Source organism: Brevundimonas sp. Leaf280 (assembly GCF_001422455.1).
In the GTDB taxonomy this organism is placed as follows: Bacteria; Pseudomonadota; Alphaproteobacteria; order Caulobacterales; family Caulobacteraceae; genus Brevundimonas.
Window position 1 is genome coordinate 223600 of sequence record NZ_LMNC01000005.1, and the last position, 45067, is coordinate 268666.

Genomic DNA, 45067 nt, shown 5'->3' on the forward strand with positions numbered 1-45067 from the left:
GTCTATGGCCATCAGGTCCAGATCACCCCGCCCACAGCGCTGATCCTGTCCAAGGTCTTCATTCAGGACCGCTACCGCTATGACGGGGCCGATGTGAACCACGTCATCCTGAAACAGTCCGACGCCATCGACTGGAAGAGCCTGCTGGACCAGATGGACCTCTATTGGGAAGTGCTGGCCGCCCATCTGCTGAACTTCCGCTTCGCCTATCCGACCGAGCGCGACCGGATTCCGCGCTGGCTGATGGAAGAGCTGGTCCAGCGATTGACGGCCCAGATCGATCTGCCGGCGCCGCGTGTGAAGGTTTGTCGCGGCCGGCTGTTCAGCCCGCGCGACTATGTCGCCGACGTCGCCGAATGGGGCTTTGGCGACGTGGTGGGCAAGGGGTTGGAGGAACGCCACGACCCCGTCAACCTAGGCCACTGAAAGGTAAGCCGCCATGACCGACGCCGTCCCCGATCCCCAGACGACCCCACCCGGCCTGGAGCCCGGCCCCGCCAAGACGCTGCGCGTCGCCGCCGTCGGCGACCTTCATGTCGGCGAGACCACCGAGCATCGCTATCGCGACCTGTTCGAGCGGGTGTCGGACGACGCCGATGTCCTGTGCCTGTGCGGCGACCTGACCAACTACGGCAAGACGCCCGAGGTCGAGCGGCTGCTTGAGGATCTCAAGCTCTGCAAGATTCCGATGGTCGGCGTGCTGGGCAATCATGAGCACGAGTGCGGCCAGCCCGAGGTCGTCACCAAGATGCTGAACGACGCCGGGGTCAAGATGCTGACCGGCGAGGCCTATGAGATCGACGGCGTCGGCTTTGCGGGCGGCAAGGGGTTCGTGGGCGGCTTCGGCCGCTACATGCTCTCCTCGTTCGGGGAGGCCTCGATCAAGCGTTTCGTGCAGGAGGCGGTCGAGGACGCCAATCTGATCGAGAACTCGATCCGCATGCTGCGCACCGAACGCTCGGTCGTGCTGCTGCACTATGCGCCCGTGGTCGAGACGGTGATGGGTGAGCCGCCCGAAATCCACGCCTTCCTGGGTTCGTCGCGCCTGGCCGAGACCATCGACCGCTACGACAATGTCCGTCTGGTCGTTCACGGTCACGCCCATCGCGGCGGACCGGAGGGACGCACCACCAAGGGCACGCCCGTCTATAATGTCGCCCTGCCGGTGCTGAAGACTCTGGGCGACAAGCCTTATCGGGTCTTTGAAATCTAATCGGACTGTAGGAGGGTGCGGCCGGGGCTGGGATGCAGCCTCGTTCGGGGCCGCAAGCCGGCCCATCGTGGAGCTTCCGATGCGCCTTCTGTCTTCCGCCGCGGCCGTCGCCGTCCTGGCCCTGACCACCCCCGCCTTCGCCGCCGGCCAAGCCGCCGCCCCCGCCCCTGCGCCGCAGGCCGCTCCGGCGCCTGAACCGGCCGAAGAGGCGGACAGCCCCGAGGAAGCCGCCTTCGAAGCCAAGGCGGAAGCCTTCGGTCAGGTCATGGAGACGATGGCCAGCGAGATGCAGGCCGCCGCAGCCCAGGCCGACAAGACCAAGGCCAAGGCCGACCTGGACGCCATCCAAGCCAAATATCAGCCCCAGGTCGACGCCTTCGCCGAAGATGTCCAGACGTTCGCCGTCAGCAGCGGCCAGGCGACGCCCGAGCAGCTCGCGCCGGCGATTCAGCAGATTAAGGGCATCCCTGCTGATGTCCGAGGCAAGATCGACGCCGCCGCTGCGGCGGCCGCCGCAGCCCCGGCCCAACCGCAGTAAGCCGAGCCTTACCGCGATTTCACTTGAGACGGGGCGGCTGAGGGCGGAGTTTGCGCGGGTCATTCAACGGGAGCCGTCCCATGATCCGCCTGCTCAGCCTGACCGCCGCCCTGGCGCTCGCGCCCCTCTCCTCGGCCTTGGCGCAGACTCCCGCGTCTGCGCCTTCGCCCGTGCCGGCTTCCGCCGAAGCCGCTGAGGCCCGCATGGAAGCCGCCGTCGAGGCTTTCGAAGCGCGCATGGAGACCTTTGGCGAACGCGCCGAGGCGATTTCCGAAGACGAAAGCCTGAGCGAGGCCGAACGCGGCCGTCGCATCGCCGCCCTGTGGTCGGACTATGCGCCCGACGTCGCCGCCTTCACCGCCGAGACGACGAAACACGCCACCGAAATGGCCGCCCAGGCCCTGAAGGACATCGACGTCGACGCCATTGTCGCTGAGGCGCTGAATGACCCCGAGGTCAAACAGGCGATGGAAGAGGGGATGCAGAAGGGCGTCGTCACCGCAGAAGGCATCGCCCGCAACAGCGCCTGGACCAATCCGACGCCCGAGCAGATGGAGACCTACAGCCTGCTCGCCCAATACGCCCTGGACCAGGCCGCCGACGCCGTCGTCGAGGAGGGCGTCGAAGCGCCCGAGGCCCCGGAAGCGCCCGAACCGCCGGCGCCGCCGGCCCGTCCGGCCGCCTAACGTCTTTATCTCCTCCCCATGCAATGGGGAGGGGGACCGCGCAGCGGTGGAGGGGCTCTTGTAATCGCCCGGATGCGTACTGGCGGTGAAGAACCCCTCCGTCACGGCGCGAAGATGCGCCGCGCCACCTCCCCGCGACGCGGGGAGGAGACAGAGCGCCTTGACCGCGACAGACTAAGCAGCGACATCGCGCCGCATGCCCGCCTTGCCCGTCGATCCGCACCTCTATTCGACCTTCCTCGGCGTCATGGCGGTGATGGCGATCACGCCCGGCCCGGCCAATCTGTTCGCCGTCGCGACCGGCGTTGAAAAGGGCCGCGCCTCGGCCCTGATCGGCGTGCTGGGCATGAACGCCGCGACGCTGGTGTGGTTCGGCGCGGCGGCCCTCGGTCTCGGCGCCTTGGTCAAGGCCTTCCCCGCCGCCTTCAAGGTCATCGCCGTGCTGGGCGCGCTCTATGTCGCCTGGCTGGGGATCAAGGCGCTGCGCGGCGCCTTCGCCACCGCCGCCGATCCCGACGAGGTCGTCGTCAAGAAAGGCCGCAGCGCCCTGATCGACGGGTTCGCCGTCCAGATCGCCAATCCCAAGGCCATCCTGTTTTTCACAGCCGTCCTGCCGCCCTTCATCGACGTGAACCGCCCGGTCGCGCCGCAGATGGCGATGTTCGCCATGGCGGCCATCGGCATGGATATGGTGTCGATGAGCACCTACGCCCTGTCCGGCGCCGCCTTGTCGCGCCGCATGCAGCAACCGCGCTTTCGAAATGGCTTCGGCGTCTTCGTCGGCCTGCTGCTGATGGTCGCCGCCGTGCTGATCGTTCTTCGGCTCTAGACGCCGCGACGCTTCGTCATACAGTGGTCGGGAACGCCTTCGTTCATGCTCCGTTCAGCCGTCAGAGCGCCCGAATGGGCGATCAAGGAGTTTGATGTCATGAAAACCCTCCCCCTGAAGACCCTGGCGGTGACCGTCGCCGCCGGTCTGGCCCTGGCGGCCTGCGCCACCGCCACTCCGTATCAACCCGCAGGCTTCAACGGCCAGCGTGGCGGCTATGCCGAGCAGCGCCTGGAGAACAATCGTTTCCGGGTCAGCTTCTCGGGCAACTCGCTGACCTCGCGCGAGCAGGTCGAACAGTCGCTGCTGCTGCGTTCGGCCGAACTGACGGTCGAGAGCGGCTATGACTGGTTCTCCACCGTCAACCGCGCCACCGACCGCGACACCCGCTTCGTCGGCACGCCCGATCCGTTCTATTCGGGCTATAACCGCTTCTACAGCCCCTACTGGGGTCCGTCGTGGCGCTACTACCGCAGCGGCTTCTGGAGCCCGTGGGACCGTTACGGCCCGTGGGGCGTCAATGACTTCGACGTCCGCCAGGTCGACCGCTTCGAGGCCAACGCCGAAATCGTCCTGGGTCGCGGCCCCAAACCCGCCAACGACCCCAACGCCTTCGACGCCCGCGAGGTGATCCAGAACCTGGGCCCGCAGGTCACCCGCCCGGCGGCCTGATGATAAAAGCCCCTCTCCACGGCGTGGAGAGGGGCTTTTTCCTTTCATCCCACCCGCGGCGACTTCAGCCGGCGCTTGTTGGAATGGGTCGCGGGCGCCGTGCCCAGATCTTCCGGCACCTCGCCCTTGAAATAGTAGCGCTGCCAGGCCTCCTTGGCCGCATCCGGATCGCCTCCGGCCAGACGCTGGTTGAAGTCGGTGCGGGCGCGGTTCCAGGCCTCGAACTGACCCTTCATCACCGGGTTGGATTCCAGCGTGCGGATGATCGGCTGGAACTGCTCGACCTTCTTGTGCTCGATCAGATTGATGAAGCAGAAGGGCTCGCCCTTCTCGAAGGTGATCCGCCCCGGTCGGGTGAAGATCCAGTTCATCGTGAAGGGGAAGGGCAGCCAGTCCGTCTCGATCAGGCCGACCAGCGGCTGGATGCCGTCCTTCACATGGTTGGGCGACCCCGAGCACATCATCCCCCAGCCAGGCGGCGTGCGGAACAGATATTGCGGATGCATGGTCAGCACCCCGCGCGAGAAGTGCGAGGTGACGAAATGGGCCAGATCGTGCTGGGGCCGATCCGGCGTGATGACGATGTCCTCCTGGCGCGGACCGCCGTTCCACTCGGCCGAGAAGCCGAACGGGCATAGGATTTCCCACCCCGTCGTGTTGGCCATGTTCAGCGGCAGACAGCGATAGGGGTGGCGGCTGATGAAGGCGTCCATCCAGTTGCGCGACTGGCGGCCGGGCACCAGGTCCGGCGGCCGGGCCGTCATCGGATAGCATTCCAGTTCCAGCGGGCGCGTGTTGACGGTATCGACCATGACCATTTCCTAACGCCCGAAACCCGACGGCTCAACCATGACTGACGCACCCGCTTTCGACCGCGAGACCCTGACCGTCTGGCTGAAGGCGAACGGCGTCGATCACCTCACCCACGACCACCCGGCCGTCTTTCGGGTCGAGGAAGGGCTGGACTTCAAGGCCGACCTGCCCGGCGCCCACACCAAGAACCTGTTCCTCAAGGATCACAAAGGCCGGCTGTGGCTGATCTCGGCGCGTCAGGACACGGTGATCGACCTGAAACGCGCCGCCGCCGTCATGGGGTCGGGCCGCCTGTCGTTCGGCAACGAGACGCTGATGTGGGAAACGCTGGGCGTCCGCCCCGGCTCGGTCACGGCGCTGGGCCTGATCAACGACATCGACCGCCGCGTCACCTTCGTGCTGGACCGCCGCCTGTGGGACGCCGACATCGTCAACTTCCACCCCCTTACCAATACGGCGACCACCGCCCTGGATCAGTCGGCCTTCCGGCGGGTGCTGGCGCTGCTGGGGCGGGAGCCGATCGTGGTGGATTTCGGGGCTTTGGACTGATCGAGAACGCCATTGGCGTCACCGCAACCCCACTTTCGATAAACGCCGCCGCTCGCTAATGTAATCCATATGTTCGGTCTGATCTTATCTCGTTCTTGCGTAGTGGCGATGGCTCTCATGTTCGCAGGAGCAGCTGTTGGGCAAGACATCGAGGACTCGACGGTAACCGCTTCCAACGGCGTTTTGGTCAGCGTCAAAACCATAGCACGTGCCGAACGCCGGGAAATCTACTCTCCAGTGGTGGAGGGTGACAGCACCGATATCTACGCAGGGCGTATCGACATTAGCGGGGCTTCAGGTGCTCTGTTTATCCAAGGCTCCGCCTATTATCGGGGACGAGCTCACCTGTACGACAGAGCCGCGTTTTTGAACGGGGAGTTGGCGGCGTTTAAGCGGGGACCAGTCATGGTTCGGGAATGCACTTCCAGGCCCGACGCCCCCCAATCCGAGTGTTTATGGAGCGAGGATTTCACGGTGACTGTTACATTAGATGAGGTCGTTGATCATTCAAATGGCGGAATGCTCGAGGTCGAACTCTCGGGTGGCCCCACTCTGGAAAAAACCAAGCTCTCGATACCGGTGGATCATATTTACGCAGTCGCTGAAGTCGCTGACGCGCACTGATCGCCAAGTCAGCTTCTCATCCTCAGCACCAGCGCTTCGCGTCGTCTTGACGATCCACGTCGTCGCCCCATCTTGCCAATCCTGAAGTGAACGTTGGTACGACGGCGAGGAAATTCAGAGCAATTAGACGAATTAGACGGTGTTTTTCACGACTGCCTTCTGAAATCCCGGCGTGACCTTTTCCCGGCTTGATGCCGACGCATCTCGACGCCATCTGAACCGTTGAACCTGACTGATCTTTCTGCGCGGACTTCGCCCATGACCCTGCTCGACCCGACCCTGACCCCCGACGCCGCCGGCGACCTGATCAATGAAGGCACCGACGCCTCCTTCATGACCGACGTCATCGAGGCGTCAAAACATCAGCCGGTCATCGTCGACTTCTGGGCCACCTGGTGCGGGCCGTGCCGGACCTTGGGCCCGGCGCTGGAGAAGGCCGTGCGCGCCGCCAAGGGAGCGGTGAAGATGGTCAAGATCGATGTGGACGCCAATCCGGCCTATGCGGGCCAGCTGCGGGTGCAGTCGATCCCCACCGTTTATGCTTTCGTGGACGGCCAGCCGGTCGACGGCTTCCAGGGCGCGATCCCCGACAGCCAGATCAAGGCCTTCATCGACAAGCTGACCGGCGGTCAGGGCGGCTCGACCGAGACGGCGCAGCTGCTGGAGCTGGGCGAGGAATCGCTGGGCCTGAACGACTTCGGCGGCGCGGCCCAGGCCTTCGCCCACGTTCTGTCGATCGAGCCTGAGAACGAGAAGGCCATCGCCGGCATGGCGCGGGTTTATCTGGCGGGCGGCGACCCCGAACAGGCGGCACAGACCATCGCCATGGCGCCGCAGGATTCCAAGGAGCCGACGGTCCAGAGCGTGCGCGCCCAGCTGGCCCTGGCGTCCAAGGCGCCCACCGGCGATTTGGCCGGCGCCTCGGCCGAACTTGAGGCCAAGGTCGCCGCCGATCCGAACGATCATCAGGCGCGCTTTGATTTGGCCGAGGCCCAGAGCGCGGCCGGCGACTTCAAGGGCGCGGTCGACAATCTGCTGGCCATCATCCAGGCCGACCGCGAGTGGAACGATCAGGCGGCCCGCAAACAGTTGTTGGTCATCTTCGAGGCGGCGGGCCTGACCTCGGACGTGTCCAAGGATGGCCGTCGCCGCCTGTCGTCCATTCTGTTTTCGTAAGCGCGAAACCACCGGCCTCAAGTAGCCCGAAGGGCGATAGGCCAAGGAGAAAAGATGCCCCAGGGTTACGTTCGCGCCCTCGACCTGCCCCAGGTGATCCCGGTGTTCCCGCTGGGCGGGACCATCCTGCTGCCGCGCGGACAGCTGCCGCTGAACATCTTCGAGCCGCGCTATCTGAACATGGTGGACGACGCCATGGCCGGCGACCGGATCATCGGTCTGGTCCAGCCCAAGGGCGGCACGCCGGCCCTGCCCGGCCTGTCGCCCGTCGGCTGCGCGGGTCGGATCACCAGTTTCGCCGAGACCTCCGACGGGCGCTATCTGATCACCCTGACCGGCGTGTCGCGTTTCCGCATCGCCGCCGAGATGCCGTCCAAGACTCCCTACCGCCAGGTTCGCGCGGCGTTCGAGGCCTATGAGGACGATCTCGTCTCCCCGCCCGAGGAGCCGGACTTCGACAGGGACGCCTTCCTCGACGCCCTGCGCGCCTATATGGCCCACCGGCTCCTGGACATCGATTGGGAGACGGCCGAGACCGCGCCGATGGAGGCCCTGGTCAACAGCCTGTCGATGGCCCTGCCGTTCGAACCCGCCGAGAAGCAGGCTCTGCTAGAGGCCATAGGCCTGATGCCCCGCGCCGAGGCCCTGACCGCCCTGATGCGCATCGACGCCGCCGACGGCGGTGACGACGCCGCGCCGTCCATGCAATAAGCGGCCACGCTTTCAGGAATCCGCCATGAGTGACGCCTTCAACACCCCTGTTTCCGTCGATCCCCGCCTGCTCGAAGTGCTGGTCTGTCCGGTCACGCGGGGCAAACTGACCTACGACCGCGACGCCAACGAGTTGATCTCGGCGGGCGCCAAACTGGCCTATCCGATCCGCGAGGGCGTGCCGATCATGCTGGCCGAAGAAGCGCGTCAGCTCGACTGAGCGCCGCACCGACACCGAACATCCACTGGCCCGGAGCGCGGCGCGCTCAACGGGCCTCAAGTAGCGCGACGCGCGATAGGCCCAAGAACAATGACCCTCAGAGTCGCCATCCAGATGGACCCGATCGAGGCCGTCGACATCGCCGGGGACACCACCTTCCTGATGGCCGAGACGGCTCAGGCGCGCGGTCACAAACAGTGGGTCTATGACTTCCGCACCCTGGCGCTGGAAGAGGGCCGGCTCTACTGCCGCGCCCGCTCGATCACCGTGCGGCGCGAGGTCGGCAACCACGTCGACTTCGGCTACTGGGAAAAGCTGGATTTGGCCGAGGACGTGGACGTGATCCTGATGCGCCAGGACCCGCCGTTCGACATGGCCTATGTGACCGCCACCTATCTGCTGGAGACGGTCCATCCCCGGACCCTGGTGGTCAACGACCCGGCCCAGGTGCGGTCGGCCCCCGAAAAGCTGATGGTCACCGCCTTCCCCGGCCTGCAACCGCCGACCCTGATCTCGGCCGACCCCGTCGCCCTGGACGCCTTCCATAAGAAGCACGGCGAGGTGGTTCTGAAGCCTCTGCACGGCAACGGCGGCTCGGGCGTCATCAAGCTGCGCGCCGACGACCCCAACCTGGACGCCCTGATCGAGATCCATGCCGCCGGCAGCCGCGATCCGCTGGTGATCCAGAAGTTCATTCCCGCCGTGTCCAAGGGCGACAAGCGCATCCTTCTGATCGATGGAGAGCCCGTCGGCGCCATCAACCGCGTGCCGGCGGCGGGCGCGGTGCGGTCGAACCTGCACGTCGGCGGCACAGCCATGCCGGTCGAGCTGACGCCGCGCGACCTGGAAATCTGCGCCGCCATCGGCCCGACGCTGAGGGAACGCGGCCTGATCTTCGTCGGCATCGACGTGATCGGCGACTATCTGACCGAGATCAACGTCACCTCCCCCACCGGCGCCCAGCAGTTGAAGGCCTTCACCGGCATCGACGCCACGGCCCTGATGTGGGACGCCATCGAAGCCAAACGCGCCGCACAGGTTGCGTGATCGCCACTTGAATTAGATTTCGGTTCATGGTTCGTTCTCTTGCTCAGGTGGGAGAACGGCATGGTCGCGCGGGTTGTCACGGTCGCCTTTGACGGGGTTGAGGCCCGACGCGTGGACGTCGAGGTCCAGTTGATCGGCGCCGACGGGCCGACGATCTTCAACATCGTGGGCCTGCCGGACAAGGCGGTGGCCGAAAGCAAGGAGCGGGTGCGCGGGGCCTTCGCCGGCATCGGTCTGGCCCTGCCCGCCAAGCGGATCATCGCCAACCTGGCGCCGGCCGACCTGCCCAAGGAGGGCAGCCACTTCGACCTGCCCATCGCCCTGGCTTTGATGGCGGCCATGGGGGTGATCGCGCCCGATGCGCTCGACGGCTGGGCCGCCATCGGCGAGCTGGGGCTGGACGGCCAGATCGCGCGGGTCGGGGGCGCCCTGCCCGCCGCCGTCGCCGCCGACGCGATGGGCCTGGGCCTGATCTGCCCCGAAGCGACGGGACCGGAGGCGGCCTGGGCCGGCGGTGCCCGCATCCTCGCGCCGCGCTCTCTGATCAGCCTGGTCAACCATTTCAAGGGAACCCAGGTTCTGCGCGCGCCCGAGCCCGGACCGCTGGCGGACGGCAAGGCTGTGCCCGACCTGCGCGAGGTCAAGGGTCAGGAAAGCGCCAAGCGCGCGCTGGAGATCGCGGCGGCCGGCGGCCACAACCTGCTCTTCATCGGCCCGCCGGGGTCGGGAAAGTCGATGATGGCGCAGCGCCTGCCCGGCCTCTTGCCGCCCCTGACCCCGCAGGAGTTGCTGGAGACCTCGATGGTCTGGTCGGTCGCCGGCCTGATCGAACGCGGCGCCCTGACCCGCGATCGCCCGTTCCGCAGCCCGCACCATTCCGCCTCGATGGCGGCTCTGACCGGCGGCGGTCTGCGCGCCAAGCCCGGCGAGGCCTCGCTGGCGCACAATGGCGTGCTGTTCCTGGACGAGCTGCCGGAATACTCGGCCCAAGCCCTGGACTCGCTGCGGGCGCCGCTGGAGACGGGCGAAATCGTCGTCGCCCGCGCTAACGCCCACATACGCTATCCCGCGCGGTTCCAGCTCGTTGCGGCGATGAACCCCTGCCGCTGCGGCATGGGCGGGGCCGGACGCGGGGCGTGCGGCAAGGCTCCGCGTTGCCAGCGCGACTATCAGAACCGCGTCTCCGGCCCGATGTTCGACCGCATCGACCTGACGGTGGAGACCCCGCCGGTCACCGCCGCCGACATGGCCTTGCCCCCGCCCGCCGAGGGCACGGCCGAGGCCCGGGCGCGCGTCGCGACCGCCCGCGCCATGCAGGAGGACCGGGTGCGCGAGGCCGGGCTGGACGCCGCCCAAGGCCTGAACGCCCGCGCCTCCGGCGGCACTCTGGATCGGTTCGCCACGCCGGACGAGGCGGGCCGGATGCTGCTGATGCGGGCGGGCGAGGCCGGCGGCCTGACCGCGCGCGGCTGGACCCGCACCCTGCGCCTGGCCCGCACCATCGCCGACCTGGACGGCTGCACCGGCGTTCTGCGCCGCCACATCGCCGAGGCCCTGATCTACCGCCGCACCACCATCGGCGCCGAGGCGGACTTCGACCGCCGCGTGGCGCAGCGCCATGAAGGCTTCGGCCTGCGCGAGGGCGACGACGAGCAGACGCCCTTCCTGCACGCGTGAGGCGCCCGCGTCATGGTGGAGACATCCTTAACCGTCGACCTTTAGGCTCCGTCTCGTTGGGGAGACGGCCATGACGCGACGGACGGCGACGAAGCGGATCGAGGAGCGGACGAGCGCGCCTGTCGACCCCGCCCAGCAGTTCCTGCGGCTGATGAGCCATGAGATGCGCACGCCGCTGAACGGCGTCATCGGCATGATCAACCTGTTGCAGCGGACCCGGCTGGACGGCGCCCAGCGCGCCTATGCCGAGAACGCGCGTCAGTCGGCCGAACATCTGCTGGGTCTGGTCAATGATCTGCTGGACTATGCGCGGCTGGAGGCCGGGGCGCTGGAGTTCGACCTGGCGCCGGTCGATCTGGAAGGGCTGGTGCGCGGCGTCGCCGAACTTCTCAGCCCGCGCGCCCACGACAAGGGCCTGGAGATCGTCTGGTCGGTGGCCGCCGACGCGCCCGATGTCCTGGCCGACGAGGGCCGGCTGCGTCAGGTTTTGTTCAACCTCGCCGGCAACGCCGTGAAGTTCACCGAGACCGGCGGCGTGCGGATCACAGTCGAACGCGCCGGCGGCAGCGCGGCCCGCCCGCGCCTGGCCTTCCTGGTCGACGACACCGGGCCGGGCGTCGCGCCCGAGGCCCGCGCGCGCATTTTCGAGGAGTTCGGCCATGCCGATTCCTCCGACGCCGTGCGGCATGACGGCGCCGGCCTGGGGCTGGCGGTCGTGCGCAAACTGGCCGCCGCCATGGAGGGCTCGGTGCGGGTCGAGGACCGGCCCGACGGCGCCACATCCGGCAGGGGCGCCCGCTTCCGCTTCGAGGCTGCCTTCGCCGCCGTCGCCGTGGCGCGGGACAAGCCGCTGCGAAATCATAAGGTCTCGGTGCGCTCGCCCGACCCCTTCGTCCAGTCCGCCGCCAGCGCCCAGATCGAGGCCTCTGGCGGCACGATCGCCGACCAGGCGCCGGTGACCCTGATCGATCACGCCGGCGCCTCGACGGGAAGCCTGGCCGCCCTGCCCGCCACCGGCCGTGGAATCGTCCTTCTGAAACCGTCGGAGCGCGATCTGATCGCGCGGTATCGGTCCGCCGGCTTCCACGGCTATCTGATCAAGCCCCTGCGTCGCGCCTCCCTGGCCGAACGGGTCCTGGCGGCCATCGGCGCCGAGACGGGCGACAGAAGCGCCGCTCCCGTCGCGGCCCATGTCGAGGACGACCGCGTCGCACCCGTGCAGTTCGCCGGCATTCGCGTGCTGTTGGCCGAAGACAATCCGGTCGGCGCGCTTCTGGCCCGCACCCTGCTGCGTCGCGAAGGCTGCACCGTCGAGACCGCCGCCACCGGCGACGAGGCCGTCGCGGCCCTCAAGCGCGCACGCTACGATGTTGTCTTCATGGACATGCGGATGCCCGGCATGGACGGTCCCGCCGCCGCCCGCGCCATCCGCGCGGCGGGCGACACGACGCCGATCCTGGCCCTGACCGCCAACGCCTTCGCCGAGGACCGACGCGCCTGCCTGGAAGCCGGCATGGACGACCATATCGTCAAGCCGCTGGACGCCGAGGCCCTGCGCGCCGCGCTCGCCCGCTGGACGAAGCGCGACATCCGCGCCAAGGTCGGCTGAGTTACAGGCGCCCGCGTTTCCGGCCGCCGCGCCGGAGCCGTGCATGACCGACCAAGCCACCCCCGCCGCCACCGGCAAACCCGCCGGACGTTTCGGCGGCCTCGCTGTCTATGGCGAGCGGCGCGTGTTCATCATGCTGCTGCTGGGGTTTTCGGCGGGCCTGCCGAACCTGCTGATCTTCGACACCCTGTCGGCCTGGCTGCGCGAGAGCGGCCAGACGCTGGAAGTCATCGGCTTCTTCGCCCTGGCCACCCTTTCCTATTCGCTGAAGTTCGTCTGGGCGCCGCTGATCGACCGGACGTCCGTGCCCGGACTGACGCGACTGTTGGGTCATCGCCGCGCCTGGATGCTGGTGACGCAGGCCGTGATCGTGTTCGGCCTGTGGTCGATCTCGACCCTGAACCCCGCCAACGCCCTGATCGCAGTGGCTGGATTCGCCGCACTGGTCGGCTTCTTCGGCGCGACGCAGGACATCGTCATCGACGCCTGGAGGATCGAGGCCGCCGACGACGGCCGGCATGGCGCCATGGCCGCCGCTTATCAGATGGGCTACCGGGTCGCCATGATCGTCGCGGGCGCCGTGCCGCTGGTCCTGGCTGATCTTTATAACTGGAACCTGTCCTACGCCGTGATGGCCGCTCTGATGGGCTTCGGCATCGCCGGCGTTCTGTTCGCCCCGCGTGAAAAGGCCCATTCCATCCGCGCCATCCCGGTCGGTGACGTGCCGTCTCGCCCTGGCTTCGAGGTGATCGAATGGATCGTGCGCCTGGCCGTCATCGGTGTGGCGGCGATGGTGCTGGGGTCAGGCCTGACCGGCCAGTCGGGCCCGCTGAATGCGATGTTTGGACTGTTCGGCCTGGGCGCGGAAGGCAAGGCGGCGGTGGCGTCGGCCCTCTCGGCCAAGCCCGAGGGCGTCTATCTGCAGGTTGGCCTGGTCTTCCTTGGCCTAGCGGTGATGGTGCTGGCGTGTTGGCCCGTGCCTGGCGTGAAGACCCGACCTGGCGCCTATCTGGCAGGGTCGTTCGGCGAACCCGTGGTGGACTTTTACAAGCGGTTCGCGGGGGTCGCCACGCTGATCCTGGCGCTGATCTGCGTCTATCGCCTGGCGGATTTCGTGCTGAACATCATGAACCCCTTCTATCTGGATCTCGGGTTCTCCAAGACGGAACTGGCCGAGGTGCGAAAGGTGTTTGGCGTGGTCATGACCACCCTGGGCGTCTTCGTCGGCGGCTGGTCGGTAGCCAAGCTGGGCCTGATCCGCACCATGGTGATCGGCGCCTTCATGAGCCCGGTGTCGAACCTGGTCTTCGCCTGGCTGGCGACCCAAGGCCCCAGCATCCCGGCCCTGACCGTCGCCATCGGGGTGGACAATGTCGCCACGGGATACGCAGGGACCGCCCTGATCGCCTATATGTCCAGCCTGACGTCGATTGGCTTCACCGCGACGCAATACGCCCTGTTCAGTTCGCTCTATGCGCTCCCGGGCAAGCTTATCGCATCGCAGTCTGGCCGGATCGTCGAGGCGTCGGCGCGGGCTGCGGAGGGGACAGGACCGTTCGCCGGTTTGCGGCCACTGTTCGCGCGATTGCCCGAAGGGTCGTTGGCGGCGGGAGCGGCGACCAGCGGCGTGACGCCGGCGGCGCTCGGCGCGGGCTACGTCGTCTTCTTCCTCTATTCGACGATCATCGGCGTGTTCGCCATCGTTCTGGCGTTCGTGGTGGCCAGCAAGCAAACCGCCTTGCAGGCGCGCCAGAAGGCCGCGTTGGAAGAGGAGGCTGCGATCGCGGCGACCGAGGGCCAGCCGTCCTGAGGCTTCAGCGCTTCAGGAAGCCGCCGATCATGGCGCCCAGGCCGCCCGGCAGCTTGCCCAGCAGGTCGTCGGCGCCGTCGATCTGACCGCCGGGGGTCAGGCGGTCGATGGCTTCGGGCAGAAGACCGGCCAGGGTCTCGCCGGCCTGTTCGGGGGTCACGCCCATCTTGGCGGCGATGTCGGCGATGGGACCGTGGCCCAGGACGGCCGTGATCTGCTCAGGCGAGATATTGGCGTTCGGACCCGTGCCGACCCAAGAGCCGATGACATCGCCCAGGCCCGCCTGACCGAACTTTTCGGCCAGTCCGCCGACGCCGCCCTGACCCTTGAGCAGGTCGCTCAGTCCGCCTGCGGCGTCGTCGCCCAGGCCTTTCACCACATTGTCGAGAAAGCCCATTGTCCATCTCCTGTCTGACGTCGCACCGTAACACCGTCGTGCGACGGATACGAGAAAGGCCCGCCGGTGATCCGACGGGCCTTTGCAGCCTCAGCTTTCGCCGAAACTTAGTTCTTGGCGTCGTTCGCGCCGGTGGTGACGGCCGAACCGGCGGCCGAGACATCACGGCCGGCGCCGGCGATGGTGTTGCAGGCCGACACGGCCAGGGCGGCGGCGACGATGGTCAGAGTGATGATCTTGCGCATGGTGTGAACCCCTTGTTGGTATGGTCAAGCTCCGTCCAAACGCCGACCCTGGGCTTGGGTTGCATCAAGCGACGCCGTATCGAGATTTTGCTTTCGACGTGTCGGATCGCCGCAACGGCGGCGGCATTGATCGCTTGCGCCTAGCGAATGCGACCCCGAAGGTGCGCCCCTGCTTCACGAGGGGTTGTTCATGCGTCGTCTTCTGATCTCTTCCGCCGCCATGATGGCGGTGCTGTCCGCCGCGCCCGCCATGGCCCAAACGCCAGCAGCGCCGCCGGCGGCTGAGATCCAGAGCGAGGATGCGCGGCTGAACGCCTTCTTTGAGCAGGCCTTCCAGGCGCGGATCGCGCTGAGCCCGCAGCAGATGACGTCGCTGGGCATCAAGACCGACTACGACAAGCTGGACGATGTGTCGGACGCCGCCGCCGACCGCGCCCTGGCGCTTCAGGAAGCGCAGCTGGCGCAGATGAAGGCCCAGTTCGATCCGCAGAAGCTGGGGCCGCAGGCGGCGCTGTCGTGGCGGATGTTCGAATATGGCGTCCAGCAGGCGCGACTGTCGAACCAGTGGCGCGACTGGGGCTTTCAGTTCGCCGCCAACGGCAATCCGACCACCAGCCTGCCGGTCTTTCTGATCAACAACCACCGGGTCTCCAGCGTGGCCGACGCCGAGGCCTATGTCGCGCGGATCAAGGCCGCCGAGACGCAGATGGATCAGGTGGCCGACGAACTGCGTCAGCGCGCGGCGGCGGGCGTCGTCTCGCCGCGCTTCGTCTTCGCCCCGTCCATCGCCAACACCCGCAACGTCATCACTGGCGCGCCGTTCGACGATGGCGCGGACAATCCGGTCTGGGCCGACTTCACCAAGAAGGTCGAGGCGCTGGAGACGGATCAGGCGACGAAGGACCGGCTGCTGTCGGAAGCCCGCGCGGCGCTGACCGGACCCTACAAGGCCGGGTTCGAGACCGTGCTGACGGCGCTGGACGAGGTGCAGCCCAAGGCTGACAGCGATGCGGGCGCGTGGCGCCTGCCGCAGGGCGAGGCCTATTACAACGCCCGGCTCCAGCTCTCGACGACCACCGACCTGACCGCCGACCAGATCCATCAGATCGGTCTGGCCGAGGTCGCCCGCATCCAGGCCGAGATGGAGACCATCAAGACCCAGGTCGGCTTCACCGGCTCGCTGCAGGCGTTCTTCACCTTCCTGAAGACGGATCCACGGTTCCAGTATCCGAACACGCCCGAGGGCAAGGAGCAGTATCTGACGGACGCGCGCGGCTTCATCGCCCAGGTGATGGCTGCGGCGCCGCAGTGGTTCTCGACCCTGCCCAAGGCGGCGTTGGAGGTGCGGGCGGTGGAGCCGTTCCGCGAGGCGACGGCCTCGATCGCCTTCTACAACTCGCCCGCGCCGGACGGATCGCGGCCGGGCATCTACTACGTCAATCTGTCGGACATGACCCAGGTGCTGAAGCCCCAGATCGAGGGCATCAGCTATCACGAGGGCGCGCCGGGCCACCATTTCCAGATCGCCTATGCGCAGGAGATCGAGGGCCTGCCGCGCTTCCGCCGGTTCGGCGGCTACGGCGCCTATGCGGAAGGGTGGGGGCTGTACGCCGAACAGTTGGGCAAGGAGATGGGCTTCTATCAGGACCCCTATTCCGACTTCGGCCGGCTCTCGACCGAGCTGTGGCGCGCGGTGCGTCTGGTCACCGACACCGGCCTGCACGCCAAGCGCTGGAGCCGCGAACAGGCGATGGACTATTTCCGCCAGAACTCCCTGCTGTCCGAGCGCGACATAGAAAAGGAGGTCGAGCGCTACATCACCAACCCCGGCCAGGCGACCAGCTACAAGATCGGCGAGCTGAAGATCGAGGAGCTGCGCGACCGGGCCAGGACGGCCTTGGGCGACAAGTTCGACATCAAGGACTTCCACGCGGTCGTATTGGGCTCTGGCTCGGTGCCGCTGGACGTGCTGGAGGATCAGGTGGACAGCTGGATCGCGGCAGGCGGCGGGGCGCCGACGATCTGACTCGGCTCGCCTTTCCGGTCACGGAGCGGTAAAGGGCGCGCGCCATGCCCTTTACCGCAACCGTCCTGACCATGTTTCCCGAGGCCTTTCCGGGCCCGCTCGGCGTGTCGCTGATTGGCACGGCCTGGCGCGAGAAGGGCTTGTGGAGCCTGGAAACGGTTGACATTCGCGCCTTTTCCACAGATACGCGCGGCTTCCTGGACGACACCCCTGCGGGTGGCGGCCCGGGAGCTGTTCTGAAGGCGGACGTGGTGGCTCGGGCGGTCGATAGCCTGCCGGGACCGAAACGGCCGCTTTTGTACATGAGCGCCAGGGGTCGACCCCTGACCCAGGCGCGCGTCAAGGAATGGGCGAAAGCCGACGGGATCGTCGTGCTGTGCGGCCGTTTCGAGGGGGTGGATCAGCGGGTGCTGGACGCACGCGGGTTCGAGGAGGTCTCGGTCGGAGACGCGGTTCTCGCCGGCGGCGAGGCGGCGGCGATGGTCGCGATCGAGGCGTGCGTAAGACTGATCCCCGGCGTGCTCGGCTCAGGCGACAGCCTGTCGTCCGAAAGCTTCGAGGATGGGCTCTTGGAACACCCGCAGTACACGCGACCGCGGACGTTCGAGGGGCTTGAGATACCCGAGGTGCTGCTGTCGGGCGATCACAAGAAGATCGCGGGATGGCGTGGGGCGCAGCGGGAGACGACTACGCGGGAGCGGCGGCCGGACCTCTGGCAGGCGCATCTCGCCAACTCACAGCTAAAGGGCGCAAAGCCCGAGGAGAAATGACATGAACATCGTTCAACAGCTGGACGCCGAAGAAAAAGCCCGCGTCCTGGGCGAACGCAAGATCCCGGAATTCCAGCCCGGCGACACCCTGCGCGTCAACGTGAAGATCAAGGAAGGCGAGCGCGAGCGCGTTCAGGCCTTCGAAGGCGTCTGCATCGCCCGCGACGGCGGCGGCATCAGCGAAACCTTCACGGTCCGCAAGATCTCGTTCGGTGAAGGCGTCGAGCGCCGCTTCCCCATCCTGTCGCCGAACATCGAGTCGATCGAAGTGAAGCGCCGCGGCGTCGTGCGTCGCGCCAAGCTCTATTATCTGCGCGATCGTCGCGGCAAGTCGGCCCGTATCGCCGAGCGCCAGACTGTCCGTCCCGCCAAGGGCGTCGTCGTTCCGGAAACCGGTTCGGCCGCCAAGACCGAAGAAGCCTAGTTTCAGGTTAGATGATCAAATGACGAAGGCCCCGGCGGTGACGCCGGGGCCTTTTTCTATTCCGTCAGTCCGGAATTACTGCGGGAACAGCGGATTGGCCGCGTCGCGCTGGCCTTCCAGGCTGTGTTTCAGGGCTTCCATCTGCTCATGCTCGGTCTTCACCGCCGCATAGGCGCGCCGGATCGTCTCGCGCGTCGTGGCGGAAATGCCGGTGTCTTCCAACGCCTTTTCATATTTGTTGGCGATGAACCCCTCGCCTGAGTTGATCGAGCCGACGACGGAATCGTCGTTGCGCAGCAGGGCGTGTTTCACATCCAGAAATGCGCGGTGGGCCTTGGCCAGGATCGATCCATCGGATTCCGGATCGCCGCCCAGACCGCGCACGGCGGCCGACAGATCGTCGACGACCTGCTGGCGTTCGCTGCTGCGGCGCTCGAACAGGGTGCGGTAGTGCGGGTCTTGCGTCTGTTCGGCTGCTTCGCGATAGCCGTCCGCGCTGTCCAGCGTCGTTTCGATCAGGCCGTTCAGAACCTTGATGTCGTGGGCGTTGGGGTTGCTCATCTCGTCCATTCCTTCCGCTGTTGCGGTCAAACGGCGAAATGGCCCGGCGCGGCGAAGGTTGCCGCCTGCGACATCAAAGTTTGGTGCGAAGCGACCACAGTTCGGGGAAGCAGCGCTTGCTCAGGGTCGAGGCCAGATAGGCGGCGCCTTCCGTTCCGCCCGTGCCGCGACGCCGACCGATGATGCGTTCGACCGTAACGACATGCTTGTGCCGCCAGGTCAGCAGGGCGTCGTCCAGATCAACCAGCTTCTCGGCCAGCTGATACAGGACCCACCACCGTTCCGTGTCGCGATAGACCTCCAGCCAGGCCGCCTCGACGGCTTCGGACGGCTCATAGGGCTTGGTCACGTCGCGGTTCAGCACCTCGGCGGGCACCGGCAGACCGGCCTTTGCCAGTTGGGCCAGGGCGTCATCGTAAAGGCTAGGCGCCGCAATGGCGGCCTGAAGCGCGGCCAAGGCCTCAGGGCGGTCTTCGTGGAACTTCAGGAAGCTGGCGTCCTTCAGGCCCAGCATGACCTCGAAACGTCGGAACTGGTCGCTCTGGAAGCCGGACGATGACCCCAACGACCCTCGGAACCGCAGATAGTCCGACGGCGTCATCGTCGACAGAATGTCCCAACTGTGGGTCATCACCGCCTGGATGCGGGAGACACGCGCCAGGCTCTTGTAGGCCGGGACCAGGTCGCCGGCGCGCACCATCGACTGGGCCAGGGCCGTCTCATGCAGGATTTGCTTGAGCCACAGTTCCTTGGTCTGATGGATGACGACGAACAGCATCTCGTCGTGCTGGTCCGACAGCGGGTGCTGGGTCGAAAGCAGGTCGTCCAACGCCAGATAGCCGGCGTAGGTGATGTCGCTGGATTGGGTCATGCCCGCCTATCGCCCGCGATGGCGGGCGGTGCAAGCTTAGTGCTGGCCCTTAATGCTGGCCTTGGGCCGAGACGTTGGCGGCGATCTGACGGCCGGCGTCGAAGGCATCGCGGGCGCCTTTGTAGATGAAGCCGTAGGTCGGATAGACCGTCGTGCCTAGGTCGTTGATCGGATTGTACCAGACCTTGACCTGCGACCAGTCGTTGGAGGGCGAGACGTCGACGACGGTGACGTTTTCTTCAACCTTGCCGCGGCTGCCGCCCCAGTTGGCGTGGGTCACGCGCACGACGCGGTCGGTCAGGATGTCGGAGACGACGGCGACGTGGCCACGGCTCATGCGGCCCTCGGGGCGGAAGACCAGAACCGAGCCGGTTTCCGGGGCCTTGCCGGTGCGGAAGTTGGCGGCGGCTTGGCGCCACCAGGTCCAGGCGTCGCCGAAGATGTTGATGCCAGAGAACATGCGCGCGAAGGTCACGCACTGCCAGTAGGGCTCATCAGCCTTTGCGGTGGAGGGGACGGCGCCCAGCGCAAAAAAACCGAGTGTCGCCGCAACCGCGGCGGCTTTGAGCCGTTTCGTCATGCTGGGGTATCCCGACCCGCCTTTGGAAGCGCCCTTTAGGCCACGGGATCACGCCCTGTCGCAAGTTGTTTCGGCATATCGCCGTGCTTCATATTTCCTTCTGAAACCTTGTTGTGACGCTTGGCGCGCTTGTCGGCGATGTCTCTCAGAGCCTTACGCGCCGGGCGTTCGACGAGATGATAGGAGACGGCCGCGACAACCGGCAGAAGGGCCAGGATCGCCAACCACACGAAAATTTGAAGCTGCTTGTCGGGCGCGTCGAACAGTTTGGCGGCCAGACCGACCGCCAGAAGCTTCCACGGCACACAGACCATATAGACCGAATAGCTGATCTCGCCGAGGTAGACCGCAGGCTTTGACGCCAGCCATCCGGCGCGCGCGTTGGGCAGCGAGGCCAGCGACAGGATCAGGGCGCCGGCCAGCAGAACCGTGACGCCGTCCCATAGTCCGAGCGCGGCGCTGAGCACCATCAGGCCGAACGAGACGGCGGCGCACATCCACGGCGCCTTCAACGGCGCGCGGCGATAAACGAGATAGAGAGCGCAGCCCAAGGCGAAGCACGGCACGATCCTCAGCGCGCCCCAGCGGATCGTCGCCTCGGTCAAGGCGAACCCGGCCAGTTGCTCGAACGCGAAATAGAGGATGACGAGGAAGGCTGCGGCCCCGACCACCGCCGCGATCGGCCGATGACGCAGGCGCCAGAAGACGAAGGCGAACAGCGGGAAGCAGAGGTAGGCGAACCACTCCGCAGAGATGGACCAGGACGGATGGTTCCAGCCCGCGACCGGCGCCAGCCCCCAGGCGTGGACCATGAAGAGGTTGGCGGGCAGCGACGCCCAGCTCAGCACATTGGCGTCCACGCTCATGCCGGCGAAAAGGGCGGCCGCCGCCAGCAGCCCCACGCCGATCAGCGTGGCGATATGCAGCGGATAGACACGCGCGATCCGCGCCCACAGGAAGCCGCGATACGAGAACCGCTTTTCGCCCGCCGCCGCCAGATAGACGTGGCTGAGGATGAAGCCGGACAGGACGAAGAACAGCTCGACCCCCAAGTAGCCCTTGGAGACCAAGCCCGACTGGCCGGCGCCCGCCAGGTTTTCCCAGAAGCTGTAGACGGCGACCCACATGGCGGCGCCGAAGCGCAGGGCGGTGATGGGGCGAAGATCGGCGGGCGTCTGGACGGGGGTCATGGTCTCACCTTGGCACGTCAGCCTTTTCGAACCGTGAAGGCCCGCAAAGGTTGTGCCCACCCTAACTATCCGGCCCAGACGCCATGGAAGCCGGCCGGCAGGGCCACGTCCGCCTGCCAGGTCGCGACCGGGCCGTCCTCGATCCGCGCCACGTCGAAGACGTGCAGTTCCGTCCGCCCATCCTTCAGATTGACCGACGGTCCGACCAGCCAGGCGTCCCGTTCCGCCGTCGCGCCGGGCTTGGGCACGAAGACCGCCTCCTCGACCACCTGATGCACGCCGAATTCGAAGGCGTGCGAGCGACCGCTGTCCCAGTCGTGGACCGCCAGTCCCGTCGGCAGGGGCCGGCCGCGAGTCTCGCCGGAGGTATGGGCGGTCAGGCTGCGCTTCAGTCCTGCACGACGCGGGTCCGCTTTCGGGAATTCGCCGACGACATCGCTGTAGGTCATGTCGGCGCGTCCATCCGGCCGCAGGGTGATCAGCGCCAGTTTCGCCGGATCGCCCGGAACGACCCCATGCCCGTCCACCAGAACCCGCGCGCCATCGACCGCGAAGCGCGGATCGCCGCTGGCCGCGACATCGAAGCGGATCGTGCCGTCGCGCTCGGCCCAGGCGTCGCCCAGGTGGAAGTGGAAGAAGCCCGGCAACTCATAAAGGCGGCGCTTCGACAGGTCGTCCTTGTCCAGCACAAGGACCTGCGTCCCCATCTCGGGTCGCCAGGTCAGGCCTGCGGTCACCGGCATGGCGTGGGTCGCGAACACCCAGGGCTGGAGCACCAGGATCACGTGCCGGGCGGTGGCGGTGAAGTCGTGCATATAGCTGGCGCGCGGCAGGGGCACGACCTGCGCGTCGCTCAGGCTACGGTCAGCGCGCAGATGCCAGATGACGGCCTGATCGCCCGCCGAACCCACGTTCCAGATCGAGCCGTCGGGGGCGTAGCGCGGGTGGGCTTGGAACGGCATGCCTTTCAGGTCATCGCGCAGGGTGACGAAGTTGCGGGTCGACAGGTCCGACGCCGACAGGGCCAGCGGCGATCCCGCCTCCCACAGCGCCCAGACCTGATCGCCGGCGACCATGACGGCGGTGTTGGCCGCGTTGGCGTCGTCGTTCGAGCCAATGCGGGCGCGGTCGTCGCCCTTGGTGCCGAAGCCCGGCGTGACCACGGCGCCCAATTCCGTTTCGGTGCGGCGCTTGGGCGTGTCGGCGAACCGCGCCTCCAGCGTCGCCTGGCCGTCCTGGATGCGGAAGGCGCGCATCATGCCGTCGCCGTCAAACCAGTGAGTCGCCGACCCGCCTGGCCGCCGGAACTTGGCCGGTCCGTTGCGATACAACGCGCCCTGCAACCCCGCCGGCGCCCGGCCGTGGACCAGGCGCATCGTTTGGCGCGCGATGTCGCCTTCGACGTCCTGGGTCGCCAGCGCCCAGTCGGCCTTCGTCGCGGCGACGGCGTCTAGGGCCGCGGCGGCGCGCACCATCTCGGGCGTAGCGACCGCGGCCGAGAGGGCGGCGGCGCCCATCAGGAAAGAACGGCGTGAGGGGGTCATGATCGAGCTCCGGCTTTCGTCGCTTACTTCAGGTCGATCGACTGGGTCGTCGCGCCGGCGGCGGTGAACTTGGCGCGTTCCCATGAAGCCGGTCCCATATTGCCGACGGCGTTGTTGGAGAAGGCGAAGGGCTCGACCGGCATGCCGAAGGGATTGGTGTTCATCTTCCCGTCGCCGTTCAGGTCATGGAAGGCGCGCACCGCATAGTCGCCGTCGGGCAGGCCGTCGAAGGTGACGCTGGTCTGGCCGGCGGCTGCATCCAGCATGGCGACCTGGGCCGGCTGGCCCACGCCGCCGTAGTTGGCCTCGCTATTGAAGACAGCGACCATGATCTGGCCTTGGGGCGCCGCGCTCGGGAAGGCGACGGTCAGGTCGGCGGCGAAGGCGGGCGCGGCCGGCGCCGCAACGGTAAGGGCGGCGGCGAGAGCGAGGACGGGAGCGATGGCGGCGACAGTCTTCATGACGGCGTATCCTGTGTCGGTGAGAGGACCGACGACCGGCCCTCAATGACCGGACCGTGCCGTCGTCCCCCGCCCTTCACCACCGCGCTTGCGGCGATGAACGGCCGCCGTTCGCCAACGACCACCCTCGTTCATTCGCGAAGCGCGAACGAACGCCTTACTTCATTGCCGCCAGCGCGTGGTCCGCGATCAGGGTGTCGGCGATGCCGTGCGGATTGCGGACGTTGTAGTTCTCGGTCGTCACCACCACGACCACGTCCAGATCCGGAACGATCACTACCTTATTGCCGCCGGTCCCAGCCATGCTCCAGGCGGGGTGGGCCACGCCATTGACCTGATAGGTCGGCAGCCAGACCAGATAGCCATAGTCACCTCGGTCGGGATCGACCTTGGAATGTGGGGCGGTCATGGCCTTCGCAAAGGCTTCTGGCAGGACTTCGCGCCCGTCCCAGCGGCCCTGGTTCAGCAACAGTTGGCCCAATGTGAGCAGGTCACGGCTGCGCAGGCCCAGGCCGCCGCCGCCCTGAGCGAGGCCCGTTGGCGAGGTCTGCCACTGCTCGCCCTCGATCCCCAGCGGGTCGAAAAGGGCGTCGCGCGCAAAGGCCTGAAGCGGTTCGCCCGTCGCCGACTGGACCACGGCGCCCAGGGTGGTCACGCCGGCGGTGCAATAGCTGAACGCCCGGCCATAGGGCTGGTCCGCCGGTTTCGGAATCCAGGCCGGAAAGCCCCGGATCGGCAGGTCCATGGCGAACTTGACCCAGTCCTCGATCAAATACATCCGCTCCTCGTTGCCACGCGAGAAGGAATTGTCGTCGTCGCATTCCAGCAGCGAGCTCATGGTCAGCAGGTCCTCGACCGTGATCGCCGCCTTGCGCGGATCGGGATTGTCGAATGGGCCGTGGTCCGAAACGAAGGGCAGGACCGGGGCGTCGACGCTGGCGATGTCGCCGCGCGCGATCGCGGCGCCGACCAGCATGGCGGTGACGGTTTTAGTCACGGAGCGGGTGTTGCGTCGGGCCTCGCGGCCCGCTTCATCGAAATAGACTTCATGCACAAGTCGGCCGTGGCGGGCGATGAGGACGCTGGTGATCTTCTGGAAGGTCCCGGCGCGGACGGCGGCGTCCATGGCCGTCAGGCGCTCGGCCGAAACCTGCTGGGTTTCGGGTGTGGAGACCAGCCAGTTCGGCTCGGCCATCACGGGTGCGGGGACAAGCGCGAGCCCGAAGGTCGCAAGAAGCAGATGACGCATGACGGTCCTTGGAGGGGAGAAGACGACCTTGTCCCACGTCGGTTAAGGGGCGTCTTGAACAGGTGAAACCGTAGACTTCAGGCGAACAGGGCGCGATAGCGTGCGGGCGTCAGGCCGTAGAGGACGCCGAACTCGCGCGTCATATGGCTCTGGTCGGCATAGCCCGCGCCTAGGGCCAGTTCGGCCAGATCGCGCCCTCGCACCATCAGGGCCGCCGCCCGATCCGCCCGCGCCCGGCGAATGGCGACGGCGGGCGAACAGCCGAAATGCCGGCGATAGCGGCGGGCCAGAGAGACGGGATGCACTCCGACCATTCGGGCGACCGTCGCCACCTCCAACCCTGGCCGGTCGGTGAGGTCGTGCAATACCTCATGGGCGCGGAGCAGCCACTCCGGCGCCGGATCCTCGTCCAGTTCGCCCGGCGACAGGACCGCGGCCACCAGGTCCAGGGTCAGCCCCTCCATCACGACCGCGTCTCCAGCCGCAAACCGCCCTGCCACCCCGACCAGCCTTCGCGCTGCACCCTCGGCTCGCAGTCCGCGCAGACGCAGGGGATCGCCGCGCCCGGCCCCCTTGGGCGGATCGAAGCTGATCGACAGAAAACGACCACCCGCCACGTCGAAACAGTCGCGGTGTTCGACGCCCGGCGGGTTCCACACCAGGGCGCCGGGGCCGAAGGCGCCGCCCTGAGGCGTCAGGGCATCATGGGCTAGGCTGCGGTATCCGCCGTCCAGGGCCAGAACGAAATGGGCGTCGTCATGAGCGTGTAACTCCACGCCCTCGGGCGGGCGGCTGGCGACCCACAGGCCGACGCGAAAGCCCCCGGCCTCCACCGTCCGCGAAGCCGCGCCGAAGAAGTCACCGGAGGATAGATGTGGTCTAGCCATGAAGCGATCCCCCGCGCGGCGTTTGCGGCCACGCTTGGCATCATGCGCAGGAACCGCGCAAAGAAAAAGGCCCGGAACCTGAGTTCCGGGCCTTGGTTTCTTCGTGCTCGCGACGAGGAGCTAGTCCAGCGTGCGCTTGATCTCTTCGACCGTGAAGCACTCGATGTAGTCGCCTTCCTTGATGTCCTGGAAGCCCTGGAACTGCATGCCGCATTCCTGGCCGGCCGTGACCTCGTTGACCTCGTCCTTGAAGCGCTTGAGCGTGTTGAGCGTGCCCAGCTCCAGCACCACGACGTCGTCGCGGATGATGCGGACGCGCGCGCCCTTGCGGACCACGCCTTCTGACACCCGGCAACCGGCGATCTTGCCGATCTTGGAGATGTCGAACACCTGAAGGACAGCAGCGTTGCCCAAGAAGGTTTCGCGTTGCAGCGGCGCCAGCATGCCGGACAGCACGCCTTTGATGTCGTCCAGCAGGTCGTAGATGATCGAATAGTAGCGGATCTCGACGCCCTCGCGGTCGGCCAGATCGCGCGCCTGTTTCGAGGCGCGGACGTTGAAGCCGAGGATCGGGGCGCCGGCCGACTTGGCCAGGTTGACGTCGCTCTCGGTGATGCCGCCGGCGCCGGAATAGACCGTGCGGGCGCGCACCTCGTCGGTGCTCATCTTGTCCAGCGAACCCATGATGGCTTCGGCCGAACCCTGCACGTCCGCCTTGATGACGACCGGCAGTTCCGAGGCCTTCTTGGAGCCCAGCTTGGCCATCATGTCGACCAGCGAGACTGAGCCGCCCGAAACCTGGGCCTTCTCGCGCTTCACCCGCTGACGGTATTCGGTCAGCTCGCGGGCGCGGGCTTCGGATTCCACCACGGCGAAGACGTCGCCCGGCGAGGGCGCCTCGTCCAGGCCGAGGATTTCGACCGGGACCGACGGACCGGCTTCGGTCAGCTGCTCGTTGCGCTCGTTCAGCAGGGCGCGAACCTTGCCCCACGACCCGCCGGCGACGACGATGTCGCCGCGCTTCAGCGTGCCGCGCTTGACCAGGACGGTGCCGACCGGACCGCGACCCTTGTCCAGCTTGGCCTCGATGACCACGCCCTCGGCCGAGCGATCGGCGTTGGCGCGCAGGTCCATGACCTCGGCCTGGATCAGGATGGCTTCCAGCAGGCCGTCGAGGTTCATCCGCTCCTTGGCCGAGACCTCGATGATCTGGGTCTCGCCGCCCAGGCTTTCGGCGATGACTTCGTATTGCAGCAGCTCGTTGACGACCTTCTGCGACGTCGCGCCGGGCTTATCCATCTTGTTGACCGCCACGATCAGGGGCGCGTTGGCCGCCTTGGCGTGTTGGATGGCTTCGATGGTCTGCGGCATGACGCCGTCGTCGGCGGCCACGACCAGCACCACGATGTCGGTCACATTGGCGCCGCGCGCCCGCATGGCCGAGAAGGCGGCGTGGCCCGGGGTGTCCAGGAAGGTGACCTTCTGGTCGTCCGGCAGGCGAACCTGATAGGCGCCGATGTGCTGGGTGATGCCGCCGGCTTCGCCGCCTGCGACGTCGGTCGTGCGCAGGGCGTCAAGCAGCGAGGTCTTGCCGTGGTCGACGTGGCCCATGATGGCCACGACCGGCGCGCGGGTGTCGGAGGCGTCGGCGTCGTCGGCCTCGCCCAGGAAGCCGGTTTCGATGTCGGATTCCGAGACGCGCTTGACGGCCATGCCGAACTCTTCGGCCACCAGTTCGGCGGTGTCGGAATCGATCACGTCGTTGATCTTCATCATCAGGCCCTGCTTCATCAGGAACTTGATGATGTCGACGCCGCGCACGGCCATCCGGTTGGACAGCTCCTGCACGGTGATGACGTCGGGAATGACGACTTCACGCGGACGGTTGGGCGCATCGGTCGAGCCGCCCTTGCGCTTTTCCTTCTCGCGTTCACGAGCACGACGGACCGAGGCCAGTGAGCGCATCCGCTCGGCGGCGTCGCCGTCGCCGACCACGGACTGGATGGTCATGCGGCCTTCGCGGCGCTTGGGCTCGCCACGCGTACGGCTGACGGCCTTGCCGGCGTCGGAGAAGCGCTTCTCGCGATCGTCGTCACGGCCGGCCGGACGACCGAAGCCGGCGCCGGGCGCTCGGGCGGGACGCAGAACATTGGCCTCGGCCGGCGGGGCGTTCGGAGTCGGACGACCGCCAGGGCCGGTACGCGCGCCGCCGGGACGGGCGGCACCCGGCGCCGGACGCGGATTCAGGGCCGAATAGCGGACGGGCTCGGCCGGCTTGGCGCCTTGCGGGCGTTGACCGCCAGGGCCCGAACGGGCGCCCTGCGGACGGTCGCCTTGGGGGCGATCGCTCTGCGGGCGGTCCGAATAGGCGCGATCACCGCCGCCCATCGCCTGCTCGCGGGCCGAACGGCCGCCGAAGGCCGGACGCTCGGGCGCGGCGCGTTGAGGATTGCCGGGCTTGGGCACGCGCTGGCCGAAGTTGACCACCGGGCGGGCCGGAGCGGCCGGACGGGCGGGCGCAGCCGGGGCCGAAGTCGCAGGCGCCGGGGTCGGCGCGACAGGCGCAGGCGCGGCGGCGACGGGCGCGGCCGGCTTGGGTGCGGGCTTGGCCGGGGCGACAGGCGCAGCCGCTGTCAGCTTGGCGGCTTCGGCGCGTGCGGCTTCTGCGGCGGCCTTGGCGGCGGCGGCCTCGTCGCGAGCGGCCTGGGCGGCGCGTTCGGTGGCGGCGGCCTGTTCGCGGGCTGCGGCGTCTGCGGCGGCCTTGGCGGCGGCGGCGGCGTCAGCCTTGGCGGCGTTCGCTTGTGTGGCCAGGGCGATGGCGCGACGGCGGGCTTCCTGCTCCTCGGCCGAGAGGGCGCCGCCCGCGGGTTGCGACGGACGCGGACCTTGCGGACGCGGCGCCTGGGCGGCCTGTTGAGGACGCGCGACGTCGAAGCCCTGCGGACGTTGCGGTCCGCCGGCGCCGGCGCGGCGCTTGGTCTCGACCACCACCGTCTTGGATCGGCCATGGCTGAAGCTCTGCTTCACGGTGCCGGTCGGCACCGATCCCACAACGCGCGGCTTCAGGCTCAGCGGAGCGCGCGGCCCCGTCTGGGACGGCGTGCCGCCCGTGTTGCCCTGGCCTTGGTTGGTCTTGTCGTTTTCGTCGCTCATCCGGTCGCTTTACTCGGGGCGGAAAGGCCCGCCGTCCTCATCTAATACCCATGAACGACCGTGAGCCCGTCTCCGCCCTTGGAGACAGGCCCTCGGCCGCTAAAATCCTCAGCTCGCCCCTGTAGGGGGTGCTCCCGCCGATCCGTCCTCGACCCTGGAAACGTCCCAGTGAAGGGGGCGAAGCGGCCGAAATCCAGCCAGTCGTTCGACCTCGATGGTCCACCGATCGGCGCGTCCGCCCGCAAGCAGGACGGCGTGTATCGCATTTTCCAGCCCAAGGGCCAAACTCAAATCGTCCGCCGTGAACGCGCCGCAGATCTTGGCGGTCTGATGACGGGCCAGGGCGAGGATCTTTCCGCGCCCGTCGGCCGAGCCATCGGCGGCTTCCAGCACCCAGGCGGCCTTGCCCGCACGCAGGCTCGCCGCGGTTTTCTCGAAGCCGGATATAAGAACGCCTTCGCGCCGGGCAAGACCCAGCTGGTCGAGACAGCGCCTTGCCAGCAGCCGTTCGACGACATCGGCCAGGTCGGCCGGGGCGGTCAATTTGGTCTTGGCCGCGCGGGTGAAGCCGTTCTTCTTGACCGCCGCCTCGACCGAGGCGCGGCTGGCTTCGACCCACAGGCCGCGTCCGGGCAGTTTCCTGCCCAGGTCGGGGACCACCTGGCTATCGGGCCCGGCGACGAAACGGATCAGGCGAGATTCGTCCATGACCTCGTGAGAGACGAGGTCCCGGCGTTCTCTATCGATCGTTGCGTCGCGCAAGCTCATATGTGGCCAGGTCTCCCATCACGCGTTCGACGGTTCGGCGTCGGACTCTTTGCCCTCGGCCGCGTCGTCTTCGGCAGGCGCGTCGCCGAACACCTGGTCCGGATCGTATTCGCCCTCGGCGTAGTCGCCCTCTTCTTCGTACTCTTCCGGCTCGGGCTGCGGCAGTTCCGAAGCGTCGATCCAGCCGGCGGCCACGCGCGCCTGCAGGATCAGCAGCTCGGCGTCTTCTTGCGCCAGGTTGAAGCTTTCCAGCACGCCGGGGACCTTCACCCGCTCGCCGTTCTTGACCTCATAGCCGCCGCGGATTTCGTCGGTGGCCAGGTCGGCCAGATCCTCGACCGTCTTCACGCCGCCTTCGCCCAGGGCGACGGCGATGGGCAGGGTGACGCCCGGCACCTGAAGCACGCCGTCCTCGACGCCCAGTTCGACGCGCTTGGCGTCCAGCTCGGCGGCTTTCTTGTCCAGATATTCGCGGGCGCGGGCCTGAAGCTCTTCAGCGGTCTCTTCGTCGAAGCCTTCGATCTCGGAGACTTCGTACGGATCGACGTAGGCCAGGTCTTCGACCGTGGCGAAGCCTTCGGTGACCAGCAGCTGGGCGATGACTTCGTCGACGTCCAGGGCTTCCTGGAACAGGCCGGTGCGCTCGGCGAACTCGCGCTGACGACGCTCGGAGTCCTGAGCCTCGGTGATGATGTCGATCTGCCAGCCGGTCAGTTGCGAGGCCAGGCGGACGTTCTGGCCGCGACGGCCGATGGCCAGCGACAGCTGCTCGTCCGGCACGACCACTTCGACGCGGCCGGCTTCTTCGTCCAGCACGACCTTGGAGACTTCGGCCGGGGCCAGGGCGTTGACGATGAAGGTCGGCTCATCCGGATTCCACTGGATGATGTCGATCTTCTCGCCCTGCAGCTCGGCGACCACCGCCTGCACGCGCGAGCCGCGCATGCCAACGCAGGCGCCGACGGGGTCGATGGAGCTGTCGTTCGACAGGACGGCCATCTTGGCGCGCGAACCGCTGTCGCGGGCGGCGGCGCGGATCTCGATCACGCCGTCATAAACTTCCGGCACTTCCTGGGCGAACAGCTTGGCCATGAAGCCAGGGTGGGCGCGCGACAGCATGACCTGCGGGCCCTTGGCCTCGGGCCGGACGTCGTAGATGTAGGTGCGGATCCGGTCGCCGATGTTGAACACTTCGCGCGGGATGGACTGGTCGCGGCGCATGACGCCTTCGCCCCGGCCGAGGTCGACGATGGTGTTGCCGTATTCGACGCGCTTGACCGTGCCGTTGACGATCTCGCCGACGCGATCCTTGAACTCTTCGTACTGGTTGGCGCGCTCGGCCTCGCGGACCTTTCCGGTCACGACCTGGCGGGCCATCTGGGTCTGAACGCGACCGAACTCGAACGGCGGCAGGTTCTCGACGTATTCCTTGCCGACCACCGCCTCCGGATCGCGCTTGGAGGCGTCCTTCAGGCGCACCATGGCGCTGTCGTTGAATTCTTCCAGCTCGTCTTCCGGCATCCATTCGTCCTCGACGATGGTGACGTGACGGGTCAGCGACAGCTCGCCGGTCTTGTGGTCGATCTTGGCGCGGATGTCGTGGTGCGCGCCGTAGCGCGACTTTGCGCCCTTCTGGATCGCTTCTTCGATCGCCTCGATGACGATCTCGCGCTCGATGTTCTTCTCGCGGGCCACGGCCTCGGCGATCTGCAGCAGTTCGAGGCGGTTGGCGGAAATACCGGTGACGGCCATCAGGCGTTGTCCTCAGAAGGGGTCGTGGTGTCGGTTGTCAGGTCGGAGGCTTCCCCTTCGGGAAGGCCGTCGTCTTCGGGTTCGCCGCGTGCGGCGCGAATGGCGGCGCCCCGTTTCATCAGGGCGTCGGTCAGGACCAGCTTCGCGTCGCTTAGCCAGTCGAAGGGGATCAGGGCGGTGTCGTCCTCGCCGTCCAGGTCGATCAAAACGTTGCCGTGCTCATAGCCGGCCAGCACGCCCTTGAACCGCTTGCGGCCCTCGATCATCCGGTCCGTTTCCAGACGCGCCTCCTCGCCCTCGAACAGGTCGAAGTCGATGGGACGGGTCAAGGGCCGGTCGATGCCGGGCGACGACACCTCCAGCATATATTCGCCGGGGATGGGGTCGGCGGCGTCGAACACTTCCGACACCGCGCGGCTCAGCTTGGCGCATTGTTCGACCGAGATGTCGTGGTCGGACGGCCGCTCGGCCATGATCTGGAGGCGCTGACGTTTGGAGCCGGTCATCAGGCGCACGCGCACGACGTCCAGGCCCAACGACTCCGCGATGGGGTCGATTAGGTCCAGCAGTTGGCGATCCTGGGCGGTTCTTGCGCGCAAGCGACGACTATCCAAAACAAAAGCGGCGGTCCGTCCGGGCCGCCGCTTGGAACGACGCCGTTGGACGCCGGTCTAACGATGTGAGCGCCATATAGGCCAACCGAAAGGGGTTGTCAGCCCCCCGCGATCAAACGCGCCGTCAGCGGGGCCCCAGATAGTCGCGCTTGCCGATCTCGACGCCCGCCGCGCGCAACAGGGCGTAGGTCATGGTGACGTGGAAAAAGAAGTTCGGCAGCGCAAACCCGGTCAGATAATCGACGCCGTTGAACTCGTGCTGCCCGCCGGGGAATTTCAGCACCACTTCGCGCGTCTCGGCGCCCTCGAATGCATCGCGGGGCACGCTTTCGATATAGGCGATCGACAGAGCGATGGTGGCCTTCAGCTCGGCGAACGACGCTTCGGTATCGTCCGTCTTGGGCCACTCCTGTCCGACCAACCGGGCGACGCAGGCCCGCGCCGAAAACGCCGCCGTGCGCACCTGGGCTGGGAACGGATTCATGTCCGGGGCGAGACGCGCCTCCATCAGGGCGGCCTCATCGAACCCCTGAGCAAGCGCCTTGTCGAGCAAGGCCGACAGATTGTTCAGCGTACGCACAAAGACGGGCGCCGAGGCGTCGTAGATCGAAAAGGCCATGGAGGTCAGGTCCGGTTGGAACGACCCCTTAGCTGCTAATCGACGCGCCGATATTCAAGGAAGACCGGGGTCGTGTCGCCAAGCTTCTTTTCTTCGTAGCGCGTCACGACGTGATCGGCAGGCGGGACGAACCAGTCCTGGCCGGCCGCGCCGATCCGCTCCAGTCCCGGCGTGCGGTTCAGCCGTTCCAAAGCCCATTCGGCGTAGTCCAGCCAATCGGTGACGAAGCGCAAGGTCCCGCCAGGCTTCAGGATGCGTGCGAAGGCCTGGGCCGTCTCGTTCTGCAGCAGGCGGCGCTTGTTGTGGCGCGCCTTGTGCCAGGGGTCGGGGAACAGGATCAGAACCCGGTCGATCGAAGCGTCCGGCAGGGCGTCGACCAGGTCGCGGGCGTCGTCAGCGTGGATCCGTACGTTCTTCAGCCCGCCCTCTTCGACATGGCGCAGGGCCGAGGCCACGCCGTTCAGGAAGGGTTCGCAGCCGATCACCAAGGCGTCGGGCCGCGTCGCCGCCTGGGCGGCCATATGTTCGCCGCCGCCGAAGCCGATCTCCAGCCAGACCTTGGTCGCCTCGGGCATCATCGTCTTGGGATCCAGCGGCCCGGCCTTGGGATCGGGCACGGCGATCTCGGGCAGCAGGGTCTCCATCAATGCCGCCTGGCGGGGCTTGATGGGGCGGGCCTTGATGCGGCCGAACGATCGCAGCGGGCGGTCGAGATGCGGGTTTTCGTCCTCGGGACGGTCATCGGCGTTCATGCGCCTGCCGTTAGCCGTCGCGGCTGCGGGCGTCCAGAAGACGAACGCCGAAACCTTTTGACGGTCGCGGCCGAACGCCCTTCTATGCCGGTCACAAGCGGCGTCGGGGCTGACGCATCGCGGGAGAGGGATTTCGATGATCGGACATCATCTGCGGGGCGTCAGCCTCGCGGCCATTATATGCGCCGTGCTGGGTCTGTCGGCCTGCGCCACCACCGGCCAGACCCCTGATGATACGGCCGCGAAACCGTCGAAGGACCGGACCCTGGCCGCCGGTCTCGATCCCGCGACGACGCTGGATCCCTATCCCTCCACCTATCAGCCATTGCCGCGCGAGAACTTCGCCGTGGTCGGCGCCACCGTCCTGACCGGCACGGATCGCAAAATCGAGAACGGCGTGGTCGTGGTCACGGACGGCCGGATCGCCGCCGTCGGCGACGCCTCGACCCCCGTCCCTTCCGGCTATCGCGTCGTCGAAGCGCGCGGCCGTTATGTCACCCCCGGCGTCATCGACGTGCACAGCCACCTGGGCGTCTATCCGTCGCCCGGCGTCAGCGGCATGAGCGACGGCAACGAGGCGACCAGCCCGAACACCGCCCAGGTCTGGGCCGAACATTCGCTGTGGCCCCAGGATCCGGGCTTCAACACCGCCCGCGCCGGCGGCGTCACCACGCTTCACATCCTGCCCGGCTCAGCCAATCTGTTCGGCGGACGCGGCGTCACGATCCGCAACGTGCCCTCGATCACCATGCAGGGGCTGAAGTTCCCGGCCGCGCCCTATACGGTCAAGATGGCCTGCGGCGAGAACCCGTCGCGCGTCTATGGCGGCCGCAACCAAAGCCCGGCGACGGGCATGGGCAATATGGCCGGCTATCGCGCCGCCTTCATCGCCGCACGCGACTACAAGGCCAAATGGGACAAGTGGCGCGAGGACGGCGAAGGCGCCGCCCCGACCCGCAACCTGCAGAACGAGACCCTGATGGGGGTTCTGGACGGGTCGATCCTGATCCAGAACCACTGCTACCGCGCCGACGAGATGGCGCTGATGATGGATATGGCCAAGGAGTTCGGCTACCGCATCACGACCTTCCACCACGCGACCGAGGCCTACAAGCTGGCGCCGCAACTGGCCGCCAACGGCATCTGCGCGGCCATGTGGACCGGCTGGTGGGGCTTCAAGATGGAGGCCCTTGACGCCATCGAAGAGAACGCCGCCCTGGTGGACGCCCAGCAGGGATCGTGCGCCGTCATCCACTCCGACGACGCCGAACTGACCCAGCGATTGAACCAGGAAGCCGCCGCCGCCCTGTCGGCCGGTCGCCGCGCCGGGCTGAACATTTCCGAAGAACACGCCATCGGCTGGATCACCTCCAACGCCGCCAAGGCCATCGGCATCGCCGACCAGACCGGGTCGCTGGAGCCCGGCAAGCGCGCGGACGTAGTGATCTGGAGCGCCGATCCCTTCTCGATCTACGCCCGCGCCGATCAGGTCTTCATCGACGGCGCCCTGACCTTTGATCGCAGCAACCCCGCCTATCAGCCGACCAGCGACTTCGAACTGGGTCAGCCGGGCTATGGCCTGACCGCCGCCAACGTCACGGAAGGAGCCCGCTGATGCGCCTGTCTCACATCCTCGCGGGCGCCGTCGCGGCCCTGTCCCTCGCCGCCCCAGCTCTTGCGCAGGAAACCGTCGCCATCGTCGGCGGGCGCATCCTGACCGGCAACGCCGTCATCGAGAACGGCACGGTCGTGATCCGCGACGGCAAGATCGTCTCGGTGGGCTCAGGCGGCGCGCCGTCCGGCGCCCGCGTCATCGACGCAGCGGGCAAGACGGTCGCGCCCGGTTTCGTCGCCGTGGATTCCGGCCTGGCCGGGACCGAAGTCGGCTCGGTCAGCGGCACCAACGAACTGCGCAACAGCGCCAATACACTCAGCGCCGCCTTCGACATCTCGTACGGCCTTGACCCCTGGTCCTTCACCCTGCCGGTCGCGCGGTTGGGCGGCATCACCCGGGCGATCGTCGTGCCGCAGCATCCCGGCTCGTCCGGCGGTCATGTGCATGAGGACGAGACGGCCGGCGCCGGCGACGGCGGCTATCAGACGCCGGGCCTGTTCGCGGGTCAGGCGGCGATCATAAACCTGGGTCAAGGCTCGAACATCCTGGTCAAGCCGCGCGTGGCCATGGTCGCCCCCTTCGGTGAAGCGGGCGCCGACATCGCCGGCGGGGCGCGCGGGGCGCAGTTCGTCCTGTTCAAGGAGACGCTGTCGGAGGTCCGCCTCTATGCCCGCAACAAGTCGGCCTATGAGCGGGCGGGCCTGCGCGATCTCAGCCTGTCGCGCGCCGATCTTGAGGCCTTAATTCCCGTCGCCAACGGGACGATGCCGCTGATCGTGACGGTCCACCGCGCCTCAGACATTCAGCAGGTGCTGCGCCTGGCGCGCGAGGAAGGGATCAAACTGATCCTGGACGGCGCCGAGGAAGGCTGGCTGGTCGCCGGCGACATCGCCGCAGCCGGCGTGCCGGTGCTGCTGAACCCCATCTCCAACCTGCCCAGCGATTTCGAGATGCGGGCGGCGCGGGCGGAAAACGCAGCGGCTCTGAACGCGGCGGGTGTCGTCATCGCGATCAAGGGCAACGAGGGCTCGACCCACCGCGCACGCGAGGCCCGTTACAACGCGGGCAACGCCGTCTCGCACGGCCTGCCCTACGCCGCCGCCATCGCAGCCCTGACGGTCAATCCGGCCAAAATCTTCGGCATGGCCGGTCAGTTCGGCCAGATCGCACCGGGCGCTGCGGGCGACGTCGTGGTCTGGTCCGGCGATCCGCTGGAGCCGCTCAGCCAGCCGTCGGCCATCTTCGTCGACGGCATCGAACAACCCCTGACCAGCCGTCCGCTGCTGCTGCGCGATCGTTACCGCCAGCAGACGCCGATGCCGCCTGCCTATCGGAACTGAGGACCGCCTCGGTCTGAACGGAAAGGGCGGGGCCTCGCGGTCCCGCCCTTTTTCAATTGCGTCGTCCGCGCTAGGTCACGCCCATGCCTACGGTTCTCTACATCGACGCCGACGCCTGTCCCGTGAAGGAAGAGGTGTATCGCGTCGCCCGCCGCTATGGGCTGAAGACCTATGTCGTCTCCAACACCTGGATGCAGGTTCCGCGCGAGGCGCTGGTCGAACAGGTGGTGGTGGACGCCGGTCCCGACATCGCCGACGATTGGATAGCCGAGCGCGCGGGCGTGGGCGATGTGGTCGTCACCGCCGACATCCCCCTGGCCGACCGCTGTCTGAAGTCGGGCGCACAGGCGCTGAAGTCGAACGGCCAGCCCTTCACCCCGGACTCCATCGGCTCGGCCCTTGCCGGACGAATGGTGGGCGAGCATCTGCGGTCGATGGGCGTGGCCACATCCGGTCCGCCGCCGTTCTCGGCCGCCGACCGTTCGCGTTTCTTGCAAGCGCTGGACCAGGCCGTGGTCAAGGCGCGCAAGGCGGCGACATGACCACCGTCATTCCGGAGGACGAGCTGGAGTTTCACTTCTACCGCGCGGGCGGTCCAGGCGGGCAGAACGTCAACAAGGTCTCGACCGCCGTCCAGATGCGGTTCGACGTCAGGAACTCACCCTCCCTGACCGAGCCGGTCAAGGCGCGGTTGATGAAGCTGGCCGGCAGTCGGCTGACGCTGGAAGGGGTGATCCTGATCACCGCCGTCCGCCATCGCACCCAGGAGCGCAATCGCGCCGACGCCATCGATCGGCTTCAGGCCATGGTGGACGAGGCCTCGATCCGGCCGGTCTATCGTGTGCCGACCCGCCCGACCAAGGCGTCGAAGGAACGACGCCTCAAGGCCAAGACGACCCGCGCCTCGATCAAGTCGGGACGTGGCAAGCCGGCGCTGGACTGACGATCAGCGCTCGGCCGGGCGGAACAGCAGGGCGGCGATCTTGTCCTCGGCGTCGAAGCCGATCAGCCATTCGGTGACCTGATTGTCGAAGGTGACCTTGAACATCTGGGCCTCGCCTTCCTGCTTGACGTATTCGACCGTCTTGACGGCGCCGAAGCCCTTGATCAGCGGGACCACCTGGGCCTCCTGCTGACGGATCTGGGTTCCGAGACCGATCGTGAAATCCGAATAGTCGAAGCCGGTCCCCTGGGCGCTGGCGATCACGGCGCGCAGCGCCTCTTCCGAGCGGGCGATGTCGGGAGCCTGGGCGGCGGACGCCGTTGCGGGCGCAGCGGCGGGGCGTGCTTGAGGCGCTGCGGCTTGAGCCGGGCGGTCGAAGCCGTTCGGCACGGCGCCGGCGGCGGCCTGAGCCAAGGCGGGCATGGGCGCCAGCAGCACGGCGGCTGCAATAGCGGTCTTCATCAAGGTCGGCTTCATAGCGAAAGCTCCGGTCAAGTCAGATAGGGCCAGAGCGAAAGGCCCAGGGCCGCCAGGGCCGCGATGACCGCGACCGTGACTGAAGCCGTCACCCAAGCCGGAGTTCCCGACTTTTCGATGACCACCGCCGCCGGGCGCGGCGGCTCCTGAACCAGGCGCGAGATAGCGCGGGCGGCGGCGATCATTTCGTTGATCGCGTCACGCGCCTGGGCCTGCGGTCCCAGCTCGCGGCGGATCCAGCGTTCGACCACCGGCTGGGCGGCCTTCCACAGATCGTGGTCGGGTTGCAGCCGCCGCGCCACGCCCTCGACCGAGACCATGGTCTTTTGCAGCAGGATCAGTTCGGGCCGCAGCCGCATTTCGAACAGGGCGGTGATCTCGAACAACTGGCCCAAGAGCCGGCCCATCGACACCTGGCTGGCGGCGCGGCCGATCACCGGCTCGCCGACCGCGCGCAGAGCCTGGGCGAAGGTCTCCACCGAGTGGTGCGGCGGGACGTAGCCGGCCTCGAAATGCACGCGCGAAATCCGGTCGTAGTCGCGGCTGATGAAGCCCCACAGAATCTCGGCTAGATAGCGCCGCTCGGCCGGGCCCAATCGCCCAACGATGCCGAAATCGATCGCCGTCAGATGGGCCGGCGCGCTGGCGAACAGATTGCCCTCGTGCAGGTCGGCGTGGAACACCCCGTGATCCAACGCCTGGACCAGGAAGGCGCGCACGACATTGTCGGCCAGCTGATCCTTGTCCAATCCCGGCAGGTCCAGCAGCGCCGGATCCGTCATGGGCACGCCTTGCGCCCACTCCAGCGTCAGCACGCGCTTGCCCACCCCGTCCCAGATCACGGCCGGCGCGGACATATATCCGTCCTTGGCCAGCACCTCGGCCATCTCGCTGGCGGCGGCGGCCTCCAGCCGCATGTCCAACTCCAGATCCAGCGAGTTGGCGATGGTCTCGACAAAGGCGGACGGCTCCAGACGCCGCGCCATCGGCACGAGCCGCCAGACCAGCCGGGCGGCCAGACGCATCGAATCCAGGCCATTGGCGACCCGCCGCTCGACCCCCGGCCGCAGCACCTTGACCGCGACGGCCCGCCCATCGGCCAGGGTCGCGCGGTGCGCCTGGGCCAGGGAGGCGGCGGCGACCGGCGGGCTGAGGTCGATGAACAGGCTTTCGGCCGGACGACCCAGCGATTTCTCGATCTCGCGACGCGCCTCTTCCAGAGAGAAGGGCGGCAAGGCGTCCTTCAACCGGCCAAGATCGCGCGCGAATTCCAGCCCGAAGATATCGGCGCGGGTGGCCAGGACCTGGCCCAGTTTGATCGCCACGGGGCCCAGATGTTCGAACGCCTTGCCCAGCCTCTGGCCCGGCCGACCCTGACGCCCAGCGCGACCTGAGAAGAGTTGCACGAACCGGGCGAACGGCCGCGTCCAGGCCGGCAGCAGATGGGTCACCTCGCGCGGGATCAGGGCGTCATGACGCGCCAAGACCCACAGCCAGCCCAGCAGGCGCAGGAAGGACGCAACCGGGTTCTGGACCGCGACCGTCGCGGGCGGCGGCGGGGCCGTGCGATAGATCCGGCTGGTCAGATCGCCCACCCATGATGGATGGCGGCGATCCCGCCCGACAGATTGGTGACGGACACGCGACGGAAGCCGGCGTCCTCAATCATGCCCTTGAACGTATTCTGATCGGGGAAGCGACGGATGCTTTCGACCAGATACTGATAGCTTTCGCGATCCTTGGCGACCCAGCCGCCGATGCGTGGAATGGCGTGGAAGGACCAGGCGTCATAGACCTTGCGGATCGGGCTGGTCGTGGGACGCGAGAACTCAAGGCACAGGAACCGGCCGCCCGGCTTCAGCACCCGGCGCGCCTCGGCCAGGGCCTTGTCGATATGAGCCACGTTGCGGATGCCGAAACTGATCGAATAGGCGTCGACCGAGGCGTCCGGCAGCGGCAGGTTCATGGCGTCGCCGACGCTCCACTGCATCTCCGGTTCGCCGCCCTTGTGGACGCCGGCCAGGATCATCTCGGCGTTGTAGTCCAGCACGATGACATTAGCGTCCTCGCCGCCGCGCCGCTCCTGGGCTGCGCGCGCCATCTTGGAATAGCGACGCGCCATGTCGCCGGTGCCGCCCGCAACGTCCAGAATGGTTTCGCCCGGACGCGGGTTCAGCTTGGCGGCGGCGATATCCTTCCAGATGCGGTGGACGCCCACGCTCATCAGGTCGTTCATCACATCGTAGTTGGAGGCGACGGAATCGAAGACCCCGCGCACCATCTTCACCTTCTCGCGCGCATCCACGTCGCGAAAGCCGAAGGAGGAACGATCACCCGACGAATGCGGGCCGTGGGAGGAGGCGTCGGTCATAGTCGTCGTCTAGCGCGTCGCAGCGCCCCCGTCATCCGATGAGACACCCGATCAGGCCGCTTCGGGCTGCGGCAGTTTCAAATCCTTCATCACGTCGCGCATCAGGCCGTAACAGCCGCACGACGCCGCCTCCAGGCCGTCGCGATCCAGGACCCTGACCCAGCCGCGTCCCCGTTGGATCAGCGACTTGCGCTCCAGCACCGTGCCGACCTCCGACACCGTGGCGCGACGCACGCCCAGCATGCCGGCGATATCGGCCTGGGTCAGATCGATCCGGTCGTCCTCGGCCCGGTCGTGGAGCATCAGCAGCCAGCGGGCCAACCGTTCGTCCAGCCGATGCTGGGCGTTGCAGGCGGCCGCCTGCTGCACTTGCGCCATCAAGCCTTCGGTGAAGCGCGACAGGGCTGAGCGCAGCGTCTCGCTGTCTTCCAGCGCCTCGCCGAACACCTCGGCCGAGCAATGGGCCGCGATCCCGTCGCGTTGAGAAATGGCCCGACTGGCGGCGCGGGCGTTGAACGGCCCGCAGGTGACGCCGATCAGGCCTTCGCGCCCTATGGCGGCCGTCTCCACCATCTTGTCATCCGGCAGGATGGTCATCAGCGACACCACGCCCTTGATCGGAAACCACACCTGATCGACCGCCTCGCCGGCGTCATAGAGCATTTGGCCGCGCGTGATCTCGCGCTCTTTCAAATGCGGTTCGATCCGCTTGCGGTCGGCCGCATCGAGAGCGGCGATCCAGAGATTTTCCATCCTAACCCCGCTGGCGACCGATGACGCGAAAGAGCGACGATCGCTGCTCGATCAATGCACAAGCTTGACCATGGGTTCCCTGGACGGATCCGCGCGGCTTCGCCGCTTGCCGCCATCCATCAGGCGCCCTACGCCAAAGAAAAAGAGGAAACGCGATGACCGACACACGGCTTGACGTAGCGGAAACGCTTAAGGATTTGCCCGCCTGGCGAGCGCATGACGGCAATCGCCCGGCCATCATGCGGACGCTGAAGTTCGCGGATTTCAACGTCGCCTTCGGCTTCATGACCCGCGTCGCACTGATGGCCGACAAGATGGACCACCATCCCGAATGGTCGAATGTCTACGACCGCGTCGAGATCCTGCTCACCACCCACGACGCCGATGGCGTGACGGACAAGGACGTGACCTTGGCCCGCTTCATTGACGGCGCCGCCGCCGGCATGGGGGTGAAGTCGTGAGCGGCGCCGCGCATCCCGGCCGCGTTGCCGGCAAGACGGCCCTGATCACCGGCGCGGCCGGCGGCCTGGGCGAAGCCATGGCCTTCATGCTGGCCCGCGAGGGCGCCCGCATCGCCGTCACCGACATCGACGCCGCACGCGCTCAAGCCCTGGCGAGCCGGATCAATGCGGAAATTCCGGACGCCGCCTTCGCCTATGCCCACGACGTGGCCAGCGAGGCCGAATGGGAAGGCGTGATCGCCGCCGCCGTCGCCGATCTCGGCGGCCTGTCGGTGCTGGTCAACAACGCCGGCGTCGGCGGCCCCCTGGCCTTCGTCGAGCAGGACACGATCGAGAACTGGCAGCGTCAGTACGAGATCAATCTGCGCTCCATCATGCTGGGGGCCAAACACGCCATGCCGCATCTGCGCGCCTCGGCTCCGGCCTCGATCATCAACATCTCCTCGATCGCAGGGCTCGCGGCCGCCCCCGGCATGGGCGCCTATAACGCCACCAAGGCGGCGGTCTGGATGTACACCAAGACCCTGGCGCTTGAGGCCGCCAAGGCCGAATGGAACGTACGCTGCAACTCGGTCCATCCCGTCTTCATCAAGACGCCGATCCTGGATCCCTTCATCGCCATGGCCGGCGGGGACGAGGACAAGGCGCACGAGCGCCTCGCGCGTGGGATTCCCTTGAAGCGGATCGGCGAACCCGACGACGTCGCCTACTGCGTCCTCTATCTGGCGTCCGACGAATCCAAGTTCGTCACGGGGTCCGAGTTCAAGATCGACGGCGGCATGACGGCGCAGTAGGGCGCGAGCGCCCTACTGCTTTCTTTTTGGGCCTATCGCGCTTCGCGCTGCTTGAGGCCGTTGGCCTTCCTTGTCGGTGATTGATGGCGGCCATCCGGTCGTCATCCGCGCATTCGGGATTGAGGCCGCTTGCGCCATGCTGTAAGCGGCCTGTTCCGGCGTCGCGCCGGCCGACGCACCCGTAGCTCAGCTGGATAGAGTGCTGCCCTCCGAAGGCAGAGGTCACAGGTTCGAATCCTGTCGGGTGCGCCATTTTCACCTTCAAGATAGTCCACGACTCGTCTCCGGCCGGCGGCGCCACTAGAGACACGCCCGACACAAAATCGTCGTCGGGTTCTTGATTGCGCAAAGCTTATGTGACGTTATCTCGTAACAAGTCACTTCCTCCCCAGGCTGAGAGTTTTTCCATGCGTCCCTCAAGCGTCTCGCGATCCCTGCTCATGGCGGCCGCAGGCTCCACGATTCTGGCAGGCGCCGCCGCCGCGCAGTCCGCTCCGCAAGCCCCGGCGGAGTTGGGCGATATCATCGTCACGGGCGCGCCCTATGGCATCAGCCAGCGGGCCTCGGTGATCGCGACGGACGTGGTGGACGAACAGACCCTGGCCACGGCGCCGGCGGCCTCGCTCGGCGATATGCTGAGCGGGCGTCCAGGCATCCGTTCGACCGACTTTGCGCCGGGCGCCAGCCGGCCCGTCATTCGCGGCCTCAGCGGCCCGCGCGTCCAGGTGCTGACCAACGGCATCGGTCTGATCGACGCGAGCTCTGTCTCGCCCGACCACGCCGTGGCCACCGATCCGGCCGAGGCCAATCGTATCGAGATCATTCGCGGGCCCGCGACGCTGGTCTATGGCGGCTCGGCCATTGGCGGCGTGGTCAATGTTCTGGACGATCGCATCCCCACCGAAATTCCCGAGGGCGGCGTGTCCGGCGTGGTCTCCACCCAGGCTTCCAGCGTCGATGACGGCCGCAGCGCCTTCGGACGCGTGACCGTCGGCGGTGGAAACTTCGCCTTCAACGTCGATGGGGTGAAGCGCAAGACCGACGACTATGACATCCCCGCCCCGGCCATTTCCGCCAGGCGCGCCGCCGCCGAAGGCCTTGCGCGCGAGGACACCGGAACTCAGCCCAACAGCTACACCGACCTGGAAGCTTGGGGCGTCGGCGGTTCCTACATCGGCGACAAGGGTTTCGCTGGCGTCTCCTACAAAAACACCGACAGCGAATACGGCACGGTCGCCGAGGAATCGGTCTTCATCAAGCTGAACCAAAAGCGGTGGGACGCGCGCAGCGAATACCGTTTCGACAGCGGCCCCTTCTCGGTCCTGCGCGGCTCCTATGGCCATGCCGACTACACCCACACCGAGTTCGAGGCCGTGGGCGAGCCGGGCACGATCTTCAACTCCGATGGCTGGGAAGGCCGTGCGGACCTCGTGCAGCGCGAACGCAACGGCTGGAACGGCGCCGTCGGGGTCCAGGCCCTGTCGCGTAACTTCGAGGCGATCGGCGAGGAGGCTTTCGTGCCCAGCGTCAAGATCGACGAACTGGGCCTCTATACGGTGCAGCGGCTGGACCTCGGCAACAATGGTTTCGAGGGCGGCCTGCGCTATGACCGGCGCGAACTCAGCGGCACGCCCATCGGCGGCGCCAGCGAAGTCACGCGCGAGTTCGACAACTGGTCGGCGTCTGCCGCCGCCTTCATCCGCCCGACCACCGGCCTGTTCCTGGGCCTCAGCCTAGCCCACAACGAGCGCGCGCCCAGCGAGGTCGAACTGTTCGCCGATGGGGTCCACATCGCCACCGCCGCCTACGAGACCGGCGACCTGACGCTGAACTCCGAGAAGGTGACGACGCTGGAGGGCACCGCCCACTATGATCGCGGCCGGTTCACCGGCGATCTGCACGTTTATCACTCCTGGTATAACGGCTTCATCGACGAACGGCCGACGGGCGACCAGTTCTACTTCGAGGAAGAGGACGAGTTCTTCCCCATCTATCGGTTCGTCCAGACCGACGCGAAGTTCTATGGCTTCGAGCTGGAAGGCGCCTATGCGCTTTGGCAGGACGGCGATCGCAAACTGTCGCTGGAAGGCGCGGCCGACTATGTCCACGCCCAGACGGACTTCGGCCCTGCCGCGCGGATCCCGCCCTATTCTGTCACTGGCCGTCTGGCCTGGACCTCGACCCGTTTCGACGTCAGCGCCGAGGTCCGTCACGTCGGCGAACAGGACCGCGTCGCCAACGAATTCGAACTGCCGACCGACGACTACACCCTGGTCAACGCCTCGGTCGCGGTCCGCCCCTTCGCCCAGCAGAACGTCACCCTGTTCGCCGAGGCGCGGAACCTGACGGACGAGGAAGCCCGCGAACACGTGTCCTTCCTCAAGGACATCGCCCCTCTGCCCGGCCGCAACCTTCGGGTCGGCGTCGCCTACCGCTTCTGACGAACCTTGAGCTTTCGGCGCAGCCAAGGCTCCGCCGAAAGCTCACACGCGTCGGCGAACGCGAACCCCCTCCGTGCGTTGATCGCCTATGACTGACAAAGAACCCCGCAAAGTCCCTATCGGCTACGAAGACCGACCCGACAAGCCGACACGCGGCGCCTTTCGCATCACAGCCCTCGCCATAGCGGCCGCAGCCGTCGTCTTTCTGACGCTGATCGCGGTCGTCGTCATGCGAAGCGGTGGGATCTAGTCGCGCGACCGCGTCGTGCCGAGTTCCTGCTAAGCCGCGTCTGCTCATCGTCCCTCTGAGATGCTTGAGCTATTGGCCAACGGGCTTGTCGCCGACCCACGTATCACCTCGCCCAGCGCGAGGTTTGATTCCCGCCGAGACGCGAGTTTGCCAGGAGCGCCTTGGGTCTCGGCGACTGTGGGTTTCAGTTGGCGTCTTTCGCTGGGCGAGCGTTTGGATCTTCTAATCGACGGCGGCCCTTTCTACGTCGGCGCTTCGCGCCTGACCTTCGGCGGCCGCCAGCATTATCGAATGGGCGATTACGCCACGGGAAGGCTCGCCTTCGGTGTCGGAACGGCGGGATGGACAGCGATCGTCTTCGTGGACACTCTCTTCGACACCGAAGCCAACACCTTGGCCTACAGCGACCCTTTCCGCCTTTCCGACACCCAGTCCATCACGTCTTTACGGCCTCGCACGATCGGCCTGAAGTTAAAGTGGGCGCCGTAGTTGGCCTCTGCCGGATCTCGAGGTTTGCGGCTCAGTTGACCGCCAGACGTCAGAAAGCCCCACGGCTTTTGGCGGTGGGGCTTTTTGGTGTTTTGG

At 67.1% G+C, this 45067-nt stretch carries 47 protein-coding genes and 1 tRNA gene (1 of these 48 cut by a window edge); 27 read left to right on the forward strand and 21 right to left on the reverse strand.

From position 1 onward, the window contains the following. The 6 genes from ASF31_RS10835 to ASF31_RS10860 all read left to right on the forward strand — a co-directional run. Positions 1–426, forward strand: the 3' portion of a protein-coding gene (locus ASF31_RS10835) for a nucleotidyltransferase family protein (RefSeq protein WP_055754649.1). It extends 363 nt beyond the left edge of the window; only the last 426 of its 789 coding nucleotides appear in the window; the start codon falls outside the window, past its left edge; the stop codon is at positions 424–426. Positions 427–439: 13 nt separating this feature from the next. Continuing rightward, entirely contained in the window at positions 440–1213 is a 774-nt protein-coding gene (locus ASF31_RS10840) for a metallophosphoesterase (protein WP_200918619.1), read from the forward strand. Between the two features lie 79 nt (positions 1214–1292). Further along, positions 1293–1751, forward strand: a complete 459-nt coding sequence (locus tag ASF31_RS10845) for a hypothetical protein (protein ID WP_055754650.1) — start codon at positions 1293–1295, stop codon at positions 1749–1751. Positions 1752–1831: 80 nt separating this feature from the next. Further along, positions 1832–2437, forward strand: coding sequence for a hypothetical protein (locus tag ASF31_RS10850; RefSeq protein WP_055754651.1), 606 nt, complete (start codon positions 1832–1834; stop codon positions 2435–2437). 196 nt (positions 2438–2633) lie between these two features. Then, positions 2634–3266 carry a LysE family translocator gene (locus ASF31_RS10855; protein WP_055754652.1) on the forward strand — a complete coding sequence of 211 codons (633 nt, stop codon included), beginning with the start codon at positions 2634–2636 and terminating at the stop codon, positions 3264–3266. 99 nt (positions 3267–3365) lie between these two features. Next, complete coding sequence (locus tag ASF31_RS10860; RefSeq protein ID WP_026108394.1) at positions 3366–3938, forward strand: hypothetical protein; 573 nt, start codon at positions 3366–3368, stop codon at positions 3936–3938. 44 nt (positions 3939–3982) lie between these two features. Here the strand turns inward: ASF31_RS10860 and ASF31_RS10865 are convergent, their stop codons facing one another. Then, positions 3983–4750, reverse strand: coding sequence for a DUF6065 family protein (locus tag ASF31_RS10865; protein WP_156146787.1), 768 nt, complete (start codon positions 4748–4750; stop codon positions 3983–3985). A 37-nt stretch (positions 4751–4787) separates the two neighbouring features. Here ASF31_RS10865 and ASF31_RS10870 point away from each other — a divergent pair, with 37 nt between their 5' ends. The 9 genes from ASF31_RS10870 to ASF31_RS10910 all read left to right on the forward strand — a co-directional run bounded on the left by ASF31_RS10870 (position 4788) and on the right by ASF31_RS10910 (position 14174). Then, on the forward strand, positions 4788–5300 hold the full coding sequence (locus tag ASF31_RS10870; RefSeq protein ID WP_055754653.1) for a prolyl-tRNA synthetase associated domain-containing protein: 513 nt from the start codon (positions 4788–4790) through the stop codon (positions 5298–5300). A 69-nt stretch (positions 5301–5369) separates the two neighbouring features. Then, entirely contained in the window at positions 5370–5924 is a 555-nt protein-coding gene (locus ASF31_RS10875) for a hypothetical protein (RefSeq protein WP_055754654.1), read from the forward strand. Between the two features lie 258 nt (positions 5925–6182). Further along, complete coding sequence (locus ASF31_RS10880; protein WP_055754655.1) at positions 6183–7100, forward strand: co-chaperone YbbN; 918 nt, start codon at positions 6183–6185, stop codon at positions 7098–7100. 54 nt (positions 7101–7154) lie between these two features. After that, positions 7155–7811 carry an LON peptidase substrate-binding domain-containing protein gene (locus tag ASF31_RS10885; protein WP_055754656.1) on the forward strand — a complete coding sequence of 219 codons (657 nt, stop codon included), beginning with the start codon at positions 7155–7157 and terminating at the stop codon, positions 7809–7811. A 25-nt stretch (positions 7812–7836) separates the two neighbouring features. After that, positions 7837–8031: a Trm112 family protein gene (locus tag ASF31_RS10890; protein ID WP_055754657.1), complete on the forward strand. Its 195-nt coding sequence runs from the start codon at positions 7837–7839 to the stop codon at positions 8029–8031. Between the two features lie 90 nt (positions 8032–8121). Then, on the forward strand, positions 8122–9078 hold the full coding sequence (gshB, locus tag ASF31_RS10895; protein ID WP_055754658.1) for a glutathione synthase: 957 nt from the start codon (positions 8122–8124) through the stop codon (positions 9076–9078). A gap of 60 nt (positions 9079–9138) precedes the next feature. Then, positions 9139–10755: a YifB family Mg chelatase-like AAA ATPase gene (locus tag ASF31_RS10900; RefSeq protein WP_055754659.1), complete on the forward strand. Its 1617-nt coding sequence runs from the start codon at positions 9139–9141 to the stop codon at positions 10753–10755. 70 nt (positions 10756–10825) lie between these two features. Next, complete coding sequence (locus ASF31_RS10905; RefSeq protein ID WP_055754660.1) at positions 10826–12364, forward strand: response regulator; 1539 nt, start codon at positions 10826–10828, stop codon at positions 12362–12364. 43 nt (positions 12365–12407) lie between these two features. Further along, positions 12408–14174, forward strand: coding sequence for a permease (locus tag ASF31_RS10910; protein WP_055754661.1), 1767 nt, complete (start codon positions 12408–12410; stop codon positions 14172–14174). A 4-nt stretch (positions 14175–14178) separates the two neighbouring features. Here ASF31_RS10910 and ASF31_RS10915 read toward each other — a convergent pair whose 3' ends face one another. Beyond that, a complete protein-coding gene (locus ASF31_RS10915) occupies positions 14179–14571 on the reverse strand; it encodes a YidB family protein (protein WP_055754662.1) in 393 nt (130 codons plus the stop codon). Between the two features lie 107 nt (positions 14572–14678). Continuing rightward, entirely contained in the window at positions 14679–14816 is a 138-nt protein-coding gene (locus ASF31_RS10920; RefSeq protein ID WP_055754663.1) for an entericidin A/B family lipoprotein, read from the reverse strand. Between the two features lie 190 nt (positions 14817–15006). Between ASF31_RS10920 and ASF31_RS10925 the strand changes: the two genes are divergently transcribed. Genes ASF31_RS10925 through rplS form a run of 3 tightly spaced genes read left to right on the forward strand, consistent with a single transcriptional unit; the run spans position 15007 to position 18036 of the window. After that, positions 15007–16842 (forward strand): DUF885 family protein, encoded by a 1836-nt coding sequence (locus tag ASF31_RS10925; protein WP_055754664.1) that lies wholly within the window; start codon positions 15007–15009, stop codon positions 16840–16842. A gap of 44 nt (positions 16843–16886) precedes the next feature. Further along, positions 16887–17612, forward strand: a complete 726-nt coding sequence (gene trmD, locus ASF31_RS10930; RefSeq protein WP_055754665.1) for a tRNA (guanosine(37)-N1)-methyltransferase TrmD — start codon at positions 16887–16889, stop codon at positions 17610–17612. 1 nt (position 17613) lies between these two features. Then, complete coding sequence (rplS, locus tag ASF31_RS10935; RefSeq protein WP_017505017.1) at positions 17614–18036, forward strand: 50S ribosomal protein L19; 423 nt, start codon at positions 17614–17616, stop codon at positions 18034–18036. A gap of 75 nt (positions 18037–18111) precedes the next feature. Here the strand turns inward: rplS and ASF31_RS10940 are convergent, their stop codons facing one another. The 14 genes from ASF31_RS10940 to trmB form a co-directional block, all read right to left on the reverse strand. Next, positions 18112–18597, reverse strand: a complete 486-nt coding sequence (locus ASF31_RS10940; RefSeq protein ID WP_039247171.1) for a PA2169 family four-helix-bundle protein — start codon at positions 18595–18597, stop codon at positions 18112–18114. 73 nt (positions 18598–18670) lie between these two features. Next, the gene (locus ASF31_RS10945; protein ID WP_055754666.1) at positions 18671–19468 is read right to left on the reverse strand and encodes a tryptophan 2,3-dioxygenase; all 798 of its coding nucleotides are present in this window, start codon (positions 19466–19468) and stop codon (positions 18671–18673) included. Between the two features lie 49 nt (positions 19469–19517). Then, positions 19518–20048, reverse strand: coding sequence for a CHAP domain-containing protein (locus ASF31_RS10950; protein ID WP_055754667.1), 531 nt, complete (start codon positions 20046–20048; stop codon positions 19518–19520). A 35-nt stretch (positions 20049–20083) separates the two neighbouring features. After that, complete coding sequence (locus tag ASF31_RS10955) at positions 20084–21238, reverse strand: acyltransferase (RefSeq protein ID WP_055754668.1); 1155 nt, start codon at positions 21236–21238, stop codon at positions 20084–20086. A gap of 65 nt (positions 21239–21303) precedes the next feature. Further along, positions 21304–22782, reverse strand: coding sequence for a carotenoid oxygenase family protein (locus ASF31_RS10960; protein ID WP_055754669.1), 1479 nt, complete (start codon positions 22780–22782; stop codon positions 21304–21306). Between the two features lie 23 nt (positions 22783–22805). Then, a complete protein-coding gene (locus ASF31_RS10965; protein WP_055754670.1) occupies positions 22806–23243 on the reverse strand; it encodes a DUF2141 domain-containing protein in 438 nt (145 codons plus the stop codon). 157 nt (positions 23244–23400) lie between these two features. Continuing rightward, positions 23401–24492: a serine hydrolase gene (locus ASF31_RS10970; protein ID WP_055754671.1), complete on the reverse strand. Its 1092-nt coding sequence runs from the start codon at positions 24490–24492 to the stop codon at positions 23401–23403. Positions 24493–24569: 77 nt separating this feature from the next. After that, positions 24570–25379 (reverse strand): AraC family transcriptional regulator, encoded by an 810-nt coding sequence (locus tag ASF31_RS10975; RefSeq protein ID WP_055754672.1) that lies wholly within the window; start codon positions 25377–25379, stop codon positions 24570–24572. A 120-nt stretch (positions 25380–25499) separates the two neighbouring features. Continuing rightward, positions 25500–28532, reverse strand: a complete 3033-nt coding sequence (gene infB, locus ASF31_RS10980; protein ID WP_055754673.1) for a translation initiation factor IF-2 — start codon at positions 28530–28532, stop codon at positions 25500–25502. Between the two features lie 108 nt (positions 28533–28640). Further along, positions 28641–29300 (reverse strand): RNA-binding protein, encoded by a 660-nt coding sequence (locus ASF31_RS10985; RefSeq protein WP_055754674.1) that lies wholly within the window; start codon positions 29298–29300, stop codon positions 28641–28643. Between the two features lie 18 nt (positions 29301–29318). Next, complete coding sequence (gene nusA / locus ASF31_RS10990) at positions 29319–31052, reverse strand: transcription termination factor NusA (protein ID WP_055754675.1); 1734 nt, start codon at positions 31050–31052, stop codon at positions 29319–29321. Further along, the gene (gene rimP, locus ASF31_RS10995) at positions 31052–31651 is read right to left on the reverse strand and encodes a ribosome maturation factor RimP (protein WP_055754676.1); all 600 of its coding nucleotides are present in this window, start codon (positions 31649–31651) and stop codon (positions 31052–31054) included. The genes nusA and rimP overlap by 1 nt, the downstream gene beginning before the upstream one ends. Before the next feature lie 139 nt (positions 31652–31790). After that, the gene (locus tag ASF31_RS11000; RefSeq protein ID WP_055754677.1) at positions 31791–32285 is read right to left on the reverse strand and encodes a DUF1993 family protein; all 495 of its coding nucleotides are present in this window, start codon (positions 32283–32285) and stop codon (positions 31791–31793) included. A 35-nt stretch (positions 32286–32320) separates the two neighbouring features. Continuing rightward, a complete protein-coding gene (trmB, locus tag ASF31_RS11005) occupies positions 32321–33037 on the reverse strand; it encodes a tRNA (guanosine(46)-N7)-methyltransferase TrmB (RefSeq protein WP_055754678.1) in 717 nt (238 codons plus the stop codon). Between the two features lie 136 nt (positions 33038–33173). Between trmB and ASF31_RS11010 the strand changes: the two genes are divergently transcribed. From ASF31_RS11010 to arfB, 4 genes are all read left to right on the forward strand, one after another. Next, a complete protein-coding gene (locus ASF31_RS11010; RefSeq protein ID WP_055754679.1) occupies positions 33174–34652 on the forward strand; it encodes an amidohydrolase in 1479 nt (492 codons plus the stop codon). Beyond that, entirely contained in the window at positions 34652–35992 is a 1341-nt protein-coding gene (locus tag ASF31_RS11015) for an amidohydrolase family protein (protein ID WP_055754680.1), read from the forward strand. Before ASF31_RS11010 ends, ASF31_RS11015 begins: the two co-directional genes overlap by 1 nt. 83 nt (positions 35993–36075) lie before the next feature. Next, the gene (locus ASF31_RS11020; RefSeq protein WP_055754681.1) at positions 36076–36534 is read left to right on the forward strand and encodes a YaiI/YqxD family protein; all 459 of its coding nucleotides are present in this window, start codon (positions 36076–36078) and stop codon (positions 36532–36534) included. Continuing rightward, positions 36531–36935: an alternative ribosome rescue aminoacyl-tRNA hydrolase ArfB gene (gene arfB / locus ASF31_RS11025; RefSeq protein WP_055754682.1), complete on the forward strand. Its 405-nt coding sequence runs from the start codon at positions 36531–36533 to the stop codon at positions 36933–36935. Before ASF31_RS11020 ends, arfB begins: the two co-directional genes overlap by 4 nt. A 3-nt stretch (positions 36936–36938) precedes the next feature. Here arfB and ASF31_RS11030 read toward each other — a convergent pair whose 3' ends face one another. Genes ASF31_RS11030 through ASF31_RS11045 form a run of 4 tightly spaced genes read right to left on the reverse strand, consistent with a single transcriptional unit; the run spans position 36939 to position 40536 of the window. Next, the gene (locus ASF31_RS11030; protein WP_055754683.1) at positions 36939–37412 is read right to left on the reverse strand and encodes a hypothetical protein; all 474 of its coding nucleotides are present in this window, start codon (positions 37410–37412) and stop codon (positions 36939–36941) included. Positions 37413–37426: 14 nt separating this feature from the next. Further along, a complete protein-coding gene (ubiB, locus tag ASF31_RS11035) occupies positions 37427–39007 on the reverse strand; it encodes a 2-polyprenylphenol 6-hydroxylase (protein ID WP_055754684.1) in 1581 nt (526 codons plus the stop codon). Beyond that, positions 38995–39783 carry a class I SAM-dependent methyltransferase gene (locus tag ASF31_RS11040; protein ID WP_055754685.1) on the reverse strand — a complete coding sequence of 263 codons (789 nt, stop codon included), beginning with the start codon at positions 39781–39783 and terminating at the stop codon, positions 38995–38997. Before ASF31_RS11040 ends, ubiB begins: the two co-directional genes overlap by 13 nt. 51 nt (positions 39784–39834) lie before the next feature. After that, on the reverse strand, positions 39835–40536 hold the full coding sequence (locus ASF31_RS11045) for a Crp/Fnr family transcriptional regulator (protein ID WP_055754686.1): 702 nt from the start codon (positions 40534–40536) through the stop codon (positions 39835–39837). 155 nt (positions 40537–40691) lie between these two features. Here ASF31_RS11045 and ASF31_RS11050 point away from each other — a divergent pair, with 155 nt between their 5' ends. From ASF31_RS11050 to ASF31_RS11070, 5 genes are all read left to right on the forward strand, one after another. Continuing rightward, complete coding sequence (locus tag ASF31_RS11050) at positions 40692–40997, forward strand: 4a-hydroxytetrahydrobiopterin dehydratase (RefSeq protein WP_082465119.1); 306 nt, start codon at positions 40692–40694, stop codon at positions 40995–40997. After that, positions 40994–41791, forward strand: coding sequence for an SDR family oxidoreductase (locus ASF31_RS11055; protein ID WP_055754687.1), 798 nt, complete (start codon positions 40994–40996; stop codon positions 41789–41791). The genes ASF31_RS11050 and ASF31_RS11055 overlap by 4 nt, the downstream gene beginning before the upstream one ends. 175 nt (positions 41792–41966) lie before the next feature. Beyond that, positions 41967–42043 (forward strand) — tRNA-Arg (locus ASF31_RS11060). Between the two features lie 155 nt (positions 42044–42198). Then, entirely contained in the window at positions 42199–44232 is a 2034-nt protein-coding gene (locus ASF31_RS11065) for a TonB-dependent receptor (RefSeq protein ID WP_055754688.1), read from the forward strand. A 463-nt stretch (positions 44233–44695) separates the two neighbouring features. Further along, positions 44696–44971, forward strand: a complete 276-nt coding sequence (locus tag ASF31_RS11070; RefSeq protein WP_156356016.1) for a hypothetical protein — start codon at positions 44696–44698, stop codon at positions 44969–44971. The last annotated feature ends 96 nt before the right edge of the window (positions 44972–45067 follow it).

Excerpts from the sequence above, each read along its gene's own strand:
- ASF31_RS10840 (WP_200918619.1), top strand. The coding sequence starts at position 440 with ATGACCGACGCCGTCCCCGATCCCCAGACGACCCCACCCGGCCTGGAG.
- ASF31_RS10845 (WP_055754650.1), top strand. The coding sequence starts at position 1,293 with ATGCGCCTTCTGTCTTCCGCCGCGGCCGTCGCCGTCCTGGCCCTGACC.
- ASF31_RS10850 (WP_055754651.1), top strand. The coding sequence starts at position 1,832 with ATGATCCGCCTGCTCAGCCTGACCGCCGCCCTGGCGCTCGCGCCCCTC.
- ASF31_RS10855 (WP_055754652.1), top strand. The coding sequence starts at position 2,634 with ATGCCCGCCTTGCCCGTCGATCCGCACCTCTATTCGACCTTCCTCGGC.
- ASF31_RS10860 (WP_026108394.1), top strand. The coding sequence starts at position 3,366 with ATGAAAACCCTCCCCCTGAAGACCCTGGCGGTGACCGTCGCCGCCGGT.
- ASF31_RS10865 (WP_156146787.1), bottom strand. The coding sequence starts at position 4,750 with ATGGTCGATACCGTCAACACGCGCCCGCTGGAACTGGAATGCTATCCG.
- ASF31_RS10870 (WP_055754653.1), top strand. The coding sequence starts at position 4,788 with ATGACTGACGCACCCGCTTTCGACCGCGAGACCCTGACCGTCTGGCTG.
- ASF31_RS10875 (WP_055754654.1), top strand. The coding sequence starts at position 5,370 with ATGTTCGGTCTGATCTTATCTCGTTCTTGCGTAGTGGCGATGGCTCTC.
- ASF31_RS10880 (WP_055754655.1), top strand. The coding sequence starts at position 6,183 with ATGACCCTGCTCGACCCGACCCTGACCCCCGACGCCGCCGGCGACCTG.
- ASF31_RS10885 (WP_055754656.1), top strand. The coding sequence starts at position 7,155 with ATGCCCCAGGGTTACGTTCGCGCCCTCGACCTGCCCCAGGTGATCCCG.
- ASF31_RS10890 (WP_055754657.1), top strand. The coding sequence starts at position 7,837 with ATGAGTGACGCCTTCAACACCCCTGTTTCCGTCGATCCCCGCCTGCTC.
- gshB (WP_055754658.1), top strand. The coding sequence starts at position 8,122 with ATGACCCTCAGAGTCGCCATCCAGATGGACCCGATCGAGGCCGTCGAC.
- ASF31_RS10900 (WP_055754659.1), top strand. The coding sequence starts at position 9,139 with ATGGTCGCGCGGGTTGTCACGGTCGCCTTTGACGGGGTTGAGGCCCGA.
- ASF31_RS10905 (WP_055754660.1), top strand. The coding sequence starts at position 10,826 with ATGACGCGACGGACGGCGACGAAGCGGATCGAGGAGCGGACGAGCGCG.
- ASF31_RS10910 (WP_055754661.1), top strand. The coding sequence starts at position 12,408 with ATGACCGACCAAGCCACCCCCGCCGCCACCGGCAAACCCGCCGGACGT.
- ASF31_RS10915 (WP_055754662.1), bottom strand. The coding sequence starts at position 14,571 with ATGGGCTTTCTCGACAATGTGGTGAAAGGCCTGGGCGACGACGCCGCA.
- ASF31_RS10920 (WP_055754663.1), bottom strand. The coding sequence starts at position 14,816 with ATGCGCAAGATCATCACTCTGACCATCGTCGCCGCCGCCCTGGCCGTG.
- ASF31_RS10925 (WP_055754664.1), top strand. The coding sequence starts at position 15,007 with ATGCGTCGTCTTCTGATCTCTTCCGCCGCCATGATGGCGGTGCTGTCC.
- trmD (WP_055754665.1), top strand. The coding sequence starts at position 16,887 with ATGCCCTTTACCGCAACCGTCCTGACCATGTTTCCCGAGGCCTTTCCG.
- rplS (WP_017505017.1), top strand. The coding sequence starts at position 17,614 with ATGAACATCGTTCAACAGCTGGACGCCGAAGAAAAAGCCCGCGTCCTG.
- ASF31_RS10940 (WP_039247171.1), bottom strand. The coding sequence starts at position 18,597 with ATGAGCAACCCCAACGCCCACGACATCAAGGTTCTGAACGGCCTGATC.
- ASF31_RS10945 (WP_055754666.1), bottom strand. The coding sequence starts at position 19,468 with ATGACCCAATCCAGCGACATCACCTACGCCGGCTATCTGGCGTTGGAC.
- ASF31_RS10950 (WP_055754667.1), bottom strand. The coding sequence starts at position 20,048 with ATGACGAAACGGCTCAAAGCCGCCGCGGTTGCGGCGACACTCGGTTTT.
- ASF31_RS10955 (WP_055754668.1), bottom strand. The coding sequence starts at position 21,238 with ATGACCCCCGTCCAGACGCCCGCCGATCTTCGCCCCATCACCGCCCTG.
- ASF31_RS10960 (WP_055754669.1), bottom strand. The coding sequence starts at position 22,782 with ATGACCCCCTCACGCCGTTCTTTCCTGATGGGCGCCGCCGCCCTCTCG.
- ASF31_RS10965 (WP_055754670.1), bottom strand. The coding sequence starts at position 23,243 with ATGAAGACTGTCGCCGCCATCGCTCCCGTCCTCGCTCTCGCCGCCGCC.
- ASF31_RS10970 (WP_055754671.1), bottom strand. The coding sequence starts at position 24,492 with ATGCGTCATCTGCTTCTTGCGACCTTCGGGCTCGCGCTTGTCCCCGCA.
- ASF31_RS10975 (WP_055754672.1), bottom strand. The coding sequence starts at position 25,379 with ATGGCTAGACCACATCTATCCTCCGGTGACTTCTTCGGCGCGGCTTCG.
- infB (WP_055754673.1), bottom strand. The coding sequence starts at position 28,532 with ATGAGCGACGAAAACGACAAGACCAACCAAGGCCAGGGCAACACGGGC.
- ASF31_RS10985 (WP_055754674.1), bottom strand. The coding sequence starts at position 29,300 with ATGAGCTTGCGCGACGCAACGATCGATAGAGAACGCCGGGACCTCGTC.
- nusA (WP_055754675.1), bottom strand. The coding sequence starts at position 31,052 with ATGGCCGTCACCGGTATTTCCGCCAACCGCCTCGAACTGCTGCAGATC.
- ASF31_RS11000 (WP_055754677.1), bottom strand. The coding sequence starts at position 32,285 with ATGGCCTTTTCGATCTACGACGCCTCGGCGCCCGTCTTTGTGCGTACG.
- trmB (WP_055754678.1), bottom strand. The coding sequence starts at position 33,037 with ATGAACGCCGATGACCGTCCCGAGGACGAAAACCCGCATCTCGACCGC.
- ASF31_RS11010 (WP_055754679.1), top strand. The coding sequence starts at position 33,174 with ATGATCGGACATCATCTGCGGGGCGTCAGCCTCGCGGCCATTATATGC.
- ASF31_RS11015 (WP_055754680.1), top strand. The coding sequence starts at position 34,652 with ATGCGCCTGTCTCACATCCTCGCGGGCGCCGTCGCGGCCCTGTCCCTC.
- ASF31_RS11020 (WP_055754681.1), top strand. The coding sequence starts at position 36,076 with ATGCCTACGGTTCTCTACATCGACGCCGACGCCTGTCCCGTGAAGGAA.
- arfB (WP_055754682.1), top strand. The coding sequence starts at position 36,531 with ATGACCACCGTCATTCCGGAGGACGAGCTGGAGTTTCACTTCTACCGC.
- ASF31_RS11030 (WP_055754683.1), bottom strand. The coding sequence starts at position 37,412 with ATGAAGCCGACCTTGATGAAGACCGCTATTGCAGCCGCCGTGCTGCTG.
- ASF31_RS11040 (WP_055754685.1), bottom strand. The coding sequence starts at position 39,783 with ATGACCGACGCCTCCTCCCACGGCCCGCATTCGTCGGGTGATCGTTCC.
- ASF31_RS11045 (WP_055754686.1), bottom strand. The coding sequence starts at position 40,536 with ATGGAAAATCTCTGGATCGCCGCTCTCGATGCGGCCGACCGCAAGCGG.
- ASF31_RS11050 (WP_082465119.1), top strand. The coding sequence starts at position 40,692 with ATGACCGACACACGGCTTGACGTAGCGGAAACGCTTAAGGATTTGCCC.
- ASF31_RS11065 (WP_055754688.1), top strand. The coding sequence starts at position 42,199 with ATGCGTCCCTCAAGCGTCTCGCGATCCCTGCTCATGGCGGCCGCAGGC.